Origin of the sequence: Acinetobacter sp. YH12136 (genome assembly GCF_013418545.1) — a bacterium.
GTDB lineage: Bacteria > Pseudomonadota > Gammaproteobacteria > Pseudomonadales > Moraxellaceae > Acinetobacter > Acinetobacter towneri.
The window spans coordinates 1-41,135 of the sequence record NZ_VPBV01000029.1 but is presented as its reverse complement, the minus strand read 5'-3'; the positions used below and the strand labels follow the sequence as shown (position 1 = coordinate 41,135).

At 39.3% G+C, this 41,135-nt stretch carries 44 protein-coding genes, 2 tRNA genes, 4 pseudogenes and 1 other annotated feature; of the genes and pseudogenes, 8 read left to right on the top strand and 42 right to left on the bottom strand.

Features of this window, described 5'->3' with window-relative positions; translation table 11 throughout:
• Positions 1-115: pseudogene (locus FTU71_RS12160) on the top strand (IS982 family transposase); the annotation flags it as partial.
• A 49-nt stretch (positions 116-164) separates the two neighbouring features.
• On the opposite strand, the gene FTU71_RS12155 reads toward FTU71_RS12160, so the two are convergent.
• From FTU71_RS12155 to FTU71_RS12050, 22 genes and pseudogenes are all read right to left on the bottom strand, one after another.
• A complete protein-coding gene (locus FTU71_RS12155; RefSeq protein ID WP_180112036.1) occupies positions 165-704 on the bottom strand; it encodes a hypothetical protein in 540 nt (179 codons plus the stop codon).
• 88 nt (positions 705-792) lie between these two features.
• On the bottom strand, positions 793-1,227 hold the full coding sequence (locus FTU71_RS12150; protein WP_019836251.1) for a hypothetical protein: 435 nt from the start codon (positions 1,225-1,227) through the stop codon (positions 793-795).
• Between the two features lie 20 nt (positions 1,228-1,247).
• Positions 1,248-1,652, bottom strand: coding sequence for a hypothetical protein (locus tag FTU71_RS12145; protein WP_019836252.1), 405 nt, complete (start codon positions 1,650-1,652; stop codon positions 1,248-1,250).
• A gap of 18 nt (positions 1,653-1,670) precedes the next feature.
• Positions 1,671-2,897: a beta-ketoacyl-ACP synthase gene (locus tag FTU71_RS12140; protein WP_019836253.1), complete on the bottom strand. Its 1,227-nt coding sequence runs from the start codon at positions 2,895-2,897 to the stop codon at positions 1,671-1,673.
• Positions 2,897-3,622: a 3-ketoacyl-ACP reductase FabG2 gene (locus tag FTU71_RS12135; protein WP_019836254.1), complete on the bottom strand. Its 726-nt coding sequence runs from the start codon at positions 3,620-3,622 to the stop codon at positions 2,897-2,899. The genes FTU71_RS12140 and FTU71_RS12135 overlap by 1 nt, the downstream gene beginning before the upstream one ends.
• Positions 3,619-4,056 carry a 3-hydroxylacyl-ACP dehydratase gene (locus FTU71_RS12130; protein ID WP_019836255.1) on the bottom strand — a complete coding sequence of 146 codons (438 nt, stop codon included), beginning with the start codon at positions 4,054-4,056 and terminating at the stop codon, positions 3,619-3,621. Before FTU71_RS12130 ends, FTU71_RS12135 begins: the two co-directional genes overlap by 4 nt.
• The gene (locus FTU71_RS12125; protein ID WP_179994388.1) at positions 4,053-5,249 is read right to left on the bottom strand and encodes a beta-ketoacyl-[acyl-carrier-protein] synthase family protein; all 1,197 of its coding nucleotides are present in this window, start codon (positions 5,247-5,249) and stop codon (positions 4,053-4,055) included. Before FTU71_RS12125 ends, FTU71_RS12130 begins: the two co-directional genes overlap by 4 nt.
• Positions 5,242-5,799: a DUF3261 domain-containing protein gene (locus FTU71_RS12120; RefSeq protein WP_180112035.1), complete on the bottom strand. Its 558-nt coding sequence runs from the start codon at positions 5,797-5,799 to the stop codon at positions 5,242-5,244. Before FTU71_RS12120 ends, FTU71_RS12125 begins: the two co-directional genes overlap by 8 nt.
• A gap of 3 nt (positions 5,800-5,802) precedes the next feature.
• Positions 5,803-7,089, bottom strand: coding sequence for an NAD(P)/FAD-dependent oxidoreductase (locus FTU71_RS12115; RefSeq protein ID WP_096902303.1), 1,287 nt, complete (start codon positions 7,087-7,089; stop codon positions 5,803-5,805).
• Between the two features lie 18 nt (positions 7,090-7,107).
• The gene (locus FTU71_RS12110; RefSeq protein WP_179994387.1) at positions 7,108-9,432 is read right to left on the bottom strand and encodes an MMPL family transporter; all 2,325 of its coding nucleotides are present in this window, start codon (positions 9,430-9,432) and stop codon (positions 7,108-7,110) included.
• Entirely contained in the window at positions 9,407-9,994 is a 588-nt protein-coding gene (locus tag FTU71_RS12105; protein ID WP_242439148.1) for an outer membrane lipoprotein carrier protein LolA, read from the bottom strand. The genes FTU71_RS12110 and FTU71_RS12105 overlap by 26 nt, the downstream gene beginning before the upstream one ends.
• A gap of 55 nt (positions 9,995-10,049) precedes the next feature.
• Positions 10,050-10,469 (bottom strand): thioesterase family protein, encoded by a 420-nt coding sequence (locus FTU71_RS12100; protein ID WP_096902306.1) that lies wholly within the window; start codon positions 10,467-10,469, stop codon positions 10,050-10,052.
• Between the two features lie 12 nt (positions 10,470-10,481).
• Positions 10,482-12,017 carry an aromatic amino acid ammonia-lyase gene (gene hutH, locus FTU71_RS12095; protein WP_179994391.1) on the bottom strand — a complete coding sequence of 512 codons (1,536 nt, stop codon included), beginning with the start codon at positions 12,015-12,017 and terminating at the stop codon, positions 10,482-10,484.
• Positions 12,017-12,931 carry an acyltransferase gene (locus tag FTU71_RS12090; RefSeq protein ID WP_096902308.1) on the bottom strand — a complete coding sequence of 305 codons (915 nt, stop codon included), beginning with the start codon at positions 12,929-12,931 and terminating at the stop codon, positions 12,017-12,019. Before FTU71_RS12090 ends, hutH begins: the two co-directional genes overlap by 1 nt.
• 17 nt (positions 12,932-12,948) lie before the next feature.
• The gene (locus FTU71_RS12085; protein WP_180112034.1) at positions 12,949-13,683 is read right to left on the bottom strand and encodes a glycosyltransferase family 2 protein; all 735 of its coding nucleotides are present in this window, start codon (positions 13,681-13,683) and stop codon (positions 12,949-12,951) included.
• 15 nt (positions 13,684-13,698) lie between these two features.
• Positions 13,699-15,360, bottom strand: a complete 1,662-nt coding sequence (locus FTU71_RS12080; RefSeq protein WP_179994386.1) for an AMP-binding protein — start codon at positions 15,358-15,360, stop codon at positions 13,699-13,701.
• A 74-nt stretch (positions 15,361-15,434) separates the two neighbouring features.
• Complete coding sequence (locus FTU71_RS12075) at positions 15,435-15,989, bottom strand: hypothetical protein (RefSeq protein WP_019836266.1); 555 nt, start codon at positions 15,987-15,989, stop codon at positions 15,435-15,437.
• The gene (locus FTU71_RS12070) at positions 15,986-16,234 is read right to left on the bottom strand and encodes an acyl carrier protein (protein WP_019836267.1); all 249 of its coding nucleotides are present in this window, start codon (positions 16,232-16,234) and stop codon (positions 15,986-15,988) included. The genes FTU71_RS12075 and FTU71_RS12070 overlap by 4 nt, the downstream gene beginning before the upstream one ends.
• A 9-nt stretch (positions 16,235-16,243) precedes the next feature.
• Positions 16,244-16,504, bottom strand: a complete 261-nt coding sequence (locus tag FTU71_RS12065) for a phosphopantetheine-binding protein (protein ID WP_019836268.1) — start codon at positions 16,502-16,504, stop codon at positions 16,244-16,246.
• Positions 16,497-17,300, bottom strand: coding sequence for a 1-acyl-sn-glycerol-3-phosphate acyltransferase (locus FTU71_RS12060; RefSeq protein WP_019836269.1), 804 nt, complete (start codon positions 17,298-17,300; stop codon positions 16,497-16,499). Before FTU71_RS12060 ends, FTU71_RS12065 begins: the two co-directional genes overlap by 8 nt.
• Positions 17,294-17,914: a beta-ketoacyl synthase chain length factor gene (locus FTU71_RS12055; protein ID WP_096902312.1), complete on the bottom strand. Its 621-nt coding sequence runs from the start codon at positions 17,912-17,914 to the stop codon at positions 17,294-17,296. The genes FTU71_RS12060 and FTU71_RS12055 overlap by 7 nt, the downstream gene beginning before the upstream one ends.
• A gap of 238 nt (positions 17,915-18,152) precedes the next feature.
• A pseudogene (locus FTU71_RS12050) lies at positions 18,153-18,275 on the bottom strand (IS5/IS1182 family transposase); the annotation flags it as partial.
• A gap of 49 nt (positions 18,276-18,324) precedes the next feature.
• Here FTU71_RS12050 and FTU71_RS12045 point away from each other — a divergent pair.
• Both FTU71_RS12045 and FTU71_RS12040 read left to right on the top strand, forming a co-directional pair.
• Positions 18,325-19,558 (top strand): annotated as a pseudogene (locus FTU71_RS12045) (IS3 family transposase).
• Positions 18,600-18,716, top strand: a sequence feature (AL1L pseudoknot). Its footprint overlaps the pseudogene before it by 117 nt.
• A 30-nt stretch (positions 19,559-19,588) precedes the next feature.
• Positions 19,589-19,738 (top strand): annotated as a pseudogene (locus FTU71_RS12040) (site-specific integrase); the annotation flags it as partial.
• A 70-nt stretch (positions 19,739-19,808) separates the two neighbouring features.
• On the opposite strand, the gene FTU71_RS12035 reads toward FTU71_RS12040, so the two are convergent.
• The 4 genes from FTU71_RS12035 to FTU71_RS12020 form a co-directional block, all read right to left on the bottom strand.
• Positions 19,809-19,882, bottom strand: a tRNA-Trp gene (locus tag FTU71_RS12035).
• Positions 19,883-19,915: 33 nt separating this feature from the next.
• A tRNA-Leu gene (locus tag FTU71_RS12030) sits at positions 19,916-20,000 on the bottom strand.
• Between the two features lie 117 nt (positions 20,001-20,117).
• A complete protein-coding gene (locus FTU71_RS12025) occupies positions 20,118-20,969 on the bottom strand; it encodes a protein kinase (protein WP_179994390.1) in 852 nt (283 codons plus the stop codon).
• Positions 20,959-22,485, bottom strand: a complete 1,527-nt coding sequence (locus tag FTU71_RS12020; protein WP_154320847.1) for a DUF3336 domain-containing protein — start codon at positions 22,483-22,485, stop codon at positions 20,959-20,961. Before FTU71_RS12020 ends, FTU71_RS12025 begins: the two co-directional genes overlap by 11 nt.
• 185 nt (positions 22,486-22,670) lie before the next feature.
• Between FTU71_RS12020 and FTU71_RS12015 the strand changes: the two genes are divergently transcribed.
• Positions 22,671-23,543 carry an ATP-binding protein gene (locus FTU71_RS12015; RefSeq protein WP_096902520.1) on the top strand — a complete coding sequence of 291 codons (873 nt, stop codon included), beginning with the start codon at positions 22,671-22,673 and terminating at the stop codon, positions 23,541-23,543.
• A gap of 76 nt (positions 23,544-23,619) precedes the next feature.
• On the opposite strand, the gene FTU71_RS12010 is transcribed toward FTU71_RS12015, so the two are convergent.
• Positions 23,620-23,931 carry a hypothetical protein gene (locus FTU71_RS12010; protein WP_179988428.1) on the bottom strand — a complete coding sequence of 104 codons (312 nt, stop codon included), beginning with the start codon at positions 23,929-23,931 and terminating at the stop codon, positions 23,620-23,622.
• 358 nt (positions 23,932-24,289) lie between these two features.
• Here FTU71_RS12010 and FTU71_RS12005 point away from each other — a divergent pair, with 358 nt between their 5' ends.
• Entirely contained in the window at positions 24,290-24,547 is a 258-nt protein-coding gene (locus tag FTU71_RS12005) for an EexN family lipoprotein (protein ID WP_004971457.1), read from the top strand.
• 95 nt (positions 24,548-24,642) lie between these two features.
• Here FTU71_RS12005 and tsaD read toward each other — a convergent pair whose 3' ends face one another.
• Positions 24,643-25,659 (bottom strand): tRNA (adenosine(37)-N6)-threonylcarbamoyltransferase complex transferase subunit TsaD, encoded by a 1,017-nt coding sequence (gene tsaD, locus FTU71_RS12000; RefSeq protein WP_004971458.1) that lies wholly within the window; start codon positions 25,657-25,659, stop codon positions 24,643-24,645.
• A gap of 146 nt (positions 25,660-25,805) precedes the next feature.
• Between tsaD and rpsU the strand changes: the two genes are divergently transcribed.
• Complete coding sequence (rpsU, locus tag FTU71_RS11995; RefSeq protein WP_001136722.1) at positions 25,806-26,021, top strand: 30S ribosomal protein S21; 216 nt, start codon at positions 25,806-25,808, stop codon at positions 26,019-26,021.
• Between the two features lie 31 nt (positions 26,022-26,052).
• Complete coding sequence (locus FTU71_RS11990) at positions 26,053-26,499, top strand: GatB/YqeY domain-containing protein (protein WP_096902523.1); 447 nt, start codon at positions 26,053-26,055, stop codon at positions 26,497-26,499.
• Between the two features lie 153 nt (positions 26,500-26,652).
• On the opposite strand, the gene FTU71_RS11985 is transcribed toward FTU71_RS11990, so the two are convergent.
• The 14 genes from FTU71_RS11985 to FTU71_RS11920 form a co-directional block, all read right to left on the bottom strand.
• Positions 26,653-27,015, bottom strand: coding sequence for a hypothetical protein (locus tag FTU71_RS11985; protein ID WP_180112033.1), 363 nt, complete (start codon positions 27,013-27,015; stop codon positions 26,653-26,655).
• 60 nt (positions 27,016-27,075) lie between these two features.
• Positions 27,076-27,450 carry a GFA family protein gene (locus FTU71_RS11980; RefSeq protein ID WP_096902524.1) on the bottom strand — a complete coding sequence of 125 codons (375 nt, stop codon included), beginning with the start codon at positions 27,448-27,450 and terminating at the stop codon, positions 27,076-27,078.
• A 48-nt stretch (positions 27,451-27,498) separates the two neighbouring features.
• On the bottom strand, positions 27,499-28,935 hold the full coding sequence (locus tag FTU71_RS11975; protein WP_171324990.1) for a M48 family metalloprotease: 1,437 nt from the start codon (positions 28,933-28,935) through the stop codon (positions 27,499-27,501).
• 105 nt (positions 28,936-29,040) lie between these two features.
• Entirely contained in the window at positions 29,041-30,015 is a 975-nt protein-coding gene (locus FTU71_RS11970; RefSeq protein WP_179988427.1) for a D-glycerate dehydrogenase, read from the bottom strand.
• Between the two features lie 63 nt (positions 30,016-30,078).
• Complete coding sequence (locus FTU71_RS11965) at positions 30,079-30,729, bottom strand: hypothetical protein (protein WP_180112032.1); 651 nt, start codon at positions 30,727-30,729, stop codon at positions 30,079-30,081.
• 170 nt (positions 30,730-30,899) lie between these two features.
• Entirely contained in the window at positions 30,900-32,789 is a 1,890-nt protein-coding gene (locus FTU71_RS11960; protein WP_180112031.1) for a M48 family metalloprotease, read from the bottom strand.
• Positions 32,790-32,884: 95 nt separating this feature from the next.
• The gene (gene purF / locus FTU71_RS11955) at positions 32,885-34,423 is read right to left on the bottom strand and encodes an amidophosphoribosyltransferase (RefSeq protein WP_180112030.1); all 1,539 of its coding nucleotides are present in this window, start codon (positions 34,421-34,423) and stop codon (positions 32,885-32,887) included.
• A 25-nt stretch (positions 34,424-34,448) separates the two neighbouring features.
• Positions 34,449-35,030, bottom strand: coding sequence for a CvpA family protein (locus FTU71_RS11950; protein ID WP_180006126.1), 582 nt, complete (start codon positions 35,028-35,030; stop codon positions 34,449-34,451).
• 3 nt (positions 35,031-35,033) lie between these two features.
• A complete protein-coding gene (locus tag FTU71_RS11945) occupies positions 35,034-36,035 on the bottom strand; it encodes a quinone-dependent dihydroorotate dehydrogenase (protein WP_179989335.1) in 1,002 nt (333 codons plus the stop codon).
• A 111-nt stretch (positions 36,036-36,146) separates the two neighbouring features.
• Positions 36,147-36,626 (bottom strand): type II secretion system protein GspM, encoded by a 480-nt coding sequence (gspM, locus tag FTU71_RS11940; RefSeq protein ID WP_180006127.1) that lies wholly within the window; start codon positions 36,624-36,626, stop codon positions 36,147-36,149.
• Positions 36,626-37,765, bottom strand: a complete 1,140-nt coding sequence (gspL, locus tag FTU71_RS11935) for a type II secretion system protein GspL (RefSeq protein ID WP_179994381.1) — start codon at positions 37,763-37,765, stop codon at positions 36,626-36,628. The genes gspM and gspL overlap by 1 nt, the downstream gene beginning before the upstream one ends.
• A 46-nt stretch (positions 37,766-37,811) precedes the next feature.
• Positions 37,812-38,267, bottom strand: coding sequence for a histidine phosphatase family protein (locus FTU71_RS11930; protein ID WP_096902529.1), 456 nt, complete (start codon positions 38,265-38,267; stop codon positions 37,812-37,814).
• A gap of 154 nt (positions 38,268-38,421) precedes the next feature.
• The gene (locus tag FTU71_RS11925; RefSeq protein WP_004971486.1) at positions 38,422-39,495 is read right to left on the bottom strand and encodes an NAD(P)H-dependent glycerol-3-phosphate dehydrogenase; all 1,074 of its coding nucleotides are present in this window, start codon (positions 39,493-39,495) and stop codon (positions 38,422-38,424) included.
• A gap of 26 nt (positions 39,496-39,521) precedes the next feature.
• Complete coding sequence (locus FTU71_RS11920; RefSeq protein ID WP_096902531.1) at positions 39,522-40,097, bottom strand: nitroreductase; 576 nt, start codon at positions 40,095-40,097, stop codon at positions 39,522-39,524.
• Positions 40,098-40,477: 380 nt separating this feature from the next.
• Here FTU71_RS11920 and FTU71_RS11915 point away from each other — a divergent pair, with 380 nt between their 5' ends.
• Entirely contained in the window at positions 40,478-40,855 is a 378-nt protein-coding gene (locus tag FTU71_RS11915) for a hypothetical protein (RefSeq protein ID WP_004971490.1), read from the top strand.
• Positions 40,856-41,135 lie beyond the last annotated feature (280 nt).

Sequence of the window (41,135 nt, the reverse complement as noted above, 5' to 3'; positions counted from 1 at the left end):
ATGGCATTTATCTCATCGTATCACTCGAAAAATTCTTTCACATACAATTTCAGTCGTTTTAAATTCTCAATTAGGTAATCCTCCTTTACAGTTGGAAAAATTAATTAAAAGTTGAGATTGGCGTAATTTGAATTAAAGGTTAAGCAGGGTTCAGTTTAAGTACTTTATTTTCTTAGAACAGTTTCAAGTTTGCCTACAAACTCATTCACATTAAGGGCAATATTTCTAGCACGTGAACGTGTATGCCGAGCAACACCAGGAGCTAATGGATTTAAGTCACTACCTGCTATCGTATTGATAGTATCTTGGAAAATTTGTTGGCCCTTATCATCAAATACAGTGTACTTAATTCCTAACTTACCTTCAAAATTACCAAAGCTTACAGCCGCCTGACTTGCAACAAGTACTTGAGCAGTAATTTTGTATGGATGTTGAGCATCTGTACCAAAAAGATTCGAGTTTTTTAAGGCTAACTCTAAAGAATCTTTGACTTTTATATCAATTTTTTCTCTATTGTTAATTTTAGGATCAATATCCACTTCAACTAGGCTTGAATTTTTCAAATATGGACTTTCAACTTTTTTTACATTCGCAATAATATCTGGAGCAATAAGAGGAGTTGCACAACCCACCAAAGTTATAGTCGAAGCTATTAAAGAAGCCTGAATAATTTTCTTCTTCAAATCAATACCCTTTAAAATCATATAATTATCAATGGTAAAATATTAGTTAAAGTAATATTTTAAAGCCCACAATTAATAATATTGAGGGCTTTTGTAACGTCTATTTAAATTAAAATTTTACAAGATCACCTTTTAATGCGACGCCTGCAATTGCTGTGCCTTTAGCACATTGATAAGTTTTAGTACTTTTGGTCTCATTAGCTTTATAATAACTCACCAAATTTGTTACAGCATTTGCACCACGCACTTTTGCGGTTTTCTCGAATTGAATTAGAGCTGATCTTAATACATGATCACATGAAGATTCAGCTGATTTAGCAAAACCATTGGTTTTCTTATTCGTTACCAAACCACGTTCAATAACACGTCCCCCTGATTTAGTTCCCGCTAGATAAAATTTAACTGAGCCGTCAAGAACTCCATCAGCAACAGCACGATTAACCGCCTCCTGAAAGTCAAAATCATGCATTTGATCTGCTGCTTGGACAGCCGTAAAGCTACCAAAACCAAGCACACTCGCTAAAACCAATTGTTTAATATTCATCATTCCACCCTCTTAAAAAGTTAATTTAAAGACTTTGATAATTGTATAAAAACTGAATTATCCAAACGCATTTTCCAACTCATGGCATTTTTATGGATTTTATTTCCTTTTTGATCTAGATTACGACTACTCGTTATCTGAGAAGATACTTGTTGTCCATTAATACTGTAGGTTACTTGTAAATAGTGACTTCGACGTGTCAAACCAGCAATGACTTTACTCGAGTCAGACTGTTCTACGACCCACCCCACACGTGCTTGTTGCGTAATGGCTTGTTTAATATTATTTAACACATCTTTAGTTGTAACGTTTTCAGGTACATTGTATTGGCGTTGTGGATAGTCAGAAATTTTCACTGTACTACAAGCAGTTAAACTTAATGTGCTTACAATGGCTAATATAACCAAGTATTTTTTAAGATTCATATTCCCTCTATATATCATCTAGACCTTAAAATTTTTAAAAATCAATGAAGTATTAATCCCACCAAAGGCAAAGTTATTACTCATAATTATTTCAGCAGGCATATTTCGTATTTCCCCACGAATATAGTCCAATTCTGCACAAGATGGATCAACACTATCCAAATTCAAAGTAGGGATAAACTGTTCACGTTGCATCATCTCAATACTAAGCCATGCCTCAATCGCACCACAGGCTCCTAAAGTATGACCAAAATAACTTTTTAACGAGCTAATTGGTTTTTTTCCTAAAATACGTAAGGTAGCCTGAGTTTCAGCAATATCACCTTGATCTGTTGATGTACCATGCGCACATACATAATCAATATCTTCAGCAGAAACATGAGCATCTTTGAGTGCTAAGCCCATACAATGCCCCATCATTTCAGAATCAGGTCGAGTTACATGCTGACCATCAGTGTTACTACCATAACCTAAAACTTCTGCGTAAATGGTTGCACCACGTGCTTTAGCATGTTCATATTCTTCCAATATTAAACACCCAGCCCCTTCCCCGACCACTAAGCCATCACGATCACTGTCAAAAGGACGTGGTGTAGCTTCAGGCTGACTGTTTTTCATACTGGTTGCTAAAAGCACATCAAACACAGCTGAACCCGCTGCACTAAGTTCCTCTGCTCCACCTGCAATCATCACCGTTTGTTTACCATATTTAATGGCTTCATAAGCCTGCCCAATTGCCATAGAGCCTGAAGTGCAAGCACTAGAAGTTGGCAGGGTTAAACCTTTTAAGCCAAAATAGATCGTCATATTGACCGCACTAGTATGAGACATCATACGAATATAAGTTGTTGCATTAAGCTGACTCATATTGTGATCAAGTAACATAGACCCAAATTCGCGCACAGCATCTACACTACCTGCAGATGAGCCAAATGCTACTCCAGCTTCACCGTTTTTCAATATATTTGCATTGAGTAAACCAGCATTCTCTAATGCTTTTTCTGCACACACTACAGACATTAAAGCAACCCGCCCCATGCCTCTGGTAACTTTTCGATTAAAATGCTTTGGCACTGTAAAAGACTCAACTGGACCTGCCAATTTACTCCGTAAATCTGTATAGATTTCCCAGTCTGGCATATAGCGAATGCCACTTCTACCTTGTGCAAATTGTTCAAAAACTTGGTCTGCTGATTCTCCTAAAGAGGTAATCCCTGACATACCTGTAACCACAACGCGTTTCATCAAATCAAGCCTCCATTGATTGAAATTACTTGGCGTGTGATGTAACTTGCATCATCACTGCATAAAAACTTAACCGCTTTAGCAACTTCCTCTACCCGACCCATACGTTGCAATGGAATCATTTTCAAAGCATGTTCTTTTACTTCTTCTGTTACCATTTCTGTTTCAATCAAGCCTGGAGCAACACAATTCACTGTTATTTTTCTTTTTGCCAATTCTAAAGCTAAAGCTTTAGTTGCACCAATTAACCCTGCTTTAGCAGCACTATAATTAACTTGACCACGATTCCCCATAATCCCCGATACAGAAGACAAGGTCACAATACGCCCACCTTTCTTTAAACGAATCATTGGCATAATCAAAGGTTTAAGTACATTATAAAAACCATTTAATGAAGTTGAAACCACTTGATCCCAGTCATCATCGGTTAATGCAGGGAAAGCCCCATCTCTTGTAAGCCCCGCATTTACAACGACACCATAAAAAGCACCATGCTTCGCGATATCTTGTTCCAAAACTTCTGCTATATGTTCACGATCATTTACATCAAACATTAATACATGGCTAGCTTGTCCAATTTCTTGGATTTCCTTCACCACCGCTTCAGCTTCTGCTTGTCTTGAACGCGCATGTACTGTTACATCAAAACCTGCTTTTGCTAATTCCAAAGCAATTGCCTTACCAATTCCACGACTAGAACCCGTTACTAAAATTCGTCTTTTCACACTAGTTTCCCACTAATTTCATTTATATTTTCAGGCTCAAACACACTAAGCATGGCACTGAACTTATACTCTTGATATTCAATTTCACAATTAAACTGCCCCAAACCCTCATGCAGATAACTTTGTTCCACACGAATTCTTACTGTTGTCCCCTCAGTAAAAAAAGCACATGGAAATTGGATTTTTCGTGTCCCTAATAAAAAACCAATTTTCGGAAGCATGCCCTTGCTTTGTCCTTTATAACCAGCATAAGCACTAATGGTCTGCGCCATCAATTCAATACTGCTCCATGTTGGTAAGCCCTTTTCTTCAAAAAACATTAAATCAGGAGTGATTCTAAGCTCAGCAATTGCAAATATATCATTTACCTCAATTAGATGACTCACAAAAACCATTGGCTTTTCATGCGGAATAAACGTAATAGCATCCATCATGGTGAAACTGTTCCCATAATTAAACTGATATTGCTACCACCAAAAGCAAATGAATTACTCATTACATACCGAATTGGTGCTTCTAAATGGCTATTTCGCACATAGTTTTTCGTGATCAATTCAAAGTCTAACTCTCCAGAATGATGTAAAGGTAACCATGCTTGATCTAACAAAACTTGCTGACAAATAAATGCCTCAATTGCACCAGCCGCCCCCAAACAATGCCCTGTCTTATGCTTGGTGCTACTCAATGCCACTTGTTGATCTGCAAATACAGCTTGAACAGCTTTAATTTCCATCGAATCATTTTGTGGCGTAGATGTCCCATGCAAATTTAGATAATCAATATCACTCGAATGAAGTCCAGCCCCCTCTAAAGCTTTTCTCATTGCTTCTATTGCACCCAATCCTTCTGGATGTGGGGCAGAAATATGCCATGCATCCATCGACTCTCCAGTCGACAACAAACAGACAGGAGCAGACTCTTTAGAGAGTAAAAATAATCCCGCCGCCTCACCTATATTAATGCCATCTCGGCTAGCTCCACAGGGCTGACAAATATCAGTAGAAAGACTCTCTAAGCTATCAAAACCATTTAAAGTTAATTTACATAAAGTATCCACTCCACCCACTAGCACAGCATCAACTAAATTTGCATTGAGCATTCGTCGACCTGCTGCCATAGCTTTTGCAGCGGAAGAACATGCTGTTGAGATAGTATATGCAGGCCCACTCCAGCCTAAATATTGCTGTAATGCCTTTGCTAGACAACCCATTTCCTGCTTTTTATGCCAAACACCTTGTAATATTTTTTTCTGAAAACATGCTTTTAATACAGGCTCATTGTCAGCAACACCAGATGTAGATGTGCCGATAATTACAGCCAAACGATGTTTTGGGAACTGTGCTGTATAATTGTGAACTTCTGCTTCAATTCGCATTAAAGCTGTTAATGCAAAACGTAAATTGCGTGAGTCTGCCCCACTCAAATCCTCTGGTACTTCTTGAATCAAAGGATGATTATACGCCCCAACCCAAACTTTACGCCCTGCAATTAAATCATCACGTAAGGACAAAGAGTTTTCTTCAGAAGTCAAAGTACGTCGAATATTATCTACATTCTGCCCCAAAGCAGACAACGCCACACTGCATTGAATTCCGACAGCTGAAGAGTGCTGCATTTTTTTAGTCATCATTACCGCCTGAATCAGCTTCCAATGTATTATTAACCGTACTAATTACCATCTGATAAGGTACTTGTAGGTTTTCCAGTTCAATAACTCCCTCTTGATGATCTATTTTCAAGACAGGTTGTTGCTGAATATAAATTATGCCTTCCTTTTGCAAGACAGTAGTTTTCCCGACATGCAGCGATATAAAGTTGGGATATGTTGCATATAAAATATCCCGCACTACATAATCAAAAGGTAAGAATCTCAATTGCTCAATACGTTGCTCAACCTTAACTTTTTGACCATCAAAATTAAGTTTAAACAATTGCTGTCCTGTCAGGCTGAGTGCCAACATTTCAAGAGTCTGCCCTTTCTGTTCTTGATACATTAAAAAGCTAAAACTTTGCTGTCTCCAATGTACCTCCATTTGATCCTGTCGCTGAAAGTTTCGTACGCCCCACTGTTGGGTTACTAGTCCTTGAGCTTTAGGAATCCATGTTTGACAAGCACTAAACAATAAAGAGCTAGCTAAAATCAAGCTAATGACATTAAAACGTAACTTAGATTTCATCCATCAACAGCTCTTGGTTGCTTTCTCTTCTCGGCAATATTCAGCCAAAGTACTCAGACGTTGCTTAGCATTACGATGAATTGGGTTACTCTCATCCCACGCATAACCTGCTAACAATGAAGAAATCATACGACGGATCTTTTCATCTTGATGGGTCGAAAAAACTACATCCTGGAATTCACCTGAATACCATGACTCAACATAAGCACGAAAAACTTGAATGCCTTTGCGTAACGGCTTTTCATACTCCTCCATCCAATCAACTGACTGTCCTTGAAGAACTCGATCTACCAAAGGAATGGCTAAGCTCGATGATTTCAACGCAATCGTTACACCTGATGAAAATACAGGGTCTAAAAACTCACCTGCATTGCCCAAAAGTGCATAGTTATGTGATGCCAAATGTTTAACATCTGCCGAGTAGCCAACTAAAGTTCGCATAGGAGTGTCATGCTTAGCATTACGTAATACATGTGACAAACTAGGATCATCTGCCAAAATGCGCTTCTGTAAAGCCTCTAAATCATAATCTACACTACCGTCATATCCATATTTTTCAAAAAAATCTTCCTCTGCTACCACACCAAATGATGCGCGTCCATCTGCAAAGGGAATCAACCAATACCAAGCACGATGATCTTTTTCATGTACAGTGATTAATATTTTCTCCCGATCAAATTCTGGATCATCTTGTAAGCCATCTTCAATATGGGTAAATACAGCACGACGCACAGGAAAATCTGATGGACTTTCCAAATCCAAGAATTTCGGTAAAATTCGACCGAAACCGCTCGCATCCAATAAAAATTTTCCTTGAATTTGGTAACTATTGTCTTGCTCATCTTTCACAGTCAAAATTGGCTGTTCAGATACAACATCTACCCCTAGTACTTCATGACCATAGCGAACATCTGTCCCCATGTTAGCTGCTTGCTGTGCCAAAAGATGGTCAAAGTTAGCACGGCGTATCTGCCACGTTGTACCTGGGCCTTCACTAAACTTTTGAGTAAAATCATAAAAGTTACGCTGCTTTCCTTTTAAAAAAGCAGCACCATTTTTGAACTGGAAAGCATATTCATCAACATGTGCATGAATCGTGTCTAACAAGCCAGCTTCTTCCAAAAAAACCATACATTGAGGCAATAAAGACTCACCTATGGAAAAACGAGGAAAATATTGCTTTTCAATTACTGTGACTTGATAGCCTTTTTGACAAAGTAAAGCTGCCGCTGAACTACCTGACGGCCCCGCACCAATGATTAAAACATCTGTATATTGCATTGTGCTCATTGCACTGTACCTTTTAACTCAACTCTTTGGCTGATATTGCTGAACCACAACATGCTTTACATCGGATGATGTAAAAAGTGTTGCATAAATAAATGAAAAAATAACACCGAGTAAAACTGTTAGCCCAAAACTATGAATAGCATAGGTATGACTAAAAGAAAGCAAGCCAAATCCAAAAAATGTAGACATCATGCACAAAAATAAGGCCATACCTACGACCTGTGGATGGTCGTGCCCATGATGATAAAAAATTGCATAATCCACCCCAATCCCAATAATTAGGAAAGTTCCCATAATACTAAACAAATTAATTTCAATACCCATCCATGCTTGGATTGCAAAGGTTGTCATAAGTGCCATGCTGACAGGTAATATCAAAGGAAGGATGGATTTTTTACCGTAAAGTATTCCTAAACCAATAGCTAGAATCATCAAAGCACTAATTAGTAATGACTGCGCATGCTCTCGATGTTGCTTAAATAGTTCAGATAATTGATTGACTGGACGCAGTAACTGTATATTAGTATTTGTTAATTGCTGCAATGCATTTATATCATGTATGTTTTCGAGCATGACTAAACGTTGTGTTGAACTCATTTGCAAAAAATAAAGTGGATGATCCTTAAAAGAAGCCGCTGTTAATATTGGTCGCTCATACAAGCCTGCCTGCCAATTCAAAACGTCTTCAATGTTTAGTTGCAACGCCTGGACATACTCACTCAATATAGGCTTCGGAATTTCCTTTAGCATCGCAATATTCTGCATCTGCTGTTCAAGTGAAGGTATCCATTGACCCAAAGCTTGCACACCACCTAATTTCCCTGTTTCCTGTAAACTTGTTAGTTTTACCAACAACTCTTGTTCACGTTGTTCGACCTCTGCAGAGGTTCGACCTTGTATTACAAAATAATCACTGCTTTGTTGTTGCATAAAACGAGAACGGACATATTGATCTTCCTGCTTGAGCGCTACATCCATACTTTGTAAATTGCGAATATCATCATTACTTTTTAGAAAAAATAAACTAGTACCCGTCACGAATACAATCAATAAAATCAAGGTATGACGTAGAGTCTTATGAAGTTGCACGTAGCTACGCACTTTACCTATAAAACTTAATCTGCGGATGGCAGGTTCAGCATTTAATGCAGGCAAGCGTGGAAGTAATAAAATACTGGTAATCCATGCTGCACTCAGCCCAACCATTGAAAAAACTGCAATCTGCTTAAAACCAGGGAAAGGTGTAAAACTAAGTACCACATAAGCCAGAAGTGTTGTCATGAGTCCAACAAACAAACTAGGCAATAAAGGTTTAAGCACATCAAATCCATTCATCATTCTGTGCTGAGATTGCATTGCCATAAAGTAAAATGAAAAATCAACACAAACCCCTATTAGACTTGCCCCGAAGACCAAAGTCATCAGATGTATTTCACCAAAAATCCAATAAGTCACAGCAAAAGCCACTAAACAACCTGCCCCAACTGCAACCATTTCAGTCAGCATTGGACGTAGTGAACGGAAGCCAAACCAAACTAAAAGTAAAATACCAATCGTTGACCCAACCCCAATAGTCGATATTTCCTCTTTGGCAGAAAAAGTCCCAAACTGTGCAAACAACAATGTCCCCGTCCAATGTGGCTTAACCTGCAATTGGATAAACTGCTGATTCATATTTTGAATAAAGGCTGCGGTCTGATCCTGATAGGCAATGTTATAAGGACTATTGTTAAGTTGGAGCACTATTAAACGGGATATACCATGTTCATCACGCAGGGTCGCAAAACCTTGCTCAAGATTGATATCAGTATTATTTTGTAAATTACTTAAACTTAATACATAGCGTGAAAACAACATCAACGGATCTTGCTTAAGCATGTCAGCCGTAATTGGCATACCGGGACTCATCAACTGCAATAAACTTTGTTCCATTAATGCAGCATAGTCTTTTTCCTGCAAAATCTGCCGATCAGTTTTGGAAAGTAATCCTGTTTTATGTTGATATAGCACTTGAGCAAAGCGATCAGGATCGACTTGTGAGCGGAGAGGATGAAAAAAACCACTTTTATTTGCTTGAGTTTTAAGTACTTGTGTTGCCTGCTCTAACTGCTGATCATTTTTTGCATCCAATACCACAAAAACTTTATCATTTAGCTGCTGATTAATATATTGTTGTGCATGTTTCAAATTTTCATCTTGATGTGACTCTGGCAATAAAGAAAAAATATTAGTGTCTATACTAATACCTTTATTTAACCAAGCCATTCCTAGTGCTAAAGCAATAACACATAGAATACATAGCCAAAGGGCTGTTAATTTATTTTGCCAATTGGAAAAGCGCATTTTCAGCAGCCGTTAAAGTTTGAGGTTGAGATGTCTGCTGACTGAAGTTAATAATTGTAAGATTGCTCGCTTGCTCTTCAATTAGAATACGATCAACATAACGTTGACCTTGTGCATCGACACGTACAAATAATTTTTTAAATAAACTACTTTTAGGTGTCAAACTGACATTCCACTGCGTTGGACTGTAGCTTGCAGAAACCACATGAAAGTTTTTGTTTAATGCTACCTCATTGCCTGACATTAATTGCAAAAACATAGTCGCTACAGAACCATACGGTGTTTTATTTATTTCTATTTGACTTGATGTACGCAAGGTTTTTTGTACTAGCTTATGCGGTGTCACAACCAAATCAGCTTTTACTGGACTTTGAATTTGCCATAGCACACCTTGACTTTTACTAAATAAGACAACACCTTTAGACACATAAGTTTTATTCAAAGATATTAGCTTTTTTTGTTGCTCAAATTGAGCACGTACAATAGGTGTTGAACCCAGTTGCTCAAACACTTGTTTCATTTGAACACTCTGTGCCTTTGCTGTTGGAGCAAGAAAGATCATAATACAACTTAAAGTAACGACCTTCTTGGCAAACTTATAACGAGTCATAATTGTACTACTCTGCTTTAAATTCGGACCATGCTTTTAAGCAATCCAATAGAATTTGGGGAGACTGAAAACACATTTCACGCTTTTCGATTTGTACCGCCACTTGTGTTGTATAACCTTTGGTCAGTTTTTTTCCCGAAGCTGCGTCAAAAATCAAATATTCAATTTTCAGTCGATTTTCCCATTCCTTTAAAATTGCACGCACTCTAATTTTTTGTTCGAACTCAATACCTTGAACATAACGCACATGGCTTTCAATTACTGGCCACGCATAACCTGAATCACGCATTTGATTATAGTTATAATTAAATTGATCCAATAATTTACAGCGTGCGACTTCAAAATATTTCAAATAATGTCCATGCCAAACAACATGCATAGTATCAACATCATGAAATGGAACTTCTATTATTACATCTGCATACATAGTGATGTCCTATCAATATTTAACAACAATATGGCTCAACAACTCTAAGTCTTCAAAGCGATTTACCAATGATTGAAGTTCATGTTGCAAAGCACGGTCCTCTTCTACATAGTTAAAGCTCTTAAGCACCCACTGTTGAAACATATTTAAAACGGGACTTAAATCATTATCCATTTTTTTTAATTTAATTGCCTGAATAGCAGCACAGCTTAATGCTGCAACTACTTGCTCAGTGAGTATAATTACTCGACTTGCATCACGGGCTGCAATAGTCCCCATACTGACTTTATCTTGGTTATGACACTCGGTAGAGCGTGAAAAAATAGATGCAGCCAAAGTCTGTTTTAATGCTTCTGCAGTCCACGCTGAAACCCCTATTTGTACTGCTTTAAAGCCATGATTTAATGGTAAACGCTTAAGACTCGAACCTGTTAAATTACGTGGTAGCCCATTATTCATTTTATAATCAACTAACTGTGCTAACTGACGATCCATAAGATCTGCAATATTAGCAATCATGACTTTTAGACTGTCCATCGCTTGAGCAATATGCCCCCCATAGAAATGACCACCATGCAATACACGTAAGTTGACTGGATCGATCAATGGATTGTCATTACTTGAATTTAACTCATTTTCAATAAATTGACGTAACCATACTTTTGAATCTTCAAAAACACCTATTACATGTGGTGCACAACGTAGTGAATAACGGTCTTGTAAACGTGAACTTTGATGCGCGGTCTGTACCTCACTGTTTAACCAGTCACGTAATTGAGCAGCAATGGTCTGTTGACCCTGATGTGGCTTTTGAGCAAAAAGCACCTCATCAAAATGACTAGGATTCCCCTCTAAAGCCAAAACATTCAATGCAGTAATTAAAGTACTCGCAAAAGATATTTGTTCTGCTTTTTTATAGTTGAGGCAAGCAATTGCTGTCATGACTGCTGTGCCATTCATGAGAGCCAAACCTTCTTTAGGACGCATAACTAAAGGCTGCACACCTTTTTCAACATATACCTCAGAAACAGGAACGATTCTGCCTTGATAGTACACGTCGCGCTCACCAACTACAGCACCCGCAATGTAAGATAAAGGTGTTAGGTCGCCACTAGCACCAACAGAGCCCTCAGATGGAATCACAGGAATTACATCTTCATTCAACATCCAAACTAAACGCTGTAATAAAGCATGCGAAACACCAGAATAACCTCGCGCCAACGAGCACAAACGTACAGTCAACACCGCACGTGCCGTAATAAGGTCTAAATTTTGCCCCATACCACAGCCATGAAAACGCGATAAATGCAATGGAAGTTCGTGCACTTGATGTGCTGGGACTCCAACTAAACAAGAATCTCCATAGCCTGTAGTAACACCATAAATCACCCCTTCATCTTGCAAAAGTTGATCCAGAAAATCTGCACCACGTTGAATTAACGCTATCCATTCTACAGATGAAGGTAAACTGACCTGTTTTTCTTTACGTGCGATAGCAACAACATCTTCAATACTAAGTGGATTTTCCCCAACAATTAACACAAGAATTACCCTTTATTCCAAAAATTAAAAAAATTAAACCATTGATAAGGCGCACGTATACAATGCTGCTCCAATAGTTCTACATATACCTGAATGGTCTGATGCATAGCCTGTAAACGATCTTTACGTGGCCAAGTTAATTGCTTAGCCATTTGATGAATATGCACCTCAAAATGTTTCTCTATCCGATAACAGAACACGGCTAACACTGGTGCTTTCAATAAATTGGCAAGTATCCAAGCCCCTTGTGGCCACAAAGCATCTTCACCCAAAAAAGAAACAGACTGTACCCGATCTGATTGTACGGGTACACGGTCTGCAGCTAAAATAATCCACTCACCCCGATCTAACTTATCTTGTAGAATCAATGCAGTTTCTATACCTAATTCATCTACTGACACTAGATTAACATCGGCATGTTTATTCAGTTTTTTTAAAAACTCATTAAATTTTGTGGCATGCTTTTGATACACCAATACATTAATTTTCTGCGGATGTTCTGCTTTAATAGCCCTCAGTAATTCAATATTCCCAAAGTGGGATACCACAATCACTGCACCTTTTTGATAATGAGAACGAAAGTGCGCATGACCATGTAACTTTAATTCCTGTTCAGGAATATGCCCAAGCCATCCTTCAATTTTATCTAAAATGCATTCACCAAAATGCATCAAATGCTTATAGCTATGCCAAAGTTGAGGCTCTGTTTTAAATGGAGAGTTGTCACCTGCAAAGTGATGCAACCTTTTTAAATATAATAAAGATGCTTGACGAGCAGTATTTGAAAAAAGCCAATACCACAAAATAACAAAGTACAAAACAATTCTACATAGCCAACGCCCGCCTAAACGGTAAAAGCCTAGCATCAACATGAGTGGCAACATACCACCCCGCTCTTTGACTGTACTCCATTTTTGCATTTACTTGTTCGACTCGCTTAGTCTTTGATTTTTTTATAAATCAATTGAGGTAAACGAATCAACATTCCACCAAATAATCGGCTATGTGCACGTGCCAAACCGATGTTGTCACGCCAAATATCAAAATGTGAAATGCCATTTTCTGGATAAATAACATGTGTTGGTATATTAATAAAAGGAACATTTTTCCATTTTAACCGTACCAAAATCTCAGAATCAAAACCCATCCGCGGTTGAAACTTTGCAGTATTCAAAATATGAACTGTTTGGACCAAAGGATAAATACGAAAACCACACATACTGTCTTTGATTTCCAAAGACAGGCTATTAATCCACACCCAAATATGCGTTAAATATCGACCATATAAGCGCTTTTTTGGTACAGTTTCATCAAATATTGGTTGGCCAATAACCATAGCCTCTGGATGCTTGTACGAGGTCTCTAAGAAGTTTTCCACATCCTGCCAATCATGTTGTCCATCAGCATCAAGTTGTAAAGCATGACTAAAACCACATTCAAAAGCATGTTTTAAGCCAGTCATTACAGCTTGTCCTTTCCCCATATTATGAGTATGTTCTACCAAATCCACGAGGGGATAATCCCTCGCGAGTTGATGTAGAACTTCTGTACAAGCTATGTCACTACCATCATTAATCATAATGATCGGCAACTCAAAAACACTCAAATGCAACAATAATGCAGCCAAATGATGAGGGTGATTAAAAACAGGAACCACAAAGCAATATTTCATATCCCTTACCCCAATTTAAGACTCTGAAGTAACAGCAAATAATAAACGTCCTGAAGCTAATATTTTTTCATCATTTTTTAATTCAAAGCTAACTTTATTTGCTTTACGACTGAATACCAACTCCACCACTTGATAAGGTTGAATAAGCTCTTGAAATTTTAGCTGTTCAAAGCCATTACACCACAGTAAATCGCCCCAATTCTGTTTAGCAAAATATTGAATAAAACCAATTTGCCCTACACCTGGATAAATTGAGAAATTTGGGAAATGGCCCTTAAAGCATTCAAGTTCTGGTATGAACTCTAAACTATAAGTAATATATGTATCGCAAGACTGCTGTGTTAGAACTACAGGCAAGCGCATTGGCTGAAATAAAGACTTTAAATACTGCTTATTCAGTTTTGATTGTGAATTTTGTGGCATTTGCATTAAGAAACGCCACTGTCTTGGAATTGCGATGCTTTCTAGCTTTTTTTGCAACTGCTTTTTTAGCTGCGCAATGAACGTAACTTTTCCGACCTGCTTCAATCTATCGCGTGCATCTTCAGTTAATACAGCTACCGCTGCTAAAATTTGACGATGCTCTTTTTCATGGACTAAGACATGACATTGTTGAATTTCATCAAGTTCTACAATTTTTTCTTCAATTGCATCCAAACTTAAACGCTTTTCTTCTAGCTTTACAATACGATCTAAACGCCCCATTAATCTGAATGAGCTTTTAGAGTCTTCAACATCTATTACTTGAACCTTATCCCCAGTCAAAATCCAATCTAGATTAAAAGCATGATTAGTTTTTACAGCTAGTTCTTGCTGCTCTGCGCTCTTAATTTCAACATTAGCAAAAGGTGTCCATAGAGCACCATCTTCCCGACGATGAGCAATCCCTCCTGTTTCCGAACTTCCAAAAACTTCAGTAACCAGACAATTCAGAAAAGGACGTACTCCGTCATCCAACTTTCCACCTGAAGAATAGACCATATTGCAATCTTGCAATAAAACATCTGTGGTCCAACGCTTCAATAAAGCAGGACTAGAAGTTAAATAGTTTGGTAAATTCAGATGTGCTATTTTCTTTTGAATAGCAACTACGTCTTCAGGGAAAGCTACTTGTTTTTGGTAGAAACTACGTCCGCTCGCTAACGGCCATAACAACTTAAAAAGTAAGCCATAAATATGTTGATGGCTGACCGTAGCAATCGCCACGGCTTGTTCTGGTAAATCGAAGCTAGCATCTAAACCACAGACCTCATTGAATAGTTGTTTTAATGTGCGTGGAATTTTTTTAGGTTGCCCTGTCGAACCAGAGGTATAAAAATATAGCTGCGCCTGTTTTAAAAACTCATCATCAAATCGGAGTTTAGCAACTGGAATAGCTGTTGGAAGCTGACGCTTCAAAAAGTAAATTTGTTGAGAAGCCAATTCATTTTCTAAATCACTAACTCGATGAGGAGTTAACAACACACTCTTGCCAGCTTGTAATGCAGCAAACAACAACACTAAAAAATCGTAACTATCTTGTTCCCATAGAGCCCATGTTGACTCCTTCAATTGTTCAATTTGAGCTGCTTGCTCAGCCACGTCAGACCAAAACTCTTGAAAAGATATCAAACTCAGATCTGCTTGTATGCACAGTACATGAGAGGAATGAAGATAATGTTGAAAATGACAAGACATAAAATAAAATTTAAACCGTATTTCTAGTCGCTATCCGTATTCTTAGATAACTCACTTAACGCAATTATAAAAAACTACTTCCTTGTTTGATGTCGTTGCTGATGACGTTTACGCAATATAAACTCAGCAATTAACAAAATACCCATCAACAAATAAGAAATTAATCCATTATACAACACCCAAATTTCCATAGGAGCAAAGAAAACTGTGATTAGTGCAATTACAGCATTAATGCCAAAAAAAACACACCAAACCTTTGTCACTTGATAAGTCCATCTCACTCCTTCGGAGGGTAACTCAGGCTCCACTAAACGCGCAAAACGCTCAATCATAGAAGGTGGTTTAATCAAAGTTCCTGCAAAGATGAATAATGCCCCTAAACTCATAAAAACAGGATATAACTTCAACCATATATGCTCTTTTAGAGTTAAGCTAAGTGCGCCGCATAAAATAGCAAACCCTGTCAAAGGCCACAGTAAAGTATTGCCTTTACTCAATAAGCGAAGAAATCCAAGAGCGATCAACAATACACTGACCCAAATGAACAACTCATTGGTTAAAGCATAAGCTACAAAAAAAGGATAGAGGGTTAATCCAACCACAACTACCCCTTTTAAAATATTTTTCATGCAGCAGACATATTCTGAATTACAACCACAACATCCTGCACAGTACGTACATTTTTAAAATCTTCTGGATTAACTTGACGACCTGTCAACTCTTTAATCTTTACAACCAAATCAATAGCATCAATACTATCAACATCTAAATCTGAAGCTAAATTTGACTCCAACTGAACATCCTCAGGTGAAATTTCAAACAATTCTTCCATCCATTCACGTAATTTTTCTAATACAGTTTCTTGTGTAAGCATAGCAACCTCTTATGCTGTTTTTTGTGCTTCAACTAAAGCAACTAAGCTTTGAATTGATTTGAAATGTTCTTTGGTTTCTGCAGACTCTGCATTCAAATGGATACCATAGCGCTTTTTTAAAGCCAAACCTAATTCTAAAGCATCAATTGAATCTAATCCCAAACCATCACCAAATAAAGGTGCATTTGTATCAATATCATCAATACTGATGTCCTCAAGAACAAGAACATCAATAATCATTTGCTTTAACTCATTAGCAAGATTACTCATTTACGGATAACTCTTGGTTAAAAAACCACTGTAATTGTTGATTTAATTGACGTACATTTTTTGGATTAACTGCTACATCATCCAGCACGTCCTCCACTCGGATCGCATCCAAAACTTTTACATGTATATGAAAAGGTCGTTCAGGAATGTGATGCCATTTTTCGTTTTTGGTGAGTGTCGATGGCGTACATGTAATAAGTACAGGGCGAATCGGCACACCAGCCCTTAACGCAATATTGGCTGCACCACGTTGAAACTCATTTAATTGCTCCCCTTTAGCTGTGCGTGTACCTTCTGGAAAAATCAACAATGATGCAGCATTATCTTGCTGTAGTTTCTGAACGCAGTCTTGAATAAATTGTTCAGAACCCGCATTTAAAATATAACCTGCATTTTGTACAGGTCCTTTAGTAAATGGATTTGACCACAATGCCTGTTTCACGACACAGTTTGCTTGCTCCATTAAACCAATCAATACAACTACATCTATCAGAGTTGGATGATTAGCAATTACTAGTTCTTGCTGACTTTGTTGAAGTTTTTCCAAACCTTCCACGCTATAGGTCATAATTCCAAGCTTTACCATCATTTCAGTAAAGCCCTTAAAACTATATTTAATGACCTTTTGTGTACGTTGTTTGCGTACATCAGGATCTTGTGAACTCAATTTCACCATTGGAGCAATAACACCGCCAATGGCCATTCCACCTAAACCAAAGCTAGCAAAACTCAATCCTGTAGCACCAATGCGCCATACATAATTAGCTTTTTGCTTCATCCGATTTAATTTCAGCATTTTTCCCACATATCAAATTCAGTTTGTTCTTTATTTTTCCAAAAATTATTAAATGCTAAAGCTTGTTCATAAGCAGGATTATCAGTAAGGATATTTGATTTCAATACCAGATTTGCTGACTCCAATGATATAAGAGCTGCCATTGCAAGAGAGCTAAATGATTGATGTTCCATATATATTTCAGGCAAGGCTTCATCGTAATAAACAACCAAAACATTCCGAGCGCTAGCTGTTGTTTTTAGCCAAGTATATGCCTCGATTAGCCCATCAGCCCATGTTCCTGCCAAACTAGTTGCAGGTGTAGAATCCTGACATAAAATAGAATATAAACCCGAAATCGCATTATGAACTGAAGTTGAAAATTGGGTTGGGGATGGAGTTTGATCACTTAAAACATCTTCTAAAATTTTCAATGTTTTATGCTCATCACCATACTGAGACACCCATACTATAAAATCTGCTTTATGGCCATTTAAAGCTTCAATAGCACTATTTATTGAAAGTTTTGCTAATGGGGATAGACGTCTGCGTTGCATGGCAGGAATATGATCCAAGGCACAATATGTTGTATCTCCTTGACTACATATTAAGTCTGCTACATGTAATCTGATCATGCCCACCCAAACCCCACAAAAACAATCAACATAAACTTTTAAAATTTTTAAAATTATAACATCTAATATATTCACTTACAAAAAAATACATTCCTTATTAGGATGCATTGATTTTTAATAAAAGCAATCTCTAAAGAATGCAAGATAAGTCAGCTACTCTTTGAAAATTTTGCTTTAGTGCTAGATCTAACCATCACTTTATTTAAAACCCGTTCTTATAATAGATCTCTTGCGAAAGTTAATTTAAGAGCATCCAATTCACCATTCCAGCAATTAAATTCATTCTTAGACCAAATCGTTTCCGTCTATTTCTATAGCGTTCTGTTAATATCCTAAAATGTTTAAGTTTGCCGTTGATATTGAACCGTACCGGGTTTGTCGGAGACCACTTTTCTTGAGAGAATGTCCCGATGAAAAAAGTAAAATACACCCCTGAAATCAGAGAAAGAGCGGTTCAATTATTGATTGAATCCGAAAAAGATTATCCATCGAATTGGGCTGCGATCACAGCAATTGCGCCTAAGATTGGTTGTACTCCTGAAACACTTCGTGTTTGGTATCAAAAGCATTTAGATCAGCAAAATCCTATTAAAGTACAACAGATATCTGATCAAGAAAAAATGAAGCAAATGGAACGTGAAATTAAAGAATTAAAGCGTGCCAATGAAATTCTACGTAAAGCAGCCGCTTTTTTCGCCCAGGCGGAGCTCGACCGCCCACACAAATAATGGTGGATTTTATCCATAACAATAAAGATCGATATGGTGTTGATGCGATTTTTAGGATTTTACCGATCGCAGCTTCAACCTATTACCGAACTTTAGATCTCGCTGACAATCCAGAACACCGAGCGAAACGTGCTCTGCATGATTTACATCATGCAGAGCAAATCAAACGTATTTGGAAAGAAAGTTCAGGTCGATATGGTGTGCGTAAGGTCTGGCAACAATTGAAACGTGAAGGTTATGTTATCGCACGTTGTACAGTTGCTCGATTGATGCAGAAGCTAGGTATACAAGGTGTTTGGCGTGGTAAGAATAAACAAACCACCCGTAGCCGAGATGATCAAAAAAGAGCAAATGATTTAGTGAAACGTAATTTTAATGCTGATCGACCTGACCCTTGCGAAGCAATGCTTCTCAGGTCAGTGACTTTACGTATATTCAAACTCATTCAGGCTGGGTCTATACCGCCTTTATTATTGATGTGTTCTCACGAGCAATTGTTGGATGGAAAGTATCGACACGGATGAATACAGATATGGTGCTCGATGCATTAGAGCAAGCATTGCACGATCGAGGCATGCCAAAGAATGTGATTCATCATTCCGATAGAGGTGTTCAATATCTTTCTATTCGCTATACCAATCGTTTAGAAGCTGCAAATTTACGAGCATCAGTCGGTACGACTGGTGATTCATACGATAATGCTTTGGCTGAAACGGTGAACGGCTTATACAAAACAGAGGTGATTGAATATCTAAAAGCAGATTGGCAAGGTTTAGCAGATGTACAACTTGCGACACTAAACTGGGTAGATTGGTTCAATAAAAAGCGTGTACACAGTGCACTGGGTTATGTATCGCCTTTTGAGTTTGAAGCAATGTACTATGATAAGATTAACCCGTTAGGTCAGGTGGCCTAACTTAAATAAAAAAGTCTCCGACAAACCCGGTACGGTTCAATGTTGCTCATGGATGGTTTGAACCCTGTCTTTGTTGCAGACCAAATGGGTCACAGTTTGCAAATGCTGATGAAACGCTATGCCAAGTGGATGCATGGCGATAAGAACAAAATTGAAATGGCGAAACTAAAGATAGAATAAATAAAATGTGGCAAAAGTGTGGCAACAAAAAAGGCGCTTTGTATAAGCGCCTAATTTCTATCTAAATATTTGGCAGAGGATCAAGGATTCGAACCTTGACGAACGGTTTTGGAGACCGTCATGCTACCATTACACCAATCCTCTGTAACTTAAAATCAAGCTGACTTGATATTTAAGTGGTGGGGACGGAGAGACTCGAACTCTCACACCTCGCGGCGCTGGAACCTAAATCCAGTGCGTCTACCAATTTCGCCACGTCCCCGATGGCTGTGTATATTATAGAGATCACTTCCTGATGACAAGCCTTTTTTATAAAAAAGCACAATGACTGTTTAAATAAAAAACAAAAAACTATTTTTTGATTTTTTCTTAAGCATATTCAGCCACTAAGCCATAATTTCAACTCTGCAATACTCGTTGCACGCTGCGAATAGGACTTTGCCAGCATGTGATTCAGCAGAGGTAAAAATGCTTGTAGATATATGGGAAGTTGAATATGCAATCTTTGACAGTGCAAATATGCCCAATCGTGGTAACTCTTTGCCTGTAAGCGTTGTTGCGTTAACCACTCATAAAAAATAATGCCTAACGCATAAATATCACTTTGTGCAGTTTTAGGCTGTCCGTGAAATAATTCTGGCGCCATATAACGTGGTGTGGCGGTCATCCCCTGACATTGAATATCTGCAACTTGCTGTGCTTGCTCAAAATCTAACAGTTTGATTTGCCCATCTAACTGCACAATATGTTCAGCTTTTAAGTCGGCATGAATCCAACCCAATTGATGCAATGCATCCACTGCTTCAAAGACACGCAAAAATATGTGTTTAATCGCTTCTGTATATTCAGGTAGATTACCCATCGCAAAAATAGCTTGCGCCTCAGACAGAATTAAAGCACGTGAATAGACCTGTGAATAATGCGATGAAATGTCATGTGAATTACCCTGCGGCTGAATATGAATGGGTGCAGCATCCATCAATTCACATGGCAATAAAAAAGATAAATGTGATGATTGCGCGTACTGTTTATAAAAGTTCCATTCTTGTGCAAAGCCCTGCTCTACTGTCGCATAAACTCCCTGTTGTTGGGCTTTCAGCCAATAAAACTGCCCTTGATGTTCAAAACGATAAATATGCCGACCATGTTGCAAACTTTGCGCTTTACTGCGCAACTCGAACTGCGCAGTATCTAACTGTTGAACATCCAAATTTAAAACATTAAACAACACTTGCGCCAGTGCGCATTTCTGCTGCGACTTCGGTGGATACCTCTTGTGGTACATTTAATAACTCTAAGCAATGTTGCAAAGTTTTACCGACACGTGCATGCGTTTCAATTGATGAAATTTTCGGCCAAGTCGCACGCTCGCCTTCACGCTGTAAAATTTTAAATAAATGTGGTTTCGGGTTTTGCAACATATAGCTGTAATGACGCAGGTTATAGCTTCCTACAATATTCACATCACCATAATAGCGTTGATCGACAATGCCATAGCCATGATCTAGCAAACGACGCACTGGCGGTACAGCTCCTGCGCGCTCACGTACAAAATCCATTACCCCACGACTAATGACTTTGCCCTGACGACGAATAATCCGTTCTGGCCAACTCAGCATATCTTTACGATAACGCTTAATATCATCCTGCATAAAAGGCACTACATGCGGATTGACCTGACTGGCGATGGTGTAGTTAATATTATACAAACGTGCCATTTTTTCCTGTGGGAAATCGCTACGCACACTGCCATCCACCCAACGGGTTTTACCCATATATGGAGTGTGTTCGCCATCATAACGCTTGTTGGTTAAACGTACTGGTGGAAATAAAATTGGCACAGCACACGAGGCCAACACCGCACTCCAAACCAATAAATCTGGCGCAGTAAAGCTGTTCATAATGCGTGAGTCTTGCGATGCATCATAAGGCGCAACCGCCACATTAATATGCAAACCTGATTTTTGAAAAGCTTCTTCAAACGTGGTATCGCCCAAGTTTTTGATCAGGAATTTTTTTAAATAATGCACATCGGCAATTCCACCATTGCCTTTAAGAATTTCGCGCATTTGTCTAAACTGAAATGCTTCGTGGAAAAATGACTCACCACCCAAAATATGCTGTACTTCTTCAGGTTTTGCGATGCCTAGCATTGCAGTCATTATTGCACCCGCGCTCGAACCCGACAGCACTTTAGGCATTAAATCCTGTTCAAGTAAGGCCTTACAAACACCTGTATGAAACAAACCTAGCGTTGCCCCACCAGAGAACATCAAGGCAGGTTGTCCGTATGCAGTTTGGCATTGCTGAAAAAACTCTATTTTTTCTACTTTGGTTAAAGCCTGACATTCATCTGAAGCGACAAAAGCCAAACTTTTACTGACTTCATCCACATAATCTTCAATAATTTTTTTAGTACCCACATAGGTTGCAGTAAACAACATCGGATGGGCAATATTGGCGATGTCAAAAGTTAAACCTTCACGCAAAATATAAATTAAATCGTGACTGCGTTCGGTGGTGCGATAACGGCGTAATAAATTTAAACGATGCGAGATAATTTCCGCATCAAAATATGGCGAACTGTTGTCATATTTCCATTCTTGCGCACCAGTTTCTTCATCTATACGAATGGCAATACTTTTCCATTCTTCATACGATTCGGCATTTTGAATTTGGCGCTTGAGTTTTTTTATGCGATAGGCTTGATGCGGATTAACATCTTCGGTGAAATCTTTAAATAACATAGCATTCCTCAATCCGTTGGTTTATTCGCAGCACTACGCTTGCCTATGCCTACTATACACAACAATATCTAAAAAATTGTAATACGCGTCAATGACTCGATTCACACTTTGATTGTCAAATCTAGGTCAATTGCGCTAGTCTTAAAGTGTAGCAATCTGATCTGCATTTTTTAAGCTGAATTATCATGGCAAACCTAGATTTACCCGACAACATCTTATTATCACTTTCTCATGTACTCCAACAACTACAGCAAAGTTTACCTGCTTTAAAACAAGAAACCGACTTTTCCGCCATCGCATTCAAATGGCAAGATCGACAATTGATAGCGATTCAACAACCAAGAAAAATTGATTTAGATGATTTAAAAGGCATCGAAAAGCAAAAAGAAAAAGTCATTCAAAACACCTTGCAGTTTTTAAATGGCTTACCTGCCAATGATGTGTTACTTACAGGCTCACGCGGTACGGGAAAATCATCTATTGTACGTGCCCTATTGACCGAGTATGCCAATCAAGGATTACGTTTAATTGAAATTGAACGCGATGATTTGTCTGAATTGCCAGAAATTCAAAAAATCATTCAGCATCGTCCTGAAAAATTTATTGTCTACTGTGATGATTTAGCTTTTAACGCAGAAGATGAAAATTATCGTAGTTTAAAAAGTGTTTTAGATGGTTCATTACAATCAGGTTCCAGTAATTTTATTATTTATGCAACCAGTAACAGACGTCATCTATTACCTGAATTTATGCATGAAAATACACCTGTCACTCGTGTAGATGTACCGCAATATACTGAGTTGCATCCTCAAGAAGCAATTGAAGAGAAAATTTCACTGTCTGATCGCTTTGGTCTATGGCTGTCGTTTTATCCAATGGATCAAAATCTATATTTAGAAATTGTGGAGCATTATTTACACAAAGCCGAAATGCCAATGACTGCCGAAGTACGTGCAGAAGCATTAAGATGGTGTCAGGCACGTGGACAGCGTTCAGGGCGTGCTGCCTATCAATTTTCTAAACACTGGATTGGCTCGCAGCAACTTAAAGCACTTTAAATATTTTAATGGGTTGTTTGCATATAGAAGATAGTCAGCAACCCACTCTATTTAAACGCGCTAAATGACTGAGCGACTACTGACCTTGTTCTGCAGCAATCCGTGCCAATGTGTCTTTATAAAATTCTTCGCCATGCGCCTGCATTTCTGCCACAGTCGGCTCTCCTACATATACTTCTTGCGGTACTCTCGCTTCAGGTGTGATAGCCGAAGGATGAGTTGCTACAGTAGTCAAACGAGTCGGTACTTCGACCTGTTGGGCTGTCACTGAACTCGGCTGATTTTCTGTACTATTTATATTTTGCTGTATTGACTCAGCCCCTTCGCAAGCGGTCAATACCATCATCCCCATCACACAAATAATGCAAAATGTATTTTTAAATCGCATGTTTATCTCAATTGGTTTTATATTAAATATCTACCAAAAATCATAGTTTAAAGTTGAAAACACAACAATTGGACAGGATTCACAGATTTAAATACTGCTGTCAGCTACTTTATGGATTTCTATAAATTGTAGGATGAGTGCACAAAAAAAATAAAGAAGTTCTATTTGAAACCAATACGTGAAATAAAGTTTGGGATAGAATATGACTATAAAATTTCAGAAAAATTATTAAAAAATATTTATATTGCAATTATTTAATTTTACTTAATAAGATCAACTTTAGTCCATTGTATTATTTTATGAACCCATTATTCGCTTAAGATGCAATCTCTTTAAAACAAACAACGGTTAAAAAATAATGTTTAAATTTAAAAATTTGTTAATTACAGTAAGTTTAATTACAACGCTTACAGCATGTACACAAGTGAAAACGCAAGAGTATTATGCCGAGAACTTAGATGAAGCTAAAAAAGTTTTGCAGAAGTGCGAAGAAATGGCCAATCAAGGTAAATCACTAGAAGGTAAAAAATTAGAAAACTGTACAAATGCAGGGAATGCTGTGATGCAAGGCATGATGAAAGATCTTACCAAAGGTTTAATGGACGCAGTTCGCTAAGTCTTAAGTATTCGTTTCTAATATTAATGTAAAAATTTAGCATATAAAGTCAGAGGCAGATTATTGCCTCTGATTGATTTTATGCTACGAACAACTTAACCCGCAGTTGGATTGGTAAGCTCCGTCATTGGCCAACGTGGTGTAGTCGTAACCGATAAACCATCTTGCTGCCCTGCTTTTAAACGCTGATAGCCCGCAAAAGCAATCATTGCACCATTGTCGGTGCACAATGCAGGTTCTGCATAATAAACCGTTGCACGAATTTTAGCTAAATCTGCTTCTAAACGCTCACGTAACCGAGTATTTGCACTCACCCCACCCGCGATCACCAAGCGTTTTAAACCTGTTTGTTTTAAAGCTTTTACCGATTTTTTCACCAAAGTATCAACAATCGCTTCTTGGAAACTTGCCGCAATATCGGCATCACGGTTTTCATCACCTAACTTTTTCATTTGTACTGAAACCGCAGTTTTTAAACCGCTAAATGAAAATTCTAAGCCTTGGTGCAACATTGGACGTGGAAATTCAAAAGCTTTGGCATCGCCTTGTTCAGCTAGTTTGGCGATATTTGGCCCACCCGGATACGGTAAACCCATCATTTTGGCAACTTTGTCAAAAGCCTCGCCTGCAGCATCATCAATCGACTCGCCTAACAATTCATATTGGCCAATGCCATAAGCTGCCATGAGCTGTGTATGTCCACCCGAAACCAATAAAGCGACAAACGGAAATTCTGGCGGTGTCGCAGACAATAATGGTGCAAGCATGTGCCCTTCCATGTGATGCACCCCAATTGCAGGTTTATTTAAGGCAAAAGCTAAAGTTCGTCCAAATAATGCGCCTGTCATGAGTGCGCCCATTAGCCCCGGCCCACGGGTATAAGCCACTGCATCAATTTCAGATTTTTTGACTTGGCTCTGCTCAAGCAATTGATTGATTAAAGGAATAAGTTTGCGCACATGGTCACGTGAAGCCAGTTCGGGTACCACACCACCATACTCTGCATGCAATTTAATTTGGCTATACAGTACTTGCCCGCGCAAACCTAACTCGCTGTCATACAGTGCAAGTCCTGTTTCATCACAAGATGTTTCTAAGCCTAAAACGATCATTAAATTGCCTATAACCTGTATCAATTCTATTGCGAAACCTATTATAGACTTGTGATATGAGATGTAAATGAGTAAAATACTGACCTTCACTTGTGATCGTGGGCAATTTCGCCCAGATCTTATCCATAACTTAATGAGGATTCTTCATGCCACAAGTTAAATTGAAAGAAGGCGAACCAGTAGACGTAGCTATCCGTCGTTTCAAACGTTCTTGCGAAAAAGCAGGTGTTTTAGCTGACGTACGTAAGCGTGAATTCTACGAAAAACCAACTCAAGAACGTAAGCGCAAAAAAGCTGCTGCTGTTAAACGCTACCAAAAGAAATTGGCGCGTGAATCAGTACGTACTACTCGCCTTTACTAATTAATTTGTGATTGCCTGTCTGGATTAAATGATGACGACTTTAAAAAACCAAATTACTGACGTTTTGAAAGCGACAATGCGCGCCAAAGAAATGGATAAGTTAACGGTAATTCGTAGTCTACAGGCGGCAATTAAGCAAATCGAAGTCGATGAGCGCAAAGAGCTTGACGACGCTCAGGTTCTTGCGGTCATTGAAAAGCAAATTAAACAACGTAAAGAATCGGTTAAAGCCTTTGAAGGCGCTGGCCGAGAAGATTTAGCTAGTAAGGAACAAGCCGAAATTGAGGTGTTATCTCAGTTTCTACCAGAAGCTATGACTGAGGAAGAACTTGATTCCATGATTGCGCAAACCATTGAAGCGCAACAAGCTACTAGCATGAAAGATATGGGTAAGGTGATGAACTCTCTGCGTCCGCTCATAGCCGGGCGCGCCGATCCTGCTCAAGTATCTGCCAAAATTAAAGCCAAATTAAGCTAATTAGCTCACCCCAAATTTGTTCTTCTCCGAACACTGATTTAAATGTCAGATTAAGCCCGCTTTAATCTTTCTATCTAATGCTATTAAGTAAAATGCTAAACCTAGGATGAGATAGATTATCTATTCACCCTTAGACACTTCTGCTTTAACTTTTTACTTTAAATCGCAGTTCACTTGATATTTTTTCAGTAATTGCATTTCTTTAGATGTGCTGACCTGCTGAATCACGTCCTGTTTATTAATATTCTGATAACGACGATCCAAATAGGCACGGTTTTCATCTGCTGCCTGATATAAACGATCAACATAACGACTAGCAATGCCGCAAAACTGCTGCTGTTGCTGCGGATTAAAACCCTGCTGTTGTGGGTTTAAGCCTCGTAAAAACTGTCGGGTATCTTGTTTATATTGCGCATTAATTTCTTCAACAGCCAACACATACTGCTCTGCACTCGCAGCATAGACATTTTGCAAGGTCATCCCCAAAGTAAGGCATAAATAAATATATTTTTTCATTTTCAAGTCAGGGTCGTTTCAACTCAAGTTCTATTTTAGCATTGTATATTCGGTGAATAACTATTCACACGACTCAATTGCCAAAAAGTTGGGTTTGTATTGCGCAAATGCTTGCTCACATGGTTCGGGAACTTTGCCTTGAGTCACTGTCCCTAAGCGTAAGCGAATAATATCGGGTAAATCTAGCCGATAAGAATAAATCGGGCTGCCACACTCCTGACAAAATACCCGTGCTTTATTGGGACTATGAAAATATTCTTTTAGATATTTTAAGCCACGCACCACTTCAAAATGTTCGCGTGCCACTGGACTATTCCATCCCATAATACCGCCTTGCGCACGACGGCAATGCTGGCAAAAACATAATATTGTTTTTTCAATTTCGGCATGGTAACGGTAATACACCGCACCACATAAACATTGTCCCTCAATCATTCTTAAACTCCTTTTCTTTATTGTTATGCCACCGTATGTACGCCCGACTTATATTTTTAACTGTCGTTCTCTTTGCATTTCAGTCACACGGTTTTTTATATTTGCCGACATCGCCTGATTGTCTTTGGCTAAACGCTGCGCGTGCAGTAATGATTTAATTGCCTCTTCTTCCCAACCTGACCAATACTGTACTTCTGCACGATACCGTAACACATTTACCGTGCGTAATGCAGAGCTTCGGTCTATATTTGCCGCTTGCTGCATTAAATTCCATGCCGATAAATCACGTGGATTTTTTTGCAAGAAATCCTTCAAAATACTTTCTGCTTGCGTAGTTTGATTTTGACGAATCAAAACCTCGGCCCATTTATAATTCAGCGCACGATTTTCAGGCATAATTCGCGCAGGTGAACCAATTGTTTTGAGCGCTAAATCAATTTTATTTTGCCCTAAATAAATGTCAGTTTGAATAAGTGTCAATAAATTATGTAAACGATTGTGACTTTTGGCCTGATCTATACTTTGTTGCGCCAAAACAAAATCGCCTTGCTGGCTATAAAAATAAGCCAAAGCCAAATTCGCCGCAAAATGGTTACGGGTTGCAAATGCTTTAAGCTGCTGTTCTGTCGCCTGCTGCGAAACCACCAAACTATATAACTTTAAAATCTCAAAGTCTTCATCACGCAGCGAGGTTGGCACTGGTGGCAATTGATTGGCACGTAAACGCGCCTCACTCATCCGCTCTGTGGTTAAGGGATGGGTAAACCAAAAGTCAGGTAAGAAGCTCACTCGACTCGTAGTACGGTGCATCACCTCAAAAAAGTCTGCCATGCTTTGTGGGTTATAGCCTGCGCTATACATATATTGCATGCCAATACGGTCTGCTTCACGTTCCTGATTACGGCTATAAGTCAATTGCTGATCCATTAAAGCGGCTTGAGAACCCATCATCACCGCTGCGCCTGCATCACCATCGGCTTGTGAGGCAACCAATGCCCCAACCACAACCCCAGCGAGTGCCAACAAACCCTGTCCTTTAAATGCCTCTTGAGAGCGACTGTAATGACGTTGCGACACATGCGCAATTTCATGCGCCATCACGCCCGCAACTTCATCCATATTACGGGCAGAATTAATAAGACCTGTGTTTAACGCAAATAAACCACCCGGCACAGCAAAAGCATTAATTTGTGGATCATTGATAATGAGTAGCCCAATGGGTTGCCCCAATTGAGTTTGGCTGAGTAGATGCGAAAACGTATTGATTAATTGATCTTCCAGCCACGGGTTTTGCGTGACAGGCATTTTACGCTGCACTTCCCGATAGACTTTTTCACCAATACTGCGTTCTTTTTGCTGATCAATTAATCCCACACCACTGCCTATTTCAGGCACATTAAATTGTGGTGTGGTGGTTAGATTGGCACTTTGGGTTGTCGCAATACTGGCAAAACTCAAACCGCAGATCAGTAATAGATGTTTCAATGGATGATCTCAAATACATATTTTGCATAATGATTCACTATAACATTGAAAAATGAACGCATTTGCAATGATGTGTTATCAATTTTTACCAAATCATCTTTAACTTTAAGACGTATAACAAGCAGGATTAACAACATATTGCGGGCGACGTCCTTCCAGCGCATCAACTAAATTTTTATAGGCTAAGTTTGCCATTTGTCGACGAGTTGCTGCAGTTGCTGAACCAATGTGCGGCAAAGTCACGACATTATCTAACTCAAATAATGGTGATTCTTGCAGTGGTTCTTTGTCATAGACATCCAAAGCTGCGGCAAAAATTTTGCCTGCTTCTAAGGTCTGAATAAGTGCCTGCTCATCAATGACTGAACCACGCGAAATATTGACCAAAATTGCATGAGACGGCATTAAATCAAGTTCACGCTGACCAATTAAGGCTTTAGAGTCTGCATTTAAATCGACTGCCAGTACCACAAAATCAGACTGTTGCAGCAATTCATCCAGACTTAAATATTCTGCATTAAATGCCTTCGCCACTTCCATTTTTTCACGACGATTGTGGTACACCACATTCATATTAAAACCATGAAATGCACGCCGTGCGATAGCCGCACCAATATGCCCCAAACCTACAATACCAATGGTTTTACCATAAATATCCTGTCCAAACTGTGCTGCACCCACGGTACGTTTCCATTGCCCTTGTTTAGTCCACCGATCTAAATATGGCACTTGTCGTGCTGCACTCATCAATAAAGTAAAGGCTAAATCTGCTGTGGTTTCAGTCAAGACATGCGGTGTATGGCAAAGACTAATCTTTTGTTGAGTTAAATAATCTACATCATAGTTGTCGTAACCGACACTTACACTCGAAATCACTTTGAGTTTAGTCGCAGTATGCAAGTTGCTTTGATTAAGCAAGCGCCCTGCACCAATCATGCCATCCGCATCTTGCACATGCTCAAGCAACTGTTGATTCACGTCACCCAACTTCGGGCTGACCTGCACCACCTGATAATCTTGCTCTAGCTTACTTAAAATTTCTGCATCAATTTGACTAAACACTACCACTTTTTTACGCATGATTATCCCTGTTTCGTGTCTACAATTGCTTGTATATGTAGAGTTTTAAATATCTGAATTGACTTAGGCTTTAGGCTGTAACGATGTGATTTGTATCGCATCCCACAGACTTTTTTTCAACAGCGGTTGATCTAACATCTCTTGCAAGCTGGCTAAATGCAAACATTGTTCAGATTTAAAATGTGGTAATTGACCTAAAATCAGCATGTTTTTATCTGTGCTCAAGACATCAACAAAACCTTGCACATAATTTTCTACCCCGATGCCGTCTTGTAATACTTCTAAAGCAAAAGGCCATTGCAATACGTGATATTCGGCCTGTAGCGCATGTTGAATATTACGCCACAATTGTTGCTGTTCCTGACTCAAGGTAGTGCTTTCTACCAAAATGACACAATGTGGCAACTGCAAAGCTTCAATACTAAATGCTTCAATTTGCAGCATGACACGCGCTTCAGGAACAACTTCTGGCGTGGCCGCTTCAACTGTCGTATGTTGCGGAGATGGTTCTTGCTTAGGCTTTTCGTGAATAATCGGCTGTTGTTGTTTTAATTGTTGAGGTACTGCAGCAGGAACAATAATTTCGCTGTGTATTTCAGGTGCAGCTTGGTCGCGCCAAACCGATGATTGTGGCAAAGTTTGAGACACAGCCATTCTGGAAACCCAAATATCGATTCCCAAACTGGCTAAAATGTCACGCTGATGCCCCATCATGTTTATCATCACCCATCTAACTTTTCGCTGCACGTATTTATCACAGAACAACATGCAAGATAGCACCTATTCTACCTAGAAAGGCTGCACAATGCTGTGCTTTCTTTCACCCAATCTGACCTATTCGTATTTTTTCAAAATCTGCTTTAAACACACCTAGTCAATCAGTGTCACACAATCATCAAACTGTTTTGTTTTTGCATTTGCTCGACAATTTCTTCGGTTTTAAAACCTAAACGCCAATAGAGCAACTCCAAAACATCCAATTCATCTTGGGTGATAATACGGTCATTCCACAAACAAATTTCAGCAATGCCTAACACCATCAGTCGATCACGCAGCAGCAAACCTGCCATATCATTTAAAATTTCTGATAAATCAATCGGTTCATCTGAAATTTCTTCATAATCAATCAATTCATCTGCAGTTAAAACACGTTCTAAAATACGTTCACGTACATCTAACTGATTAACACTATTAATTTGCTGCACATGCAATAAAGCATCGATTAAACGTACAATTTGCGGTTTAACTTCGTGTAACGCTGCAGGTGTATGTAAAGGCAGTAAGTTTAATTCAAACTTGATTCGTTCAAGCAGCAAAGCATCTAACAAACCAATTTCACCATCTTCCTGAATGATTTTTGCCAATTTGGTTAAAAACTGCCGTGCGATACTCAGCGGCATACCACCAATATTTTTACATGCTTCATGGAAAATCGAGATATGTACTCGCCCATCCAAATTTAATAAAGCATCTACAATTGCACGGCTGACTTCTGCTTCAGCAGGAATAAATTCACGATATTGGCGAATCATTAAAATAGCAACAATCACCTCACGCGAACCCGTTGCCGTTTGTAAGGCACGCTGAATCAACTCTGGGCGCGGCATGTTATTGCGAATTTCAGGCTTGAGTGGCTTAATTGCATCATTAATTGCAAAGCTAATCGGCGACAAGCGCAGCAAAGGCAAAGGTTGCGGCGAGCTCCACGGCGCATAATATTCAGCATTCATTTCTTCTAACGAGCGAAATAGGCTAAACAAAGGCTGATTGCGTAAACGCTTCAAATTTTCGAGTTGTAAGTCTTGCACCAAGGTTGGATCAAGCTCAAAAATACGGGCTTCAATACTTGGATGAATATTCATCCAGCTTTGCGGACTGAGCGAGTTAGCAAAGCACATGTGGGAAATAGATTCTGAATATTCACTATGAATTTGCGACCCTGCATGATGCACATAAATTCGCAGCAAAGTTTGAATATTGGCATTATTTTGAATCAAACGTTTGGTTTTTAAATCATTTTTAAAGGTACGTCCGCTTAGACTAATATATTTAATTAAGCGGGTAATCAACACGCCCAAGCTACCAAACAACCAGATACCACCACCTACAGCAACAAAAAAAGTCGCTAACTTATGTGGCGGTGCATCACGATGTTGTCCAAAGCCAAGTTTGGCGATGCTACTGCCCCACTTACTAAACGTGGTTAGGCTACTGTAGAGGATTTTAAGCTTGGTATTATCAATGGTTTCACCACTTAAAATATGGTTAAACTCATGGCTGAGTAGTCCATAAAGCTCTTGCTCATCCAAGTTTTGCAAAGCACCCCAAGTCAAAATAATCACAATATCTTTATGACTAAAGCCTGCAGTGAGGGCATTTACCCCAATTTCATCGGGCAATACATATACAGTAGGCGCTGGGATTTGAAAGGTATCGGCCAATTGTTCGGTCAGTTTAAGTGCGGTACTTTCTTCTGGGGTACTTTCGAACTGGGTTAAACGACGCGCACCCAATTGTTTTGCCAAAGAATGACCACCTGAGCGAAAAACGTAAAATTCCAAAATGACGGATACCGTCATAATCAGCACCAAGACCGTAATCCAGTATGGGCTTAGATTGTGCCAATAGATGGATTGGCTTGAATCGACATAATAGACCAACAGACCCAAAACTGTGTTTAAGATAAACAGGGTCAAAGCGACTGCAACCAAACATAAAATTGCAGACCAAATCATATTTTTGTTTTTAATCAAGTAACTACTCACAGACCTCAATGTAAACATCCTGAATTACATTGTATTTGAGCCACCATCATAAATGAAAAAAGCGGGAATTTCCCGCTTTTCTCACTGAGCTGATCAGAAAAAAATTAACTCTCTTTTACACCAGTTAAGTCTACTGACGCGGCATCAATATTGACATCAATATAACCATCTTTGCCTTTTTTAGCCAAGTCGTTGCGCTTTTGCTCAAGATCATTCAGATAAGCTTCGTCAATTCCGCCAGCTACATACACGCCATCAAATACTGAACAATCGAATTCAGTTAAATGCGGTACTTTATGGGTACGAACGGCTTGTTTTAAATCTTCTAAATCTTGGAAAATTAAACGGTCTGCACCAATAATTACACGAATTTCTTCGACATTACGGTTAGACGCGATTAATTCATCTTTGGCTGGCATATCAATACCATACACGTTTGGATATTTCACCATTGGCGCTGCAGAAGCAAAGAATACTTTTTTCGCCCCAGCATCACGTGCCATTTGAATAATTTCGTTACAGGTCGTACCACGGACAATCGAGTCATCCACCAACAGTACATTTTTGCCTTTAAACTCAAGCTCTACAGGGTTCAGTTTTTGGCGCACTGATTTTTTACGCAATTGCTGACCTGGCATAATAAAGGTACGTCCGATATAGCGGTTTTTCATAAAACCTTCACGGAATTTAACCCCTAAAGTATTTGCCAATTCTAAAGCTGATGTACGTGATGTATCTGGAATTGGAATAACGACATCAATATCGTGTTGCTCGCCCCACTCTTGGGTAATTTTATGCGCCAGTTTTTCACCCATTTTCAAACGCGCTTTATACACTGAAATACCATCAATGGTCGCATCTGGACGAGCAAAATATACATACTCAAAAATACATGGGCGATATTCAGGTTTAGCGGCACATTGCTGGGTAAATAATTCACCTGCGTCATTAATAAAGATCGCTTCACCCGGCGCAATATCACGTTCAACTTTAAAGCCAAGTGCAGTAATTGCCACAGATTCTGATGCAATAATATATTCCATGCCCTGTTCAGTTTCACGTGAACCGTAAATCAATGGACGGATACCATTTGGATCACGGAAGCCAACCAAGCCTTGACCTGTAATCATAGCAACAACGCCATAAGCACCCTTACAACGCTCATGCACACGGCTGATCACATGAAAAATATCTTCTGAAGTTGGGTTTAATTTGCCACGTTTTTGCAATTCATGTGCAAATACGTTCAATAACACTTCTGAATCAGAATCGGTGTTCATGTGACGTAAATCTGTTTTAAACAGATCTTCGTGAATTTCTTCGGCATTGGTCAAATTACCATTGTGTGCCAAAGTAATCCCGTACGGCGAGTTCACATAAAATGGCTGCGCTTCGGCACTGCTAGATGAACCTGCAGTTGGATAACGCACGTGCCCAATACCATAATTACCTTGCAACGCACGCATGTGACGCGTATGGAATACATCACGCACCATACCGTTATCTTTACGCAAGAACAAACGTCCATTGTGGCAAGTTACGATCCCAGCTGCATCCTGTCCACGATGTTGTAACATCGTTAATGCATCAAACAACATTTGGTTAACAGGTGATTTACCAGCTATACCAACAACTCCACACATAGCAACCTCGCAGACCAGCTAGGGATTAATAAAAAGGATTATTCGTTGAGCCATCTGCGCCAGAGCGGTTTTCTTTTGCGTCAGATGCGATGTCGGAAGATGGCGCGGCATCTTTCGACTTGATGTGCTGTAAAGCCTCATTGGCAGCGTCTTTGGACAGTTCTGTTGCCCACGGTGCATACGGCAATAAAGTTTGCACAAATTTAGACTGTTTCCAATAAGGCGAGCTTTCGACCCAAGGACCAATGCCTTGAATGGTAATAAGAACAATGAGTAAGCCTTTCAAGGTACCAAATGCACCGCCTGCCAAACGATTTAATGGGCCAAGTTTCAAGCTCTTTAAAACACCATTTAAAACAGCGGTTACAATCCAGGTCAGTACCACAATCACCAAGACAATAAATGCAAAGGCTGCAATTTTTTGTACCACAGGATCGCTACTGAGTGCTGTCATCGAAGGTGCTAGGACAACTGCATATTTTGCCGCAATAATTAGGGCAAAAATCCATCCTACCAAGTTCGCAAAGGCTTTAATAAATCCTTGTCGCAAACCGTTCAACCCTCCAATAAGCAAGAGAATCAGAATAACGATATCAATGGTATTCATAAGTTATAAGGCGTTCACACAATCTTGAACCAACTCAGGACCTGCATAGATTAAACCACTATACACCTGAACCAAGCTTGCACCTGCATTTTTTTTGGCAACCGCTTGTTCGCCCGACAAAATGCCACCGACACCAATTAAAGGAATTTCACCTTTCAGTGCTGCTGAAAATGCTGCCAAACATGCAGTACTTTTTTCAAACACAGGCGCACCCGATAAACCACCTGCTTCATCGCCATGCGGCAAGTTTTCTACACCTTCGCGCGACAAAGTGGTATTGGTCACAATCAGACCATCAATTTTGAATTGCAATAATTGTTTGGCAATAAACTGAATATCTTCAGGGTCTAGATCTGGAGCAACTTTTAATACCAACGGCACATAATGTTGATGTTCTTCGGCCAACTCCAACTGACGCTGTTTGAGGGTTTGCAATAACTCAGTCAGCGCATCACCACTTTGCAAACTGCGCAAGTTTTTGGTATTCGGTGATGAAATGTTTACGGTGATATAAGAGGCATAGTTATAGACTTTTTCTAAACAAATCAGATAATCATCTACTGCATTTTCAACTGGCGTATCGGCATTTTTACCAATATTAATCCCCAAAATGCCTTTAAATTTTGCCGCTTTGACGTTTTCAATCAGCTGATCGACCCCATCATTATTAAAACCCATACGGTTAATAATGGCTTTGGCCTGCGGAATGCGGAATAAACGTGGATGCGGATTGCCCACTTGAGGACGTGGCGTAATGGTACCAATTTCAATAAACCCAAAGCCTAAACCAGCCAAAGCATCAATATACGCACCATTTTTGTCTAGACCTGCTGCCAAACCTACTGGATTAGGGAATTCAATTCCCATACACGTCACAGGTTTCGCTACAGTCTTTTGACGCATCAAGCCCATTTTATGGCTCGATTTCAATAGTGATAGTGTCAGCTCATGTGCACGCTCTGGTGCTAAAGAAAATAACAACGGGCGGGCTAGAGAATACAACATATCTGCAAAAGTCTACTGCTTTCTAAGTCGCCATATTATAGGCTTAGCCCAGTCAAAACGCTATGCTTGACATGGGTTTATTTTCCGAGTTTCGGACTTTATTTTTAACCTTTACTGGACTGTCGCTGTTAATTTAATCTGCCCTGCTTCAGAAATTAATTCCATTTTTTCAATACTTAAACCCATTTGCGCTAATTGGGTTAAAAAATTTGCCAACACGGCATAATTGACATGACTCGCTACAAGTTGCATCTTGTCACCACTTTGCTGCGAAGCAACCGATAAACCCTGTTGCTGAGCCACACGCTGAATTTTATCGGCTGCACTGAGTTGTGCATCATTGGCAGGTTTCATGGTGACTGCATGACTTTGCATCACCACCACCAAATCTTTAAGGTCATTTACCCGTTTTTGCTGTTTTTCGGCTGCGGCATGCATATACCACAACGCAGAACCCACCGCAGCAACGATCACAAAGATTGTGGTAAATACCACCAAAACACGTTCACGTGTATTTAAATGATCTAGATAATCTTGTATCAGTTCAATACGTTGATCGAACCAAGTTGACATTTTTTCAATGGCTTTCATTATTGTATTTTCACCAATCCTACTGCACCTGACGCGCTCGGCTGAATATTACCCAGCTCGACCTTAAAACCCTGCTGATTCAATTGCTGAGTGAGCGCTTGTAAGGTCGCTGCCGAGTTGGCATTCAATTCCATGTTCAACATATTGGCATCAAAACTCACACGATTGGCCACAATTTGATTTTGCATCAACACAGGGCCAACACGACTGAGCAATTGCAGCGCTTGAGTATCTGCATTTTTACTCATGCGTACCTGACTTTCAAACTGGCTTTGAATATTTTGTTCGGTAATACGACTATTTGCACCAAACCAATATTGATATTGTTCTATGGCTTGAACCGCTGTTTGATCTGCTACTTTTTTAAGTTTGCTCCAACGCAGTGCATCATAGCTAAACTGTACAATTAAAATCCCAAGAAATACTGCTGCACAGGCTTTCCAATAACCTGAAACACCCGTGTCTTGCTTGGATTTTGGCAGCATATTGAATGGATGCTGTTTGGCTTTCACTAATGCAGGTACTACATAATGAAAGCTTTCTAATTGTTCTTGTGTTGCAAATGCTTCAATACTTTGCATTTGTTCTGCACTAAAGTTGGTGATTTTATAGTTTCGTTCTGCAGTTTGATAATCTAGATAAAGCGCCAGATCATCAACTGAATAACCTAAAAATTCACTTTCACGTACCAACAAGCGTCCGCAAATATTTCCAATCACCGTTTGCCCTACATCAGGTTGCGGCAAGATTAAAAAGTCAGGTAACAATGCACTGATTTTAACTGGCAACAAACTTAATACATGCAAATAGGTTTCAATACTATGCTTAGCAACTCCCAACACGGTTATTTGCTCAGGTGGCTGAAAATGATGAGCCACCTGCATCGCATCAATTGGCAATACGGTATATTCTTCTAATAAATACTTCACACCATCGGTACCCAATTGTTTATATTGGGCTTTAGGTAAAGTTTGTTGCATAATTTGCACATCACGGCTTGGGAAAAACACCACAGCATCTTTTCCTTGAAAAGATTGCAATGCCTGAATCAAGGCATCAAGATTATCTGCCTGTGTCCAGTGTTCCCCATTTGACCATTGCCAAACCCCATTGGCTTCTGGCATCCATAAATACAGCATTATTATCGTTCTACCGTTGAATTGTATTTAACTTTATACATTTATTTTATGCGTTTGGAATAAAACTTTTGATTTGGGTTGAAAGTCCCGCAGCAATTACTGCCTGCTCATAAATACGTGCTTCTGCCAAATGATAGGGATGGAAAGATTCTGAAGTCAAAATTTCTGCCATGTGTGCCACCACATTCATGTGACACACCACCGCAATTGACTCATACGGCAATTGTGACAACCATTCCACCGCAACTTTTGCATCATCTTCAGGTTTAATGGCATTGCAGACCACCACAGGCACATCTTTAAAATATTGCTGCAAATGTGCCAAGGTTTCTTGTGCACGCAATAAAGGACTAACCACAAACACATCGGGCTGAATGATATTTTTTAAATAGTCTGCCGTTTCTTGTGCTTGTATATGACCACGCTCAGTCAAAGGACGCTGATGATCATTGCCCATAATCGCAGGAGCGGCTTCACCATGACGAACAAGAGTCAGTTGCATAGAATTTCCTTATAGGATGATACACATTAAGTTGTGTCAATTTAACTCAAATTATGCGCTCAGTATAACCTGAGAATATGACAATTCAGTTCACTAAACTGTCATATTCCACGCAAGTTTTTACCTACTGTGGCGCAGTTTTATGGATGTAAAACTAAACTTGATGATGCGGCAAGACAAATTCCACATCACTGCGATGTCCATTTTTCATTAAAGACAGTGCAATATTCATAGGCGGCGCACCTTCAAAAATCACTTCATAAAGCGCACAAGTGATTGGCATATACACATCTAATTCATTCGAGCGCGCCCGCACTTGCACGATGGTATTAATCCCTTCGGCTGTTTGCCCCAATTCTTCTGTGGCTTGTTCCAAAGTTTTGCCTTTGCCCAATGCATAACCCACTTGATAGTTACGACTCAATGGACTGCTACACGTTGCAAATAAGTCACCGACACCAGACAACCCTAAGAAGGTCAATGGATTTGCACCAAGCTTAACCGCAAAACGACTCATTTCTGCCAAAGCGCGGGTTAAAATCATACTCTTAGTATTTTCACCCACGTTATAAGCGGCTGCCATGCCCATTGCCACAGCATAAATATTTTTTAGCGCACCGCCTAATTCCACACCATTCACATCATCGCTGGCAAAAACACGGAATAATGCACTGTGTAAAGCTTGCTGCACTGCATAACGCACCAATTCAGAATGACTGGCAATGACCGTACCTGCAGGCTGCCCCGCCACAATTTCTTTGGCAAGGTTCGGGCCAGACAATACACCATACGGCACTTCTGGCAATTCTTCACGGATAATATCGCTCATAAAACTAAAGGTTTTGGCTTCAATACCCTTGGTTAAAGACACCACTGCTTGTGCGCTAATAAAAGGTTTAATTTGGCGCAACACATCACGGAAAGAATGACTTGGAATAGCCACTAAAATAATGTCACGGTCACGAACTGCAGTTTCCAAATCTGAAACGGCTCTTAAACCCTGCTCCAACTGAAAATCTGGCAAATAACGTCGATTAATATGCGTTTCATTAATTTCTTTGGCAGTTGCTTCATCACGAATCCAAATCATCGTGTCGCAGCCATTACGTACTGCTGTATTGGCCATTGCTGTACCAAAACTGCCACCACCTAGCACTGTAATACGTAACGCAGTTTTTCGATCTATTGCAACAGGTTCAACCAAATCGGCAAAATTTAACTCTGACATTATTGTTATATCCTAAAAATAAAGACTTATGCGTTCCAATAACGAACATAAGCTTGCGTATCCAACTCAGCGCGTGCAGGAATGGCTTTAGCCGCTGTTCCCACATAAATAATGCCTGAAATTAAATCATCTGCATTTAAGTTTAAAGCTTGTTTCAGCAAGTTCGACTCAACGACTGCCCCACTACGCCACATACTTGCAAAGCCCTGCGCCTGCAAAGACAGTAAAAAGTTCTGTACCGCAGCGCCTGTACTTAAAGTCTGCTCAAAACGTGGCACTTTTGGATGATCCTGAAATTGCGTTAACGCCAACACTAAAAGTGGCGCACGAAATGGATGCTGTTTCACTCGCTCCAACTGAACCGCATCGGTTTCGCCCATGTCTGCCAAGGCTTGAGAAAGTAACTCACCAAATGCTGCACGTTGCTCGGCAGTAATCACCACAAAGCGCGTAGGTTTTAAACGATGATGATCTGGCGCGGTTAAAGCTGCCTGAAAAGCCATTTCTAGCTGCTCAGTATTTGGTGCAGGTTCAACTAACTGCCCCGTAGACTGACGTTGATGAATATTTTGATGAACGATTTCTACCGCTGTATCCGTCATTGACTTATATAACTATTTCAAAAAGCTCGGTTAAGATTAGCATAAACTCAAAAAATTGCGCTATTTCCGTATGCTTATTTGCAAGATTCTGATTAGGGTCTATATGTCTGCACTTTTAAGATGAACCTGCTCAGCACATCTAAACAATGATGCTTTGACGCATTCATCTATAGCTTAAGAGCATGAAAATACATTATGGATTGGGTTTGATGTGTATAAATGAATGACGAATTATCAACACAGCCTATACAGTGTCTACATCTAAAACCATCCAGATTATGTTCAACTAGATCAAATTGTTATTTTCAATCTCTACACATTTGAATTGAAATATCATCAACAAACAATACGCGCTACAGCGTTTTAGCCCCGAGGTAGATATGAAAAAAATAGTCGCCTTTTCTAGCCTTGCCGTTTTTGCACTTTTAACCGCATGTGCCACCACGCCAAATAATTCTCTTGCCATTCAAAAAGAAAACAATCTATATGAAGTCACAGGTTTAGGTAAAAGTAATATTATTGCCAAAAATAATGCAATTACAGCTGCCAATAAAACCTGTGGTACTCGTGCCGCTCCAGTCTTGGTTGATGAAAAAACATCTTATAACGGCGCACTCAAAGGTGTAGTCGATGAGCAAACGGGACAAATGATTCAGGCGGCAGCAACTGTTTTAGGTACAATTGCGGGACGTAATACTGATATTGCCCGTGATGATGATTATCAAACTGTGCTGACCTTTAGATGTCAGGCAAAGTAAATTATTACAGCACGACATAAGAAGCAAATACAAAAAAGTCGCTCCACTGAGAGCGACTTTTAAACTAAGAACAGCAGGATTTAAACTAAAAAATAGCTTAAATGAGTAATTAACCTGAGTTCGATATAAAAAAAGAGTAGAAAAAAAGCCCTATATTTGTAACATATTGGTTCTCAAGACAAAATGTGATAAAACAAGGCTTTTCAATGGATCATATTACCGAATTATTTTGTATTTTGGATGATTTCTGCAAAAAATTTAATGAATCTTTAGAGAAAGC

Bases quoted from the DNA above. Each gene is read 5' to 3' on its own strand.
- FTU71_RS12125 (WP_179994388.1), bottom strand. From the start codon at position 5,249: ATGACTAAAAAAATGCAGCACTCTTCAGCTGTCGGAATTCAATGCAGT.
- purF (WP_180112030.1), bottom strand. From the start codon at position 34,423: ATGTGTGGAGTTGTTGGTATAGCTGGTAAATCACCTGTTAACCAAATG.
- FTU71_RS11985 (WP_180112033.1), bottom strand. From the start codon at position 27,015: ATGAAAAAATATATTTATTTATGCCTTACTTTGGGGATGACCTTGCAA.
- FTU71_RS12155 (WP_180112036.1), bottom strand. From the start codon at position 704: ATGATTTTAAAGGGTATTGATTTGAAGAAGAAAATTATTCAGGCTTCT.
- FTU71_RS12015 (WP_096902520.1), top strand. From the start codon at position 22,671: ATGGCAAACCTAGATTTACCCGACAACATCTTATTATCACTTTCTCAT.
- FTU71_RS12105 (WP_242439148.1), bottom strand. From the start codon at position 9,994: ATGATCTTTCTTGCTCCAACAGCAAAGGCACAGAGTGTTCAAATGAAA.
- FTU71_RS12005 (WP_004971457.1), top strand. From the start codon at position 24,290: ATGTTTAAATTTAAAAATTTGTTAATTACAGTAAGTTTAATTACAACG.
- FTU71_RS12060 (WP_019836269.1), bottom strand. From the start codon at position 17,300: ATGCTGAAATTAAATCGGATGAAGCAAAAAGCTAATTATGTATGGCGC.
- FTU71_RS12010 (WP_179988428.1), bottom strand. From the start codon at position 23,931: ATGCGATTTAAAAATACATTTTGCATTATTTGTGTGATGGGGATGATG.
- rpsU (WP_001136722.1), top strand. From the start codon at position 25,806: ATGCCACAAGTTAAATTGAAAGAAGGCGAACCAGTAGACGTAGCTATC.
- gspM (WP_180006127.1), bottom strand. From the start codon at position 36,626: ATGAAAGCCATTGAAAAAATGTCAACTTGGTTCGATCAACGTATTGAA.
- FTU71_RS11970 (WP_179988427.1), bottom strand. From the start codon at position 30,015: ATGCGTAAAAAAGTGGTAGTGTTTAGTCAAATTGATGCAGAAATTTTA.
- FTU71_RS12120 (WP_180112035.1), bottom strand. From the start codon at position 5,799: ATGAAATCTAAGTTACGTTTTAATGTCATTAGCTTGATTTTAGCTAGC.
- FTU71_RS12070 (WP_019836267.1), bottom strand. From the start codon at position 16,234: ATGCTTACACAAGAAACTGTATTAGAAAAATTACGTGAATGGATGGAA.
- FTU71_RS11920 (WP_096902531.1), bottom strand. From the start codon at position 40,097: ATGACGGATACAGCGGTAGAAATCGTTCATCAAAATATTCATCAACGT.
- FTU71_RS12145 (WP_019836252.1), bottom strand. From the start codon at position 1,652: ATGAATCTTAAAAAATACTTGGTTATATTAGCCATTGTAAGCACATTA.
- tsaD (WP_004971458.1), bottom strand. From the start codon at position 25,659: ATGATCGTTTTAGGCTTAGAAACATCTTGTGATGAAACAGGACTTGCA.
- FTU71_RS11950 (WP_180006126.1), bottom strand. From the start codon at position 35,030: ATGAATACCATTGATATCGTTATTCTGATTCTCTTGCTTATTGGAGGG.
- gspL (WP_179994381.1), bottom strand. From the start codon at position 37,765: ATGCTGTATTTATGGATGCCAGAAGCCAATGGGGTTTGGCAATGGTCA.
- FTU71_RS11945 (WP_179989335.1), bottom strand. From the start codon at position 36,035: ATGTTGTATTCTCTAGCCCGCCCGTTGTTATTTTCTTTAGCACCAGAG.
- FTU71_RS12115 (WP_096902303.1), bottom strand. From the start codon at position 7,089: ATGAGCACAATGCAATATACAGATGTTTTAATCATTGGTGCGGGGCCG.
- FTU71_RS12075 (WP_019836266.1), bottom strand. From the start codon at position 15,989: ATGAAAAATATTTTAAAAGGGGTAGTTGTGGTTGGATTAACCCTCTAT.
- FTU71_RS12140 (WP_019836253.1), bottom strand. From the start codon at position 2,897: ATGAAACGCGTTGTGGTTACAGGTATGTCAGGGATTACCTCTTTAGGA.
- FTU71_RS11915 (WP_004971490.1), top strand. From the start codon at position 40,478: ATGAAAAAAATAGTCGCCTTTTCTAGCCTTGCCGTTTTTGCACTTTTA.
- FTU71_RS11965 (WP_180112032.1), bottom strand. From the start codon at position 30,729: ATGATGGGGCATCAGCGTGACATTTTAGCCAGTTTGGGAATCGATATT.
- FTU71_RS12085 (WP_180112034.1), bottom strand. From the start codon at position 13,683: ATGAAATATTGCTTTGTGGTTCCTGTTTTTAATCACCCTCATCATTTG.
- FTU71_RS11925 (WP_004971486.1), bottom strand. From the start codon at position 39,495: ATGTCAGAGTTAAATTTTGCCGATTTGGTTGAACCTGTTGCAATAGAT.
- FTU71_RS11990 (WP_096902523.1), top strand. From the start codon at position 26,053: ATGACGACTTTAAAAAACCAAATTACTGACGTTTTGAAAGCGACAATG.
- FTU71_RS11980 (WP_096902524.1), bottom strand. From the start codon at position 27,450: ATGATTGAGGGACAATGTTTATGTGGTGCGGTGTATTACCGTTACCAT.
- FTU71_RS12150 (WP_019836251.1), bottom strand. From the start codon at position 1,227: ATGAATATTAAACAATTGGTTTTAGCGAGTGTGCTTGGTTTTGGTAGC.
- FTU71_RS12110 (WP_179994387.1), bottom strand. From the start codon at position 9,432: ATGCGCTTTTCCAATTGGCAAAATAAATTAACAGCCCTTTGGCTATGT.
- FTU71_RS12055 (WP_096902312.1), bottom strand. From the start codon at position 17,914: ATGATCAGATTACATGTAGCAGACTTAATATGTAGTCAAGGAGATACA.
- FTU71_RS12080 (WP_179994386.1), bottom strand. From the start codon at position 15,360: ATGTCTTGTCATTTTCAACATTATCTTCATTCCTCTCATGTACTGTGC.
- FTU71_RS12130 (WP_019836255.1), bottom strand. From the start codon at position 4,056: ATGATGGATGCTATTACGTTTATTCCGCATGAAAAGCCAATGGTTTTT.
- FTU71_RS12065 (WP_019836268.1), bottom strand. From the start codon at position 16,504: ATGAGTAATCTTGCTAATGAGTTAAAGCAAATGATTATTGATGTTCTT.
- FTU71_RS12100 (WP_096902306.1), bottom strand. From the start codon at position 10,469: ATGTATGCAGATGTAATAATAGAAGTTCCATTTCATGATGTTGATACT.
- FTU71_RS12090 (WP_096902308.1), bottom strand. From the start codon at position 12,931: ATGCAAAAATGGAGTACAGTCAAAGAGCGGGGTGGTATGTTGCCACTC.
- FTU71_RS11930 (WP_096902529.1), bottom strand. From the start codon at position 38,267: ATGCAACTGACTCTTGTTCGTCATGGTGAAGCCGCTCCTGCGATTATG.
- FTU71_RS12020 (WP_154320847.1), bottom strand. From the start codon at position 22,485: ATGTTATTTAAAGATTTCACCGAAGATGTTAATCCGCATCAAGCCTAT.